41 protein-coding genes, 1 pseudogene and 1 riboswitch (2 of these 43 cut by a window edge) are annotated in these 57,671 nt (G+C 37.6%); of the genes and pseudogenes, 13 read left to right on the top strand and 29 right to left on the bottom strand.

Features of this window, described 5'->3' with window-relative positions:
- The 14 genes and pseudogenes from N773_RS0118045 to N773_RS0118095 all read right to left on the bottom strand — a co-directional run.
- Positions 1–995, bottom strand: partial view of an IS200/IS605 family element transposase accessory protein TnpB gene (locus tag N773_RS0118045; RefSeq protein WP_024859046.1) — the 5' portion only. Its footprint begins 331 nt before the window's first position; the window shows 995 of its 1,326 coding nt (coding positions 1–995); its start codon is at positions 993–995; its stop codon lies off the left edge, out of view.
- An 837-nt stretch (positions 996–1,832) separates the two neighbouring features.
- Entirely contained in the window at positions 1,833–3,158 is a 1,326-nt protein-coding gene (locus N773_RS0118050; RefSeq protein ID WP_024859047.1) for an IS200/IS605 family element transposase accessory protein TnpB, read from the bottom strand.
- 18 nt (positions 3,159–3,176) lie between these two features.
- Complete coding sequence (locus N773_RS23560) at positions 3,177–3,266, bottom strand: transposase (protein WP_155250934.1); 90 nt, start codon at positions 3,264–3,266, stop codon at positions 3,177–3,179.
- Between the two features lie 687 nt (positions 3,267–3,953).
- Complete coding sequence (locus N773_RS0118055) at positions 3,954–7,313, bottom strand: MSCRAMM family protein (RefSeq protein ID WP_024859048.1); 3,360 nt, start codon at positions 7,311–7,313, stop codon at positions 3,954–3,956.
- Positions 7,314–7,484: 171 nt separating this feature from the next.
- Positions 7,485–8,636: a hypothetical protein gene (locus N773_RS0118060; protein ID WP_024859049.1), complete on the bottom strand. Its 1,152-nt coding sequence runs from the start codon at positions 8,634–8,636 to the stop codon at positions 7,485–7,487.
- A gap of 335 nt (positions 8,637–8,971) precedes the next feature.
- Complete coding sequence (locus N773_RS0118065) at positions 8,972–10,297, bottom strand: IS200/IS605 family element transposase accessory protein TnpB (RefSeq protein WP_024859050.1); 1,326 nt, start codon at positions 10,295–10,297, stop codon at positions 8,972–8,974.
- Entirely contained in the window at positions 10,269–10,436 is a 168-nt protein-coding gene (locus N773_RS22030) for a transposase (RefSeq protein WP_347495545.1), read from the bottom strand. Before N773_RS22030 ends, N773_RS0118065 begins: the two co-directional genes overlap by 29 nt.
- Positions 10,437–10,479: 43 nt before the next feature.
- Positions 10,480–11,943, bottom strand: a pseudogene (locus tag N773_RS20675) (IS5 family transposase).
- 555 nt (positions 11,944–12,498) lie between these two features.
- Positions 12,499–13,623: an NYN domain-containing protein gene (locus N773_RS0118075; RefSeq protein WP_242840455.1), complete on the bottom strand. Its 1,125-nt coding sequence runs from the start codon at positions 13,621–13,623 to the stop codon at positions 12,499–12,501.
- Positions 13,624–13,913: 290 nt separating this feature from the next.
- Positions 13,914–15,365: a hypothetical protein gene (locus N773_RS0118080; RefSeq protein ID WP_024859052.1), complete on the bottom strand. Its 1,452-nt coding sequence runs from the start codon at positions 15,363–15,365 to the stop codon at positions 13,914–13,916.
- 32 nt (positions 15,366–15,397) lie between these two features.
- Entirely contained in the window at positions 15,398–16,486 is a 1,089-nt protein-coding gene (locus tag N773_RS0118085; RefSeq protein WP_024859053.1) for a hypothetical protein, read from the bottom strand.
- 407 nt (positions 16,487–16,893) lie between these two features.
- The gene (locus N773_RS23565) at positions 16,894–17,007 is read right to left on the bottom strand and encodes a zinc ribbon domain-containing protein (RefSeq protein ID WP_431602486.1); all 114 of its coding nucleotides are present in this window, start codon (positions 17,005–17,007) and stop codon (positions 16,894–16,896) included.
- Positions 16,955–18,001, bottom strand: coding sequence for an RNA-guided endonuclease TnpB family protein (locus N773_RS20680; protein ID WP_431602485.1), 1,047 nt, complete (start codon positions 17,999–18,001; stop codon positions 16,955–16,957). Before N773_RS20680 ends, N773_RS23565 begins: the two co-directional genes overlap by 53 nt.
- A 1,035-nt stretch (positions 18,002–19,036) precedes the next feature.
- On the bottom strand, positions 19,037–20,629 hold the full coding sequence (locus N773_RS0118095) for an AAA-like domain-containing protein (protein WP_024859054.1): 1,593 nt from the start codon (positions 20,627–20,629) through the stop codon (positions 19,037–19,039).
- A 404-nt stretch (positions 20,630–21,033) separates the two neighbouring features.
- On the opposite strand from N773_RS0118095, the gene N773_RS0118100 reads away from it, so the two are divergent.
- Complete coding sequence (locus N773_RS0118100) at positions 21,034–21,726, top strand: CPBP family intramembrane glutamic endopeptidase (protein WP_024859055.1); 693 nt, start codon at positions 21,034–21,036, stop codon at positions 21,724–21,726.
- Between the two features lie 600 nt (positions 21,727–22,326).
- Here N773_RS0118100 and N773_RS0118110 read toward each other — a convergent pair.
- A complete protein-coding gene (locus N773_RS0118110; RefSeq protein WP_024859056.1) occupies positions 22,327–22,845 on the bottom strand; it encodes a hypothetical protein in 519 nt (172 codons plus the stop codon).
- Between the two features lie 682 nt (positions 22,846–23,527).
- Here N773_RS0118110 and N773_RS0118115 point away from each other — a divergent pair.
- The 7 genes from N773_RS0118115 to N773_RS0118145 all read left to right on the top strand — a co-directional run bounded on the left by N773_RS0118115 (position 23,528) and on the right by N773_RS0118145 (position 35,702).
- Positions 23,528–25,183, top strand: coding sequence for a MutS-related protein (locus tag N773_RS0118115; protein ID WP_024859057.1), 1,656 nt, complete (start codon positions 23,528–23,530; stop codon positions 25,181–25,183).
- A gap of 359 nt (positions 25,184–25,542) precedes the next feature.
- A complete protein-coding gene (locus N773_RS0118120) occupies positions 25,543–27,090 on the top strand; it encodes a hypothetical protein (protein ID WP_024859058.1) in 1,548 nt (515 codons plus the stop codon).
- 763 nt (positions 27,091–27,853) lie between these two features.
- A complete protein-coding gene (locus tag N773_RS21570; RefSeq protein WP_242840456.1) occupies positions 27,854–28,261 on the top strand; it encodes a hypothetical protein in 408 nt (135 codons plus the stop codon).
- A 19-nt stretch (positions 28,262–28,280) separates the two neighbouring features.
- The gene (locus N773_RS21575) at positions 28,281–29,258 is read left to right on the top strand and encodes a 3'-5' exoribonuclease YhaM family protein (RefSeq protein WP_024859060.1); all 978 of its coding nucleotides are present in this window, start codon (positions 28,281–28,283) and stop codon (positions 29,256–29,258) included.
- Between the two features lie 145 nt (positions 29,259–29,403).
- Positions 29,404–29,486, top strand: a riboswitch (cyclic di-GMP riboswitch).
- Positions 29,487–29,559: 73 nt separating this feature from the next.
- A complete protein-coding gene (locus tag N773_RS0118135; protein ID WP_024859061.1) occupies positions 29,560–31,191 on the top strand; it encodes a hypothetical protein in 1,632 nt (543 codons plus the stop codon).
- Positions 31,192–31,197: 6 nt separating this feature from the next.
- Positions 31,198–34,200, top strand: coding sequence for an ATP-binding protein (locus N773_RS0118140; protein ID WP_024859062.1), 3,003 nt, complete (start codon positions 31,198–31,200; stop codon positions 34,198–34,200).
- Entirely contained in the window at positions 34,200–35,702 is a 1,503-nt protein-coding gene (locus N773_RS0118145) for a hypothetical protein (RefSeq protein WP_024859063.1), read from the top strand. Before N773_RS0118140 ends, N773_RS0118145 begins: the two co-directional genes overlap by 1 nt.
- A 703-nt stretch (positions 35,703–36,405) precedes the next feature.
- On the opposite strand, the gene N773_RS0118155 is transcribed toward N773_RS0118145, so the two are convergent.
- The 3 genes from N773_RS0118155 to N773_RS0118165 all read right to left on the bottom strand — a co-directional run bounded on the left by N773_RS0118155 (position 36,406) and on the right by N773_RS0118165 (position 42,215).
- Positions 36,406–37,173 carry an abortive infection family protein gene (locus N773_RS0118155; protein WP_024859064.1) on the bottom strand — a complete coding sequence of 256 codons (768 nt, stop codon included), beginning with the start codon at positions 37,171–37,173 and terminating at the stop codon, positions 36,406–36,408.
- A gap of 64 nt (positions 37,174–37,237) precedes the next feature.
- A complete protein-coding gene (locus N773_RS0118160; protein ID WP_024859065.1) occupies positions 37,238–41,260 on the bottom strand; it encodes an Eco57I restriction-modification methylase domain-containing protein in 4,023 nt (1,340 codons plus the stop codon).
- Between the two features lies 1 nt (position 41,261).
- A complete protein-coding gene (locus N773_RS0118165) occupies positions 41,262–42,215 on the bottom strand; it encodes a hypothetical protein (RefSeq protein ID WP_024859066.1) in 954 nt (317 codons plus the stop codon).
- A gap of 689 nt (positions 42,216–42,904) precedes the next feature.
- On the opposite strand from N773_RS0118165, the gene N773_RS0118175 reads away from it, so the two are divergent.
- Together N773_RS0118175 and N773_RS0118180 are read left to right on the top strand one after the other, a co-directional pair.
- Complete coding sequence (locus N773_RS0118175; protein ID WP_024859067.1) at positions 42,905–43,321, top strand: hypothetical protein; 417 nt, start codon at positions 42,905–42,907, stop codon at positions 43,319–43,321.
- Between the two features lie 155 nt (positions 43,322–43,476).
- Positions 43,477–45,225 carry an AIPR family protein gene (locus N773_RS0118180; protein ID WP_024859068.1) on the top strand — a complete coding sequence of 583 codons (1,749 nt, stop codon included), beginning with the start codon at positions 43,477–43,479 and terminating at the stop codon, positions 45,223–45,225.
- Between the two features lie 202 nt (positions 45,226–45,427).
- Here the strand turns inward: N773_RS0118180 and N773_RS0118185 are convergent, their stop codons facing one another.
- The 10 genes from N773_RS0118185 to N773_RS0118230 form a co-directional block, all read right to left on the bottom strand.
- The gene (locus N773_RS0118185) at positions 45,428–46,360 is read right to left on the bottom strand and encodes a ParB/RepB/Spo0J family partition protein (protein WP_024859069.1); all 933 of its coding nucleotides are present in this window, start codon (positions 46,358–46,360) and stop codon (positions 45,428–45,430) included.
- Between the two features lie 21 nt (positions 46,361–46,381).
- Positions 46,382–47,155 carry a ParA family protein gene (locus N773_RS0118190; protein ID WP_013483449.1) on the bottom strand — a complete coding sequence of 258 codons (774 nt, stop codon included), beginning with the start codon at positions 47,153–47,155 and terminating at the stop codon, positions 46,382–46,384.
- A gap of 243 nt (positions 47,156–47,398) precedes the next feature.
- The gene (locus N773_RS21580; RefSeq protein WP_024859070.1) at positions 47,399–48,025 is read right to left on the bottom strand and encodes a LexA family protein; all 627 of its coding nucleotides are present in this window, start codon (positions 48,023–48,025) and stop codon (positions 47,399–47,401) included.
- 267 nt (positions 48,026–48,292) lie between these two features.
- A complete protein-coding gene (locus tag N773_RS0118200) occupies positions 48,293–49,474 on the bottom strand; it encodes an ATP-binding protein (protein WP_024859071.1) in 1,182 nt (393 codons plus the stop codon).
- Positions 49,475–49,771: 297 nt separating this feature from the next.
- The gene (locus N773_RS20700) at positions 49,772–50,317 is read right to left on the bottom strand and encodes a TMEM175 family protein (protein WP_013483446.1); all 546 of its coding nucleotides are present in this window, start codon (positions 50,315–50,317) and stop codon (positions 49,772–49,774) included.
- A 56-nt stretch (positions 50,318–50,373) separates the two neighbouring features.
- A complete protein-coding gene (locus tag N773_RS0118210; protein ID WP_024859072.1) occupies positions 50,374–51,126 on the bottom strand; it encodes a GNAT family N-acetyltransferase in 753 nt (250 codons plus the stop codon).
- Positions 51,127–51,136: 10 nt separating this feature from the next.
- The gene (locus N773_RS0118215) at positions 51,137–51,700 is read right to left on the bottom strand and encodes a type II toxin-antitoxin system VapC family toxin (protein WP_024859073.1); all 564 of its coding nucleotides are present in this window, start codon (positions 51,698–51,700) and stop codon (positions 51,137–51,139) included.
- Positions 51,684–51,914 carry a type II toxin-antitoxin system Phd/YefM family antitoxin gene (locus N773_RS0118220; protein WP_013483442.1) on the bottom strand — a complete coding sequence of 77 codons (231 nt, stop codon included), beginning with the start codon at positions 51,912–51,914 and terminating at the stop codon, positions 51,684–51,686. The genes N773_RS0118215 and N773_RS0118220 overlap by 17 nt, the downstream gene beginning before the upstream one ends.
- 124 nt (positions 51,915–52,038) lie before the next feature.
- Positions 52,039–52,959: a hypothetical protein gene (locus tag N773_RS0118225; RefSeq protein WP_024859074.1), complete on the bottom strand. Its 921-nt coding sequence runs from the start codon at positions 52,957–52,959 to the stop codon at positions 52,039–52,041.
- Positions 52,960–53,269: 310 nt separating this feature from the next.
- Entirely contained in the window at positions 53,270–53,788 is a 519-nt protein-coding gene (locus N773_RS0118230; protein WP_347495547.1) for a hypothetical protein, read from the bottom strand.
- Between the two features lie 255 nt (positions 53,789–54,043).
- Here N773_RS0118230 and N773_RS0118235 point away from each other — a divergent pair, with 255 nt between their 5' ends.
- The 3 genes from N773_RS0118235 to N773_RS0118245 all read left to right on the top strand — a co-directional run bounded on the left by N773_RS0118235 (position 54,044) and on the right by N773_RS0118245 (position 57,174).
- Positions 54,044–55,189 carry a winged helix-turn-helix domain-containing protein gene (locus tag N773_RS0118235; protein WP_024859076.1) on the top strand — a complete coding sequence of 382 codons (1,146 nt, stop codon included), beginning with the start codon at positions 54,044–54,046 and terminating at the stop codon, positions 55,187–55,189.
- Positions 55,190–55,234: 45 nt separating this feature from the next.
- On the top strand, positions 55,235–56,008 hold the full coding sequence (locus N773_RS0118240) for a hypothetical protein (RefSeq protein ID WP_024859077.1): 774 nt from the start codon (positions 55,235–55,237) through the stop codon (positions 56,006–56,008).
- A gap of 341 nt (positions 56,009–56,349) precedes the next feature.
- Positions 56,350–57,174, top strand: coding sequence for a hypothetical protein (locus N773_RS0118245; RefSeq protein WP_024859078.1), 825 nt, complete (start codon positions 56,350–56,352; stop codon positions 57,172–57,174).
- Between the two features lie 48 nt (positions 57,175–57,222).
- On the opposite strand, the gene N773_RS21585 is transcribed toward N773_RS0118245, so the two are convergent.
- On the bottom strand, positions 57,223–57,671 hold the 3' end of the coding sequence (locus tag N773_RS21585) for a helix-turn-helix domain-containing protein (RefSeq protein ID WP_024859079.1). 520 nt of this gene lie beyond the right edge of the window; only the last 449 of its 969 coding nucleotides appear in the window; the start codon falls outside the window, past its right edge — the gene reads right to left on this strand; the stop codon is at positions 57,223–57,225.

The raw sequence follows: 57,671 nt of genomic DNA on the forward strand, positions 1-57,671 counted from the left end.
GCTTTATTCGTTACAATAGACTGAACTTCCTGACTGCGCCACAGCTTGAGCTTCTGCTTTTTAGAACCGCGGACCTTACCGTTCTTATCTAAATGCTCAAATACAATAACATCTGCATTATAAAGAACGGCTATATCTACGATGCAGTTCGCAGTTTTTATGGCAATGTTGTGATTGATGCCTTTGGCTTTTGCCCAAAGCCTTGGTGTTTTATAGTTACCATGCTGCTGAGCTTTTTTGATACGGTTAACACAATGCATAAGATGGTCTGTTTCTTTGGTAAGCTTACAAAAATGCCTTCCAAGAATAGTGCCATCTGAACGCATTACGGAAATCGTAGCGGCAGTGTTGATACCAAGATCTACAGCAACAATGGTCTGTTCATACACAGATATATCTGCAAGTTTGACCTTTTCCTCGAACGGAAAGTCCAAAAACCACTCCTTGCCTCGTTTTTGAAGTGTTGGAGCGCATTGCTTGCGAAAACTGCAATGTCTGTATATATAATCCATATCAGACTTTTTAAGGTTTATCGTAATCCAGTCCCATGTATTACGAATGTAGACTTTGATCTGGGCAGTATAATCACCGGTCTGATTGTACATTCCTGTACGATACATAGACGGGAATGAATAACCTGCTTTTGGATACGATGGTTCTCTGCCTACAGGATCTTTTATCCAATTGGCGAGATTGCTTTTGTAAGATGATACCTTGCCTATAGCCTCGTTAATAGCACCACGGCGCAGATAGCTTGGCATCTTATAGAATTTTGTATCAAAATCATAAATTGGATCGGGATTATCTTTTGTAGCATGGATCAGTGTTTCGATATATGTGAGTCTGTGCAGCTCTTTTAATGCAACTATGTTATCCCAATGATCCAGACAAACGCTGATAAGGTAATCTACAGCATGTCTGTATACGATAACAGTATCTTTAAAGATGTTGTTGTAATGCTTGATCTTAACGCTGTATGTCGTATATATCTGCATACTGCAGACTCCCTCTTTCTACTTGGTTTTTGAGAATTAATGTAATCTGTTACATGTTTATGTTTAAGACTTCTGTCGCTTACAGTTGCTACAAAATACGATGGATTCCATATATATTATAGCAGATTTATTTAAGAATAAAAAATTATATATACTTAAAAGCTTTGCTGTGATTGTGTCACGCGTGACACGCCTAATACCAGAAACAAGTGAATCATGGCTTTTATTCTTAATAGATGCCATTGAAATCCAATGCAGGGGAGTTCTAGTCCCCTTATTTACTGGCATAACCATTATTGGGGCAAATAAAATCTATGTGCGTGCGCTGTGTCACGTGTGACACAAACTAATCTAAAACGCAGAATCTCTGTTAGTTCCGATTTTGAATTAACGGATGAAATCCACTCAATTAACGGATAAAATCCACCCGAGAAATGTTCTTAGTCCCTGTGTATCAAGTGTGACACGCCTAATACCAGAAACAAGTGAATCATGGATTTTATTCTAAATAGATGTCATTGAAATCCAAAGCAGGGGAGTTCTAGTTCCCTTATTTACTGGCATAACCATTATTGGGAGAAATGAAATCTATGTGCTTACGCTGTGTCACGTGTGACACAAACTAATCTGAAACGCAGAATCTCTGTTAGTTTCGATTTTGAATTAACGGATGAAATCCACTCAATTAACGGATGAAATCCACCCGAGAAATGTTCTCAGGTCAAGTGTGTGAAGCCTCACACGACTAAAGTCGCGTGCTTCCTATAGTATCCTATCGGACACTCCCACTTTAGGTGGGCGGACTACGTTCCTACCATACAGCCTGAACTCAGAAAATTATGCTGTTTGAGCAATAAATTCTGCATTCAGGTTAACTAAGGTAGAGAACGTGCAGGTGCTTCTCTTACTGCATTGAGGTACTTTAGCCTCAATGAGCAACCTTGAATTCTCATCCAAGGATTTTAATATTTCACGTATGAAATATCTTGCCCCGATATTATACGAAGCAGATAGATCACAGTTGTAGGTCTTGCCATTTTGAAATTTGCATAGCTCATAGGTATTGAAACCACCGAATTTACCACGAAGTACAAAACCACTGCCATCGTAGGCAAGGCGTGACGTATTCCATGCACAGATATGGCTTACTCTCATACCTAGTCTGTGAGCTTTATTCGTTACAATAGACTGTACTTCCTGACTGCGCCACAGCTTGAGTTTCTGCTTTTTAGAACCGCGGACCTTACCGTTCTTGTCTAAATGCTCAAATACAATAACATCTGCATTATAAAGAACGGCTATATCTACGATGCAGGCAGCAGTTTTAGTGGCAATGTCGTGATTGATTCCTTTGGCTTTTGCCCAAAGCCTTGGTGTTTTATAGTTACCATGCTGCTGAGCTTTTTTGATACGGTTAACACAATGCATAAGATGGTCTGTTTCTTTGGGAAGCTTACAAAAATGCCTTCCAAGAATAGTGCCATCTGAACGCATTACGGAAACCGTAGCAGCGGTGTTTATTCCAAGGTCTACAGCAACAATGGTCTGTTCATACACAGATATATCTGCAAGTTTGACCTTTTCCTCAAACGGAAAGTCCAAAAACCACTCCTTGCCTCGTTTTTGAAGTGTTGGAGCGCATTGCTTGCGAAAACTGCAATGTCTGTATATATAATCCATATCAGACTTTTTAAGGTTTATCGTAATCCAGTCCCATGTATTACGAATGTAGACTTTGATCTGGGCAGTATAATCACCGGTCTGATTGTACATTCCTGTACGATACATAGACGGGAATGAATAACCTGCTTTTGGATACGATGGTTCTCTGCCTACAGGATCTTTTATCCAATTGGCGAGATTGCTTTTGTAAGATGATACCTTGCCGATAGCCTCGTTTATAGCACCACGACGCAGATAGCTTGGCATCTTATAGAATTTGGCATCAAAATCATAAATTGGATCGGGATTATCTTTTGTAGCATGGATCAGTGTTTCGATATATGTGAGTCTACTCACCCCTTTGAATGTAACAATGTTATCCCAATGATCCAGACAAACGCTGATAAGGTAATCTACAGCATGTCTGTATACGATAACGGTATCTTTAAAGATGTTGTTGTAATGCTTGATCTTAACGCTATAAGTCGTATATATCTGCATACTGCCGACTCCCTCCTTCTACTTAGTTCTTTGAGAATTAATGTAATCTGTTACCTGTTTAAGACTTCTGTCGCTTACAGTTGCTACAAAATACGATGGATTCCATATATATTATAGCAGATTTATTTAAGAATAAAAAATTATATATACTTAAAAGCTTTGCTGTGATTGTGTCACGCGTGACACGCCTAATACCAGAAACAAGTGAATCATGGCTTTTATTCTTAATAGATGCCATTGAAATCCAAAGCAGGGGAGTTCTAGTCCCCTTATTTACTGGCATAACCATTATTGGAACAAATGAAATCTATGTGCTTACGCTGTGTCACGTGTGACACAAACTAATCTGAAACGCAGAATCTCTGTTAGTTTCGATTTTGAATTAACGGATGAAATCCACTCAATTAACGGATAAAATCCACCCGAGAAATGTCCTCAGCCCCTGTGTATCAAGTGTGACACCCGTGACACAAATTAAAAAGGCTTCGTATCCTTATAAGGACAAAGGCGAAAATATACGGATAAGTTTTACACTTAGCTGACTTTTCTTTAAGGATTTTCCACTGTGTAGAAGCGGCAGGGAAGTTTTGCTAATAGATATTAAAATACTTGCCTTTTGTATTATAGTAGAAAATTCAGTTAAGTAAAATGAAAAATAAAAATAGAATTTATTTTGTGTCACGCGTGACACGAAACACTAAGACGGAAGACTATTTAAGATACGAAAAGGCAGCTAAGCTTTTACACTTAGCTGTCTTTTCTCAAAGGATGTATGATAATAAAGGCGCTGTTAAATTAGATTTCTTTCTTCTTGCCTATTGCAACGTATGTCAGAACTATAAGTCCTGCCACAGCACCTGCGCCGGCTGTCAAAGGAAGAGCAGTGTTTACATCAACGCTTGTCTTAGGAACCTTTTCATCCCTCAGCTTATCGTGAATGACCTGACCGCCTGTAGTGATCTCGAACCAGTGCTTTTCGTCATTGATAAGATAACCCTCGGGAGCATCAAACTCTTCGAAGTAGTACTTGCCATATCCGAGCTCTTCGATATTAATCTCGAAGGTCACAGAACCATCTGAACCTGTACGCTGTTCGGATACAACAGTACCGTCAGCTCTGCAGATCCTTATTCCTGTGTTAGGCAGGGTAGTGGATTCAGAAATATCAGTTTTAGTTATGGTAACAAGTGCAGGCTTTGGTCTGTTTGTCATATCAGCTCTTACTACGACACCATCCTCACGTATCTCAAATCTGTAGAGAGATTCATCGATGATGTAGCCCTCGGGAGCATCATACTCCTGGTAGTAGTACTCACCGTATTCAAGTTCCTTGAAGGTGATTTTTCCGTTTTCATCGGTGTAATCTTCAAAGATAACGTTCTTGTCCTTGTCGTAGATCCTGAAGCCTGTGTTGGGCAGTGCTTCAGATGATACGATATCTGTCTTTGTTATCTCTATATCACCACGCTTGATGTCATTGTAGAAGCCGGAAGCGAAATCACCGTCTGCATCTCTGTTTGTTACAACTGCGATATCGCCGTCATCTCTAATAGCTGCAGGGTAGTAACCATCATCAACATTGAAGCCCTCGGGAGCCGCTGCTTCATGTACGATATAATCGCCCAGTCTCAGATTTGACATTTCGTAGATACCGTCTGCAGTTTCGACAAGATTGCCAAGATATTCATCGACTTCATCTACAAATCCGTTAGAGTTAGTATCCTTCCATACATCAAATACTGCTCCTGAAAGAACATGGTCAGGGTATCTGGAATCGTACTTTGTAAGAGTTATCTTACCCTTCTTTTCTACCTCAAAGAATCCTTCTTTATTCTCTCTGTTATTGATATAAACAGTCTGTCCATCAGCTTCAACAACAGCTACATATTCATTAGGATCAATGATGTAATTCTCAGGTGCCGCTGTTTCCTTTACGATATACTGTCCCAGTCTGAGGCCTTCTATGTGGTAATTTCCGGTACCACGTGTAACTACCTCTCCGGCTTCTCCGTCAGGAGTATCCTCTTCGATCACTTCTTCTGTTGTTTCATAAAGAGTTCCCACTTCTGTATCGCCGTCATCAAGAGTACCGTTCTTGTTTTCATCTTTCCATACAGTGAATTCCGCACCGGAGATAGGTTCATTTGTATCAGAATCGACCTTGTTGAGCTCGATGTTGCCCTTGGCAGGTCTTTCCTTGAATACAACATTGCCGTTTTCGTCTGTAGTATTACCGATAGTCAGGTTCTGACCGTCCTCGGTGATTTCAAAAGCGATAGGTGCTCTGTATACAACATAACCGTAAGGAGCCTTTGTTTCTCTTACGAGATATTTACCGCCTTCGATCCTGTCGGAAACATACTCGCCGTTGTTGTTATCATTGAGCGTTCCAACCTTAACATCAGCTTCATCAAGCTGACCATTTTCGTTAGTATCATTCCACAGTTCAAAAGTTGCACCGGAAAGTCTTTCACCGTTTTCAGAATCGAGTTTCAGAAGAGAAACCTGACCGTAAATGCTTTCCTTATTATTTGCAAATGTTACTGTTGCAACCTCGGGCTTATCTGTCAGGCTGTATCCGCTGACATGAACGTTCTTAGGATCCTCTGCAGCGTAACCATCATTATATGCCTTTGAATTTTCTCTTACAGTTTCAGTCACAACATAATCCATACCATCTTCATCGGCAGGAATGTTTTTGATCTTCATTACTGTATCAGCTTCAGCACCGGAGTTGAATCTGAAGTTTGTTGCTTCACTTGCATTTGTAGTCGTTCCTGTAAAGGTATAGTCGCTTGAAGAAAGGCTATCCCAGCTTGCCTTAACATAGTATGTCTTACCATCTTCGCCTATTGTGGACAGGTTGAAGGAAATGGAAGTCATATATTCGGCTGCCTTTTCATCATCGATAATATTTCCGTTAATTTCCCACAGCTTAGTCAGCTCGATATCGCCGTAGCTTGCTACCTGATAATTGATCTCGCCTTCAACAGGGTCAATTCTCATTGCATCAAATGCAAGATCCTGGCAGTCTTCGTCAGAGCTGTTTCTTGCTTTTCTTGGATCAAAACTGTGATTATAGATTGTCCAAGTGTCTGCAGCATCATACTCATCAGTCCTTATAGGCGAAATAACAGTTTTGGAAGCTGTCGGTCTTTTCTCAGAACTTATGGTATATACTGTACCGTTTGTAGATATATTATCAGCACCCCACTGAGACTTGAGAGCTGTGCCAGTTGCATTTGCCCAGTTTCCTTTTGCACCCTTTATATCAACGCTACCGGTATACTTGTTGTCAGCAAAATCATACTGAAGAACAACTTTGTCTGCTGTAGATTTCAGACTGTTAGGAAAGTTATTATGAGTATCAGCCCAATTCTTCATGGACTTAACGATTTTATTGTATTCATCAACGATTCCCGTGCAGCTGCTGTTCTTGCTTATAACAGCACCTCCTGCAGTTGGCTTGTAGTAATCAAGGAGGCTTGAACTGGTAGAGATCGTTCTTCCGTTGGCATCCTTAGTAACGAGTTCCATAGTTTTAGAATCTCTGTATCCGCATACAAGTTCCCAGATGATAAACTGAGTTGCAATATAGCAGTCTGCAACACTCTTACTCTTTCCCTGGACTCTTCCGCCGTAGCCATAGTACATAGCTGCGGCTATTGCCTTTCCGGTCGGAGTATCTTTGACCTTATTCCAGTAACCTGTGTAGCCATTAGTAGATGTGTATTCGACGATCTTTCCGTCTGAATCAAAAAATCCGGCAGCAAAGGAGTGTGCTGTAGGTCTGAGGCAGATACCAAGATTGGAATTTGCCCCGGTACCCTTCATCTCATACATTACCATCTGGTGCATTCCACCGCCCTCAGTAAGTCCTATTGCCTCTGTAGTAGATCCGTTTGAATTACGGAACTTTACAGCGCCGCCATATGTTGCGTGCTCGCTTGGAGAATCATATGCAGTAAAGGGAAGTTTGGAGGTATAATTATAGTAAATACCATCAGCCTGCTCCAAAGTTACCTTTCCGTCCTTGAACCACAGTGAGCCTTCAGCCGCTGAACTGATAATCGGAACCATTGAATTGAACGCCATGAGTGTAGCCATTGTAGCAGCGGACATTCTTGCGATGAGCTTTTTTCTGTTTTTCTGCATAAAAAAATACATCCTTTCTTTTTTTTATGTAATTTAAAGAGTATGTTTTCCCTCTTGAAAACATCTGATTTTATTATATACGAAAATTACTAAAAATAAAAAAAAGGATTTTTTTAAAATAATTTTTTATGATAAAAAAACAGAGGAGAAAAATCTCCTCTGTAAAAAAATTCAATCATGCTGACATATAAATACGTTGTCGTGTCCGGGACCATGATAGTAATAATTAAAGTGAATGTACTGTGTATAATTATCATTTTCGGTATAATGATGACAGTCTATACTTTCATCTATTTCCTCGTAAAAATGGTCTATTATTTCAATGAAATCTTCGTAATACCAATCGATATTATTTTCATCAACACAAACTTCTCCACGATTATTTGTAAAAAAACTTGCGCTTCCAATACCAAATCCAAAGCTGCCTTTCCAATCAAGGCAATTTCCGTTCTCATCGAAAGAAACAAAATATTCGTTATTATCTTCGAACTTAATATTGGATAGATAGCCGTATTTATTATGAATGTGGTTCCAGCAGTCATCACAAATTATCTGCCAATCTCTATCTGTCATGCATCCCATATCAAAGTTGAAGTAAGCAAGTTCTACATCACTAAGATCATTTACCCAACTGAGATAATAATGGATATCATTTGCAAAGCCATCATAAGGCTTATTTGTATGAACCAGAGCTCCGCCTCTTAGTCTTGCATATTCTCTGGGGTCATATCCGTCTTCAGTAAGCTGAACAGGTTCAGGCTGAGGTGTAGGATCTGAAACAGTCTGGGGCTGGGGAGTGGTAGCAGGTTCAGGATTATAATTTACAACTGGCTGAGTATTATTGGAATTGCCTGTATTTCCGTTATTATTAGTGCTTCCTGAATTACTGTTATTTCCTCCTGAATTATTCTTCTGAGAAGTATTAGCATTACCGTTTCCGCCGGAGGAATTAGAATTTCCGGAAGACTTATTTGAGCTCTTAGAGCTTGACTTGGAAGAGGAATCAGACTTCTTGTTTGCAGCCTTAGAGGAGCTATTGTCCTTCTTAGAACTGCTTTCATTCTTGGAACTACTGTCTGTCTTGGAGCTGTCATCAGGCCTTGAAGAACTATTATCATCCATACGGGAAGAATCATCCTCGCAGGCAGAAGAAGAATCCATAGTATCTGTTACTACTTCATTCTCATCTTCCTTTTCTACAGCAGTAATTTCTGCAGAAGAATCGCTGATATTATCAGCATCCTTAACTTCAGTATTTCCGCAGGCGGTCATCATTATGATCATCGCACATGCTATCGCGCATATCATCTTATTAGTTTTCATAGTTGTTACCTCCGTATTTTTTATATAGTTGTTGTTTGGAATTATTTTCTGAATGGATGATTTTTTTCTTTTAAATCATTCAGAAAATTTTTGTTTCTATATATATTATATAATATTTTGAAGGATATAAAAAATTCTGTATAGTTAAAAAGTGTTTTTTCGATGAAATAAACTATATAAAAAAATTTTTTTTGCTTTTTTATATTATACCATACAGAAAAATCTAAGTGAAGCCTCACACGACTAAAGTCGCGTGCTTCCAATAGTGTCCTAGCGGACACGCCCACTTTAGGTGGGCGGACTACGTTTCTACCATACAGCCTGAACTCAGAAAATTATGCTGTTTGAGCAATAATTTCCGCATTCAGGTTAACTAAAGTAGAGAACGTGCAGGTGCTTCTCTTACTGCATTGAGGTACTTTAGCCTCAATGAGCAACCTTGAATTCTCATCCAAGGATTTTAATATTTCACGTATAAAGTATCTTGCCCCGATATTATACGAAGCAGATAGATCACAGTTGTAGGTCTTGCCATTTTGAAATTTGCATAGCTCATAGGTATTGAAACCACCGAATTTACCACGAAGTACAAAACCACTGCCATCGTAGGCAAGGTGTGACGTATTCCATGCACAGATATGGCTTACTCTCATACCCAGTCTGTGAACTTTATTCGTTACAATAGACTGTACTTCCTGACTGCGCCACAGCTTGAGCTTCTGCTTTTTAGAACCGCGGACCTTACCGTTCTTGTCTAAATGCTCAAATACAATAACATCTGCATTATAAAGAACGGCTATATCTACGATGCAGGCAGCAGTTTTAGTGGCAATGTCGTGATTGATTCCTTTGGCTTTTGCCCAAAGCCTTGGTGTTTTATAGTTACCATGCTGCTGAGCTTTTTTTATACGGTTAATGCTATGCATCAGATGGTCTGTTTCTTTGGGAAGCTTACAAAAATGCCTTCCAAGAATAGTGCCATCTGAACGCATTACGGAAATCGTAGCGGCAGTGTTGATACCAAGATCTACAGCAACAATGGTCTGTTCATACACAGATATATCTGCAAGTTTGACCTTTTCCTCGAACGGAAAGTCCAAAAACCACTCCTTGCCTCGTTTTTGAAGTGTTGGAGCGCATTGCTTGCGAAAACTGCAATGTCTGTATATATAATCCATATCTGACTTTTTAAGGTTTATTGTTATCCAATCCCATGTGTTTCGGATATAAACTTTGATCTGAGCAGTATAATCACCGGTCTGATTGTACATTACTGTACGATACATTGACGGAAATGTATATCCTGCTTTTGGGTTTGATGGTTCTCTGCCAACCTGATTTTTAATCCAGTTTGCGAGATTACTTTTGTAAGATGATACCTTGCCAATAGCATCGTTAATAGCACCACGACGCAGATAACTTGGCATCTTATAGAATTTGGCATCAAAATCATAAATTGGATTGGGATTATCTTTTGTAGCATGGATCAGTGTTTCAATATATGTGAGTCTATTCACATCTTTGAATGCAACTATGTTATCCCAATTATCAAGACATACTTTGATAAGGTAATCTACAGCATGTCTGTATACGATAACGGTATCTTTGAAAATGTTGTTGTAATGCTTGATCTTAACGCTGTAAGTCGTATATATCTGCATACTGCAGACTCCCTCCTTCTACTTGTTTTTTTTGAGAATTAATGTAATCTGTTACCTGTTTAAGACTTCTGTCGCTTACAGTTGCTACAAAATACGATGGTTTCCATATATATTTATTATAGTAGATTTTTTTAAGAATTTAAAATTTTATATACTTAGTCTCTCCTCATTAAGGCATAATTTCAAGAGCACCGCCGCAGGCCATATGACAGCTCGAAATTCAGCAAAAACTGAATAAGGCGCAAAAGCTTCGCCGCAAGACGGTCGATGTTCATTGCAATGATGCTGAGAACGATCGATGCTTTTGTTGTATCTTCTCTATTTGTAAGCAGCAGACCCAGACCGAATTTGCGTTTCGCGAGACTAAACTTCCGCTCCTCTTCAATTCGGTCGGTATTATCCTGATAGGCGATTTTCTTCTCAGCCTTGCTGTCTGCATCCTTCTTCGGCCTTCCGAGTTTCTTTCCGGAAAGCCGAATGCCGAGACTGCTGCAAAATGCAATGTTATCCCGATTGCGATAGATCTGATCTGCGAGCACACGCTCCGGATAATGTCCTGTGCGCTTCTTATAATTCTCGAGCGCAGTTTTCAAAACGGCACTCTCGTTGTAGGCATCGAAGGATAGCTTTTCAATTCTGCACATTCCGGTTTCATCCACAGACAGATCCAGCTTGGCACCGAACTCAACCGGAGATTTTGCTTTTCCTCTGACGATAGGTCGGATATATGGCTGGCTGATGCTGACGATTCTATTTTCAATGCGATGTGTATTGCTGACAAACATATGTTGCTGCTGCGAATAGACTGTCTCCAGAATGTCGAGTAAATATGCGTCAGATTCTGAAAGCACAACACCATTGTTTTTCAGCAGATTCGAGATATATCCAAGATCGCGGCGGATGTATTGCAGCTGCTTTTTGATTGCTTTTCTGATCTTTTTCGCACCGCGTTTTCTGCATTTTGCGAGAGCAAGATAATCCTTTCATGCCTTCTCACGGTACATTCTCGGTCTGTAGAAATTGTATTTATCACTGACCCGACAGATCATATCTTCCAGCTTTTCACGCGCTTCATTCAGCAGTTCAATATCCTGCGGATACTTGATGTTTTGCGGAGCACAAGTTGCATCAATGATCAATGTACCAGAAATCCCAGCGGTTTCCGTGTGATTCCGGACATCCTGCTCTCCGCCGCTGTTACCGTGATCATCATCGTCATCCTGATTGACCTGATCGTCTTTCAGTGTATTGTATTCGATGATCATTTCATTGATCTCGTTCAGCACCTCTTCAGACAGACGCTTGCGAATTTCAACAAGCAGAGACGGCACAAACGGAATCTTGTCTTCATATCCGGGCAGACCGATGAAATACTGATAGTACGGGTTTTCTCTGATCTGTTCGACCAGTTCCTCATCAGGATAGTGATATTGCTTCTGAATCAGCAGCGAACCGAGTGCCATGCGCAGGGGCTTTGCAGGCATACCGGTATGGCTCGGGAACAGCTTCGCATACTCAGCCTCGATCGTTTCCCACGGGATCATTGCTGCTTTCTTCACCCAGCGGTTATCCAGGTTCATTTGCAGTCCCAGCGGCTGATTGAAATCGGTAAATGAAATCTGCTTTTCTCTCTTGAACTTATACATGGCATCCTCCAAAGTGCAAGCTTTTTTCTCGTTTTCCGGCTTTTTCTTTGCACTTCTATTATACCATGTTTTATCGCTTTTGTCGATACTACGAGAGTTTTATTTGAATTGAGGAGAGACTACTTAAAAGTTGTTCTGTGTTTGTGTCACGCGTGACACAAACAGAATTCAATTTTTCTTTTTATGAGGTTTAAGAAGCAGAAAGACAGCTAATCTTACTCACTTAGCTGTCTTTCACTTAAGAATTATAGTATCTGACATTCTTAAGTGAGGCTTACAGTTTATAAGACGAAGTATATGATCAGGACTTCCTGTATTTGGTAGTTCTTACGATATGGTATTACAATGAATATACATACCCTCGACAATGCACAACAGAATGTCTAGAAATGCCGCCTAACTCATGACTAAAGTCACGAGCGTGCGGCGGCAAAATCGTCAAACGTTTTATTTGGAAAAACAAAAGGGGAGTCGTCTCTTTTTCTAAGACAACTCCCAAATATTCTCTTGAATATATTTGACTATTATCAATAATAAAATAAATCTGCTTAATAATTATTTTTGTATTTCAATTTCGAATTTTCCATCAACGATCTTCAGCTTTAATGTCTTCACGTATCTTGTACAGAAGTTTTCCATTTCTTTTTTCGTAGCAGTAATTCTTGTTTCTTCATAGATCTTCTTCGTTAGTTCCATTGGTTCTTCGCCCAGCAGGGTAGGAAAGTGGGTTTCCAATTCAGAAAACAAAACAGAACGCTTTAAATCTTCCGTTGCTGCAGAACAAAAATCGTCTATCGCACAATAATAGATCCCGTGCTGAGTAAGAGCATCTTTTATAGCAAAGCCACACTTGTCATACTCATACATTACAAGAAAATTCGCTTCGGGAAGACTTTCAATAAGACCGTAGAAATCCGAATCGCTTGATACTAAAATAAAAGAGGTTATATTGTTGTTGTAGAAATCCTTTACTATACAGGCAGTCATTCTTATATCTACAAGACTCTTTCTGTCTGTTATTCTATCTATTTCTATATGCTCGACAGGGATCTTGATAAATTTAGAAAGCCAGTCCCAGCCCGTTGTTGTATGCGGATCGTCATAAAGAGTTATTTTTTCTATTTTTGCCAATTCATCAGGTTCAAGTCCTTTTAATACGCTGTATAGCTTAAAAGGATCGGAATTTTCACAGTCTACAGCAATAGTGGTCTTTTCAGAATCATCAATGAAATTATAAATGTTATTTCTGGTATCATCATCAGCGTCCCTGTATTTTGTCTGATCGGTAAAAACATCCCCATTCATTTCATATAGAAATTTCAGAAATTTTCTGTCCGAATAAAGTATGCCTCCGCAATCCTTAGGCTCCCAGTAGATATATTTCTGGAAAGGATAATATTCAATATTAGCCATATATTTCGTGAATTCATCCCGCATTACGTTCGGCTTATTATATCTTGGTACTACAAATAATTTTTTGATATAGTCCCAGTTGATCCAGTCATAGAAAAGACTTTTACAATTATCTATATTATCATTGATAAGTTTAGTGAAATCCAGAATATATTTTTCAGAACGATAATTTGCCTTTATGATCTGTATTCCCCATTTATTTAATTGTTCGATCTCGCTGTTATCATACCATTCAAGAGACGTCAGGTTTTTTAAGCCATACACCATCGCGTCGTCTGTTCTCTTAAAATTCTGAAACAGAGTTGATCTGAGTTTGCTTAAGTATCTTATTATATTCGCTTCTTTGTTGTTATAAAGGAAATCAAGTTTTTCGGAACATTCTTCCCGGAAGCTTAATTCCAATGCTGATTTTTTTACCCCAATTAAATAAGCTATGGTCGTTACGATTTCTTTAGTATCTATCGCCGTAATTTTCCCTCCTATTTTTGCATCAGAAATTTTTATATTCTTATTATATCATAAAATTTAGGGAATCAAAAAAAATAGACTCGAAAAAATTAGCTCTTTTTGTATTTTGCAATCATGATGTGATCATCTCTTCCTGCTACATAATTATTTTTTATCCAACTTTTGTTCTTCTTTAAAAATCTGATTAATTGTTCCTCGTTGACCTCTATATTATTACGATTAAGACTGTTTTTTATTCTTTGTCTGAATTCTTCTATATATGAATTTTCAATGTAATTTACCAGGGCGCTTTGAATGGAAATTTGAGCAAGTATCCTGAATTTCTCATCATCTTTTGGAAGCTCTCTGTAAGGCTTCATTAGATCCAGATAGATATCTTTTTCCTCATTTGAGCATTGAGCGAGTTTGATCATAAGTTCCTTGATCGGAGCAGCGTATCCGATAAACGCCTTATTTAGTTTTTCTTCAAACAATTCTCTTGTATAAGGCATCATTTGTATTAATGTTTTCGGGAGTTTTATTTCTTCCAGAGGAATCAGTTCGTACTCGCCTTTTATTTTAGAACCTATAAACATTCCGGTACGCTGATGAAGCTCGGCAACACTATCTTCTTTGCGTTTTAAGACATTTTCTTTCTTTTTGATTTCTTCTTGTTTGACTTCAGCAAGTTTTGCAAGACGTTTCTTTTCTTCTTCTGCAGCTTCAAGCATTCTGCGTTCTAGTTCTTCCTGTTTCTTCCGTTGCTCTTCATTGTAGAGTTCATTGTCTTTTTCTATCTCTGTATTTTTCTGTTCGATTATTTTTTCTATATAAGGTATTTTGCCTGATTCGTTTACCGAAAAGGCAGATATAGGCATGGATTCATAGTGAAATTTTTGACGGTGGATCCTTGCTTTATAGATTGTTTTATACCTTACTGTTAGAGGATTCAACTCGTTTTCACTTTCGGTTTCGGACTCGCTTTCAGATGCGTACAATACTAAGTTTTGCCAATCATCCTGTAAAAGCATTGCATCCTTAGTGTACATATCTTCAAAAAAATCAATTGAGGAAGGTTCTCCTATGATAATCCAGAGATCAACAACACCCATTTCTTTGAATTTCTCATGCTGTTCTTTCATTTTAGTCTCCTTGAAAGACCTATTTATAAAATTTAAAGCAACAGTAGTTTTATTATCAAAGACGAAAGCTATATCTACCCATGTTCCGTCCTCAAGACGTTTATCTAGAAAAATCTCATATCCGGGAATAGTTTTATCTATCTCGTTATAAAACTTCTGCCTGATATCTTCGGAATATTTATGATCATTTGAGAATTTATCGTAGGTGCATTCGGAACTTTTCAAATGTCTGAAGTGCTTTGCCTTTTTCTCAGTATCTACGAACCTTACCTCAGCACCGCAGCCTTTACAATGAAGTTCACTGTTATCGCTTAATTTTCTCAAATGCAGTTTTTTATCAACTATTTCCTTATTATTGACAGAATTTTCAATGAAATCATCGAAATTCATTTCTTTGCCGTTATAAATGCAGGTAAGCATAATTATCCCTCCTGATTAGTATTTTATCCCTTTTACTCACCACTATCATCGGACGAAATATCCGGTATGTACGGCATTTTTCGCCTTGTTCTTTTGACAGCAAAAAACATCACTGCCACGAACAGTGCTGTCTCAACAGATAGTGCTATCGTTACAGCTGTTTTGCCCGCAGGATCGCCTTCGATAATGCTGAGTACATCGTCCAAATACTGCTGAGGCTCGGTTTCTTTCGGTATATCGCCGTAAAACAGAATAATGTATCCGCTTTTAGGGCTTGCCAGTACAAAGCCGAGACTTCCATCGTTTTCGGAAATGACCTCGGAATAGTATGCTTTGCTACCAAGGTAATCTGTCTGTATGAACTTTTTCAGCACTTCCTCTTTGTGTTTAGCACCTTTTTCGGTCTTGGGTTCTTTGATAAGACAATTCGAATCAGAATACAGTTCTTTTAGTTTTTTTGGAATCCGTACATATTTTTTATTGATACAGACTTCTTTGAATGTCGGGTCATCATACTCGAAAATACTGCCTCCGTATCTGAGCAAGGCGAAATTTGCTTCGTTTGAATAAAGATATGAGGCAAGCTTTATATATGTATCATAGCTGACTTTTCCTTCGGGTGCTTTCTTCTTCATATCGTATATCTGACGGCACAGACCAAAGTTTTGATCTGAATAATTGGAATACATCTTTTTATCAATAACGATCTCTTCTTTGCCTTTCTCCTTTATGGTCAGCGTTTCTTCCGGTATATCGTTGCCCCAGTCTCCCGGATATTCTTCGAGTGTTTGAATATCAATATTCGTACAAAGCAGATACTCGGTCTTTGACAGTTCATACTTTACATGATCGTCGGGTTTATCTGACAGATTGTTGTTGAATTCGAGATAATAGCGCCCGTCGTCCGTGTAAGCCGTCAGATCAATGTCATGGGTAGAATAACCTCCACTCGTATGAATGTTGAAATACTCTATCTTCGGTTCAAAACTGCTTAAATCGTACATATTATCTTCGATTCGGAAATACAGCATCATCGTCACCGATATCATGATAAGGTATATCAGCGGTAAGACAACGCATATGAATTTGAGTGCTTTGATATTAATTTTTGTTTGTTTCATAGTGTTCCGTTTCCTTTTTTTATTTATATTTGATTTTACAGTATTTTTTTTAGATTGTCAATGATATGAAAAAGTACCTCTGCCGAAACAGAGGTATTAGTATTATTTACTTTTTTGATCTCAATCGTTAATTTGCCGTTATTGTCTGTGAAATCACCCGGAATATCAAAGAGATGTTCACCGTATGATATTAATTGGTCGATCCATTCAGAAAATGCAGGTTCATTGATAGAAACTGGATTTTTTTCTTCATCGAAATTAAAAGGTTCTGTACCAGTGACATCCTCCCCCGACTAAAGGCGGGGGCTTCCCCTGACCTCAGCGAGTTCGGTTCTCGTTCGATAGTACTAATGCACTAAGCATAAGCGAGCTAACCCCGTGTGTCCCACGGTTTTTATGATTTAAGGCTACGCTAATGCTATTCGCATGCCTTCGTTTCTTATATTTATTGCAGCATTTACATCTCTGTCATGGTGAGTTCCGCATTCGGGACAATCCCATGCTCTCTTTAGTTTCCTTATTTTTATAACCGCAGCAGGAACAAGTCTGACTGCTTGCAAAGAATCTATCTATCTTCACAAGCCTTTTGCCCTGTTCGTCAAGCTTGTACTTCAGGAATGTTACAAACATTCCCCAGCCGTTATCTGAAACCGACTTGCCAAATTTAAGTGCCTGAGACATTGCTTGCATGTTAAGATCTTCTATACATACACAATCATAGGCATTGGCTATCTGTCTTGACTGTTTATGTAGAAAGTCCTTTCGTTGATTTGCAACTTTCTCATGCATTTTAGCAACCTTGATACGTTGTTTATCACGGTTTTTAGTGCCTTTCTGCATAAGAGAAAGCTTTCTTTGTTCTCTTTTTAGCTTTTTTTCAGCTCTTCTGTAGTATCCGGGGTAAGCCGGTTCATTGCCGTTGCTGTCTTTGTACAGCTCGTGCATCGAAAAATCAAGCCCTAAGAAGTCATGCAGTTCCTGTTCCTGTACTTGGTTTTCGTACTCATACAGAATACTAGCATAGTATTTTCCGCTTGGAGTCTGACTTACTGTCACAGACTTGAGAACATATTCATCAGGAATGTTCCTGTGCTGTTTTACTTTGACTTGTCCGACTTTAGGTAATTTCAAGTATCCATTGGATATGACTATGTTACCCTTGATACAAACGGTAGAATAGCTGTTCTTTTTACATTTTTTTGATTTGAACCTTGGGAAACCTGTTTTAGGCTGTTTGAAATAGTTCTGAAACGCTGTATCCAGGTGTCGAAGCGACTGCTGCAATGATACGCTGTCCACTTCCCGTAAGAATGAGTATTTCTCCATTTTCTTAAGTTCAGCCATTTCTTTGGCACAAGCGTTGTAACTTAAAGTTGTCTCATATTCTTTATACTGCTTGATTCTTTTGTATAACCAATAGTTATATACCAATCTCACACAGCCGAAGGTTTTGGCAAACAAAACCTTTTGCTCGTTATTTGGGTATATTCTGAATTTAAATGCTTTGTTTGCCATAGTGTTCACTCCTTTTATGGCTTTATGTTCTGATTTTTAATTCTTTTAGTGATGCATTAGTATAGCTGCAGCGGATAATCCACATACTATTGTTTTGAGATTCACGAAACCACTCCTTAAATAACTTACATAATTATTATAGCAGATTTTTTGAAAAAAAAAAATTATATATAGTGAAAACAAATTTGTGTCACGCGTGACACAAATAATGGGATTATTAATGCTAACATCTTAAGATTAAACGCATCATTCAAAAGGGAAGTGGACTGAACTTATGGATGAGATCTCTGATGAACGCGATCTGCATGAATATACAGACAAAGAACTTGCTGATTAGTGGGAAGAATTTTCTGATGTAGCGACAATTCTAACAAAAGAGAACAGAAACGTACTGGATCAGAACTGGTTCGGCTGGGGAAAGGGAACTGAAGTGCTGGATGTATGGCATTGGTTCGATGAGCGTTTTTCCACCGGACTTGGAAAATACATGGAAAAATAATGTAATTTAGTTTTTGAAGCCCCTGCACACCGTTGCAGGGCTTTTTTGTGTCACGCGTGACACTCTCGGATAAATGGATTTCAAGCTAAAATAGTCGTGAAAGTATCAAAGCAATTTCCATTCATCTATTTTCTGCTGAAGTGAACGTTTATCATAACTGAGAATACTAATTTAGATTATTCAAACTATTTAAAATACAATATATTATACTTTATGCGTTAATGTGATTTTTAACAATCAATATATTGCATTTTATTTTGAAACGTAATATAGTTCAGAAACACAAACTATGAAGGACGAGGAGCGTTCTTAATGAAGACAAACAGAGAATTACAAGACAGAGCTTTCAGAAAAATCAATGGTCTCGGTCGGAACAACAGCTCGTTTTGAAAGTGGGAATGATATAGGTCCGCTATATAAAGCAGTTGCTGAGAAAGCTTAAGATAAATTCTTATTCGTTTGAGTGAAACGACAGCAAAAGAACATATGCTTACAGCACAAAGGGGCGGTTCCGATTTGGAACCGCCCTTGCTGTTTTATACCGTACCCTCGTAAATTGTCTTGTCACCAATCTTGACAAGCTTTACACCCTGTTCTTTGTTTTTGTTGAAATTAAATGTCAGCATATATCCGACGTTAAGACCGAAATGATCGAGGTATCCGACAAGCTGCTGCTCACCGTCGGCATTGTATTTCTGCCCACGCCATATTTTTAGTTCAATAATATCCTGTTGCCCGAGATAGTCCACCACAACATCGGTGCGTGTCTGATCTCTGGTCTGCGCTTCTATATAGTAGTTGCCTGTACCGTTGATAATAGGCTTTAGGAACAGCAGAAACTGCTCACGCCCGTCCTTTTCCTTGAATTTATCTTCAAGCGGACCGAATATCTGAGTATAGGTCTTTATAAAATGCTCTATTACTAGGCGCATATTCAGCCTGCCGTCTTCCACAAAGATGTTTTTGGCAAGTGTGCCTTCATTGAACATCGCACTTGATTTGATCTCCTCGTCTGAAAGAAAAAGGTTATACAGCAGCGTTTCAAATATCCTGTTGGAAATGGCAACTGTATTGTGATTGTTCTTTATGAAACCGTACATCTCCATTTGAGAGATAGACTCCTGAAGCGCGGAATATGAAAGTGTTGTACCTTCCATGAGGATACTTCTGATCGATCTTTTAAGATCGGGATAGTTTGTCAACTTGCCCGTGAGCGACTGGAAAAGCGAGTTCTTTTCGGAAAGCAATATCTTAATTGCTTCATTGAAGCCCTGTTTAGTCCATGCTTTATTAAGACTGTCAAACTTGTCCGGTACAAGCTGCTCGTCGATGATCTGGCATATACGGCTGACAAGGAACGGATATCCGCTTGTGTGTTCGTAGATCGAATCGGCAATAAGCTTTGTGTTCATACCCGTGTTATGATCGGCTTCGTATTCGTCAAGCATACCCTTGATACCGTCGGCTGACAGTGACATATCTATCTTGAAATCCGCAGAGATATTCCAGGGGCTGTTGACCTTTGAATCATTATCGTTTCTGATATTTCCCTTGATGTGCTTTATATCGGCAACTCCAGCAAGGATCACTGACTGAAACGCAGGATTGTCCTCGTCGTCTTCTCTTTCAAGATACTGGAGCCTAAGCTGTGCAAGGAAGTCCAGAAACACCTGATTGTTTGATGCGCTGTCTACTTCGTCAATGATAAAGACAATTGGCTTGGGAGAAACCTCACACCATTTTGAAAATAAAAGAAACAACTCGCCAAGTCTTGCTTTATTCGCCTCTCTATTTGCGAAATCATTAAATGTATCAATGATTTCGGATGGGAGTGTCATCTTTGAAGCTTTTCGTATTATAAGCAGTGATAATGTTCTGACAAAGCTCTCTTCATCGGCAAAATCTGCGGTGCCGATTGCCTGAAAATCAAGTCTTAATACAACGTACTCGTCTTTCAGATACCTTTCAAGAGCAGCAAGAGTAGTGGTCTTTCCGAATTGCCGCGCCCTGTTTATTGTGAAGTAGTCGCCGTTATCTATCATCACCTTAATCTTATTCAATCGATCAGTGATGTCAACCATATAATTCTTAGAAGGATTACATAGTCCTGTGGTCTTGAACTTTTTCATGACTGTACGCCCCTTTCTGCGCGCGTATACATACTCTATCATTATAATTATAGCACAGAAAATCCTTTAATGCAACCCTTCGCTGAAATGTTTCATAAGGGAGAAGAATACAAGTCATAGCTTTCTTTTGTTCTTCTTCGCAGACTGCTCACATTTATGAATTTCTTTCTGGACAAGTTTAAAGATATTTCATTTACAAAGTCTCTAAAACGTCAGTAGATATATGGAGGGTTTTGTTGCCGCGAAGCACTGCATATCATTATCAATACTGAAATTTTTCAGTGGTTATGCTTAACGAAATGGGATTGCATTTTCGGGGGGCGATATGATATAATTAATGGGTAAGAGTGGGCGGTCAGCTTGCTCATATAAATCATGATTTTCTGTAGTAGGTGGGTTGAGTTATGGATTCCAAAATAATGGATAAAAAAAAGGATATACGGATTCTTGCATTGGCAATTATAAGTACATTGATAATTGCGATGATGACAAGATTGCCAAAATTGTTATTGCTATTGATACATGCAGATGTAAGTGGAAATGTACTGAATCTGATAAAATCGATTTTTAAATTCATACTGGCTGGAACGACTGCTTTAGTCATCAGAAATCTGTTGAACGAGAAAGTGAAGATAGGAAAAAGAAACCTGGTTAAGGGCATTTTCCTGTATGGCACTATAGTAGTTATAGCAACGGTTTTACAGTTTATAGTTAATTTTTATGATTTGGAAAAAGGTATTATGGAAGCTATGCCGTCGCTATTGCTATTAATAATCCAGTGTATAAGTGTGGGAGTTTATGAGGAAATTCTTTGCCGAGGCCTTTTGTTTACAGCATTCAGAAATTATTTCGGAGAAGGAAAGAAGAAGATATTTTTAGCAATTCTACTCTCAGGGCTGGTGTTTGGATTGCTGCATCTGACTAATCTCATTAACAGACCTGACCAGATCATGTCTGTACTGCTTCAGGTCGTTTATACCACAGTTGGCGGCATTGTGTTTGCATTTGTGTATTATCGTACAGACAATCTGCTCCCATGTATAATCCTTCATACACTTTTCAATTTCAGTGGTACATATTGGAAATGTTTTGTTTAGATGAAGCTGGGGGTGAGAAGTATAGCGATATCTAAACGAATCGCCTGTATGATCCGGACATTTGATGAATTAAACTTATGATTTGCCGAATAGTAAGCAAAATTCCGGTTTGATGGCAATAATATAAACTCTGATTTGGCTTAGAATTCAAAAAACAACAATACCCCCGAGTGCTTGTAACACTCAGGGGTAATCTCTAATGGGTCGTTCCCTATGAGTGCTGTGTCACGCGTGACACAAAAAACCACCGGCATAAAAATACCGGTGGTTGATCAAGAAAAACTTACTAAGTTATTCTTTTTCTCTAAGATCAAGTACCGAGGAGCCAGTAACTTCGTTGTTTACGAGAAATTTTATTATATCATCGTATATTGTCTGTATTTCTTCATCTGTTGTGACCTTAGAAAAGAGAGGTAACTGATTTATCTGTTTGTCTTTGAAGTGTACATCTTTACTAAGCGTTGTATAAATAGCATAATCAGTTTTCCGTTCTTTTTTTTGATGCAACCACAGATGAATGATGGTCGATTATATGCATCTCTATGATATATTCTGTATTGATAGCCATTCCGTTCTTAGTAATAATAATCTTCTTCATTTTTAGTCCTCCTGATTGAATTCTAGGTTTAATGATTTTATTTCGTATTTTTCTCTGTCTACCGTTTCTGCAAAGGCTTCACTTACAGTTCCGACAAACTGTTCTGTTTCTTTATCGAACACAGTGTAGATTGCCTCCTGAGGGTAAATGTCTATGTAGACAGTTTTCCCGTTTACAAAAGTGCAGCGATAGTGTGACGATATAAGTCCACTATCAAAACACAGATGTCCTTTAGAAAAAGGAGCTACTTTTTCCAAAAAATCATCTGTGATCTCATCCTGATAAATCTCTGTATCGCTGAATTCTATATCAATGTATCCTGATGATTGAGATGCACTTCCGGATAATTTAAGACCGATATACTTATTGATCGCTTCTGCTGCATCATTCCAATTTTTAAAAGGCTTTATTTGTGATATGTCTGATTTAGAAGTGGTTTTTACTGCATTGAAAAGTCTTCCATCTGTAACAGCTGACTCTTCCATTTTCCATGTGCATTCGAAAATGTATTGTGCGTCCATTTTATCCTCCTCGAATTTTTTTAGTTTATTATTTTGTTTGGAATTCAAAATTATGGAGAGTTGTTTGGTAATGCATAATTAGCTTTAATCATCACTCTATCCTCCTATAATTTAAACTTGATCTGATCTCCCAATTATCAATCAAATCTGCATTTTAATTATACAAGAAAATTAGAAATGGTAAAAACCGTATAAAACAGAAAACGCCTTGCACGAAGCAAGACGTAATCAGAATCTCTTTCTACACCTGGTAGGCGAGCTATTATGGAGTTTATCCATAACCCTGCACGGCAGGTAGGAAAATTACTTTCCGTATTTTCATAATACTGTATTCTGAAGCGAAAATCAATAGAATCTTACAGATTGAAAGGGAAGTCTTGCGGATTGAAAAGATAAAAAACAGTCTTTGATCGCTTTAATAGAAGAGAGAATGCTTGGATTTTCGAGTACTTTCAGGACGTTGGCATTGCATTTTTATAATTTGCATGATATAATAATACTTAGGTAAAAAAGAGACTAAATCTTTTCGTAGGGGCAACGCCTCACCACTAAAGATACGCCTCTTGCTATTCATGTTATTATTTCTTTTATTTGTGGTGTGTTAAAGGGATAACCAAGTAATAGAATATATATGCTATAATTATAATGAAATAGAAATAATACAAAATTTGGAGATAACAAAATGGAATATTTGATATTGATATCGCTGATGATAGTTACTGCTATTGTTATAACTATCGTTCAAGATAAAAAACGGCAAAAACGTATCCTTTACTACATAAGATCTTCCTTTGGCGTGCCTCGTGATGATACTGAGGAGCAGTTCTACAGACTTGGCAACATTGAAACTCTTTATCTGATGGACAAGAAAAGTATATCTGAACATGAGATTGTTGATGATATCACTTGGGAAGATCTTAGCATGGATAATATTTTTGCCCTTGTCAACCACACGGACAGTTATATCGGGGAGCAATGTCTGTACTCAAAGCTGCATGATCTTTCAAAAACAGAAAGCGACCTGAAGCAGCTTGAAGAAAAAATATCTTTCTTTGATACTAACGAAGACAAAAGATTCGAAGTCAGAGAAAAGCTATATTTTCTGGGCAAATCGTATGTGAACTACGATATGCCGATACTGATAGAAAACATATCCAAGCACAAGCTGAAAAATAGTAAGTTTTATTATGCACTGTCATATCTGCTTATGATATCTATAGCAGCTGCCATTATAATAAGAAAACCAGTTTTTATCGGAATGTGCATAGCTGTTTATCTTATAAATATGATCATCCACACGATAAAAAAGGAAAAAATGGACATAAAGGTAAAGTCTGTATTCAATTTAGGGAAAATGCTGAATACATCATTTTCGCTGGCTGAGCTTGTTCCGGAATTCAGCAATGAGATATCAGAAGATCTGAACACATTGAAAAGCACCGCAAAAAGATCGACTTTTCTCGAACAGAAGAATGCTACCGATAATAAAGATGACGTCAGTATGATGATGTCATATTTACTCGGTCCACTCATGATCGACTTTATCATGTACGATAAGATCATATCTGAACTTATTGAAAAAAAGTCGGAATGTATGCGTATATACAAGTTTATCGGTGAGATAGACTGTAGTGTATCAATAGCTTCGTACAGAAAAAGTGCGGCGACATACTGTATTCCTAAAACAGCAGATAATGACAGTTTTTCGTTCGTCGGATTAGTTCATCCTGCTATATCAAATGCGATACCGAATGATATTGAATATGATCGCAATATAATAATCACAGGCTCTAATGCTTCCGGTAAATCCACATTTATCAAATCCACAGCTATAAACCTTATTCTTGGTCAGACCATACATACCTGCACTTCCGAAAGCGCTTCTGTACCCAAATGCGGTGTGATCACATCAATGGCTGTGAGAGATGATATTTTATCAGGCGAAAGCTATTATATCCGTGAAATAAAGTATCTGAAGAGAATGATTGAGCTCTGTCAAGAGGACAGACTGCTGTTTCTTGCAATAGACGAGATACTTAAAGGTACTAACACCAGGGAACGAATAGCAGCTTCAAAAGCGATACTGAATTATTTTACAGATAAACGATGTATGCTCTTGGTGGCGACCCATGATCTGGAACTTGCAAAAGCATTTGATAAGATCTTTGCCAATTACTATTTCTCGGAAGTCATTGACTCGGATGACATCATGTTTGATTACACATTACACAACGGTATCAACGATTCAAGCAATGCTATAAAACTTTTAAGCGCTATAGGTTTTCCGGATGATATAGTTGATAAAGCAAAAGAAGAAATCGCAAAACCGGATATATAGCTAAAAACTGCATCAGTATAGCATTTGTATACAGCCACTGTTATTGTTTTTGTGTGAGTTTTCTATTATATGTTTTCGTTTCATAATATAAGCTTCCGATAATAACTGCGATCACTCCGTCGTATGCAAAATCAATAGAATCTTACAGATTGAAAGGGAAGTATTGCAGATTGAAAAGGAGATAATGGTCTATTGACTTTTGATTATTGTTATGATAAAATAAATGAAGATAACTTAGAGAGCCCTTAATTTCTACTAAAGTAGATATGTTAGTCGCTAACCGATACTGCTCTCTGAGTTTTTTTCTGTTAAGGTATACTATAATTCGACAAATAAACTACTAAAAGGAGTATTCACTCATGGGACTTTCTGCATCCTGCATCTTTGTTCAAAATCCTCAGCAGCTTTCTCCGAAGGAGCTAGCTGATATTCTTCGCAGATACATGACCGCACAGGGCTTTGTGGAAGCAGAGGCATCCGGGGCGAATACTGCTCTCCGACTTCGTTTTTCAGCAAGCGGACAGTGGTTTGCAGTCTCTCCGGAGAAAGAGAATCATACCGCGCTTAAACGCTGCGCAGCAATTGCAGTCGGTGCTTTTCAGGAACCGGTTATCACAGCAGAGCTTGTTGACAGCGATTTTGCGGAGCTCTCGCTTCAAGTAGCGAACCGGAAGAAGTCCTGCCGCATAGCGATCGGCGAGCCTTACGGCGGCAGAACACACAGCGATTATCGGCAGTTTGCCGCACAGTTCCCGAATTGTCTGAACGCGGCGCAACTCAAAGAAATCTGCGAAGGTGACGATGTCTTTGCAGAGGACGGACTTGCTGAACTCGGAAACTGTCTGAATCTGGATATTTCCTTGCTGACAGAGAACGATGATGCAGGATCCGCTGTGCTGTATTTTACAAAGACGCAGGTGCCAGAGATCGAACGCACAGAGCTCTATTCCGGGAATATCCTTAGCATAACTGAAAAGCCGGATCCCGCAGCGTTTGCAAAACGAATTGTGAAAGCTGTGTCATCCGCCTGGGAGCATACCGAAACAGAAACTGGGAAGTATATCCGCATCTTGGAGACCGGCAATAGTCTCCTGCTCTTCAGCAACATGATGTATCCGAAGCTGCTTGCCGCCGTTGTCGGTGCGCCTCTCATTCATATATCCGTCGCGGAGCAGGATATAGAAAAAGCGATTCTCCAACCCTATATATTTGCCAAAGCGCAATGGGGAACACTTCCACGTACCGCACTGCCGGGGCTTCTAGAATCCGCAGAAACAAATGAAGACGCATTCCGCGAAGCTGCAATGAACGGCACTGGCTGCACTACGCTCTTTTTCAACGATCGCCCTTTTCCTCCCGCTCTGATCAGACTATCATTGCGGATGTTGTATGAAACAGAGCAGTTTGCATATTTGTATCAGAATCCAGACAGGCTGACGATGGAGCAGATCATTGAAAAACTAGATGTTATTTTAGCTAAGGTCTATGGACCGAAGACGATCTCGTTTCGTCGTTTGAATATGGATTCTGGTGAATATGAACCGGTTTCGTATGAGTATCCCGGCGGCATTTGCCGCACAGACGAAGCACACGGTGAAGCATATCTGCGCATTTTTGTTAATGAGAACGGCATCGCGCTGACCGGCAATCTTGCACTGCCGGACCATCACAGCTATACAGGCATATTCGGTCAGGACTGTGTGTATCTGAAGATTGATCTTGAAAACTTATTTGCACATTATGAACTGTATGCGCCGGACGGTAGCGAACTGCGTTCAAAGATGATAGACATCAAGGAATATCCGACTTACTGCGAAGAATCCGGTTTTGATCACACACTCTTAGATGCGGTATACGGCAGCGATGCGGTCGTCTGCTGGTACAGTCGGCCGCGTGATACAAACTGATCCAATGGTAATGGTTAAAGGTATTCGTAAAATACAAATATAAGCAAAAAGAGGTCCTACCGAAGTTAAAACGGTGGGACCTTTGTTGTTTAGAAGAATTATTCAGTTCTAGAGGCTGTATCTGATCTGATTCATTTCTCGTAATTTACTTGCCTGTGCAGATTGCATCTGCAAAAATATACAAATAAATCGAATACACGGATTGAATGTGTATTGTTTAAACCCTATCGAGAGTTATTTCGGCTACAGATTTGTAGACTGACGAATACTTCCATCGATTTCCGGACGCCGAGTCGCCAGAAATATAGTGCGAATCAGCCAGCATTATCATGTGAATCTATCATTCGCACCATACTATTCTTAAAGAAATTATTATACTTTACTTATTATAGCATATATTCAGGTATATTTCAAGCTTTATTTTTCTAACAGTATGAAAGATAAGCTTTAAGCATATTATTATTTTTATCAATATATGGATTGTATCTTTGTTGTGTCACGTGTGACACACTTCAATGTCATTATCAGATGTTTTTTTTCAATTATCAATCTACTTTTGAAGATTGATAAGAAATCAGAGTGGTTAGCTTTGAGTTGACCGTGAATTCTTATGAAAAATGGAATTAAATCGGTTGTTTATTGTGCTAGAAATCGTGTTAAAAATTGTTGACAAAATTGGCTATATGTGATATCATATAAGGTGAGTATTTATAGAATTTATGCGTGGTGATAACGAATGGAAGAAAAGTATAATGCTAAAATCATGTCTGGTAATAATCACATTCTCTCTGCTGTTTCGTTTCACTGCTCATGCGGCAGTTTCTTTGGCGGTTACGTTGAAGTGACTATCAAAAAAGAGAACGATCATGCCGTACTGACGGTTAGTCCTTCTCTACTTCGTGAGGGCAAGGTTGAAGACATAACAAAAGAGATAAGGATAGGCGAATGGAATGAATTCATCAGCGATGTATTCTTAAAGTACCGTATAGATGATTGGCATAAGGAATATATTAATCGTGATATTGATGACGGAACACAATGGTCTGTAAAGATCACACTTGATAACGGCAGCGCACTTGAACACTACGGCAGCAACGATTTTCCTCCAAATTGGAGGAGTTTTGTCAAGTACATCAATAACCTGATCGCTTTTTCAGGCGTGACATTCTAATACTAAGAAAGGAACTTCTATGGATAAGGAACAGTATATAAAATTCTCCGATGCTCAGATCGGCAGCACGATCAACCGTCCTGTATTGGTGTCTGCAATTGAGGAAAATACCGCACGAAACGGCAATAAATTTGTGAGAGTAACGCTGAAAGACGGCTTTACAGAAGTCACGGCTATGATGTTCGATACCTCGGAAGAGAGCCTTGCGTCTCTCGGTATCAGGCAGGACACGATAGCTGATGCAGAGATTTCTGTTTCCGAGTATCAGGGCTCAAAGAGCTTCAAAATAGTGCAGATTAGACCGACAGCAGACAGTACACTCACGGTCAATGATTTCACTAAGCTCCCACCCGTGGACTTAAACCTGATGTATACCGAAATATGTAGTCTGATCGAAAGCTCTGCAAACGACTATGACGGCAAATATACGCCGTTGTCCGATCTTACATTAAAGATACTGACAAAGTATAAGGATAGTTTCATGACTTCCTCGGCTGCTATAACTATGCATCATAATCTCAGGGGTGGTTTGCTGTACCACTCTTATCGTATGGTCAAGGCTGCCGATGCACTCTGCGGAGTATATACGAACCTTGACCGAGAGCTTCTTCTCTGTGGTACAGCCCTGCACGATATAGGCAAGGTATGGGAATATAAGACCTCGATCAGCGGTGATGCTGAGTTTACGGCAAGCGGAGTGCTGTTAGGTCACTTGTATATGGGAGCTTCGCTTATCAAAGGATTTGCGTCGGATGGCAACTACAATAAAGAAAAAGTTCAGCTTTTGATCCACATGATACTTTCGCACCACGGTACGCAGGAGTGGGGAACAGTATCCTGTCCGGCTATTCCCGAAGCATTTGTTTTGCACTACATCGACAACATCGATGCGAAGATGTATATGTGTGAAGAGCATTATGAGAAGTTAGATCTGGGAGAAATCACAGAAAAGAAGCCGTTTGGACTAGACAATCGCCTATATAAGCCCAATTACTAAAACAAGAATGTAAAATGGCCTTTCATCAAAGTGCAATATTATAAATGGATAATTTGTGTGTAATACCAAATATATCTGTAAATAAGCAGGATACGTACAGATTCATTGACAATTACAAGTACATGGTATATAATAAAAATATATTATATCACAAAGGCAAAATTGCTGAAAGGCAGTGACGCAAAGCTAAGGGTCTAAGCTCGAAGAGTATGACAGCCGGTTGCATAGATTTTTGGTTTATAGCTGATTAAGGCAATGCTTTTGGCGTTGCCTTTTATTTTTATTAAAGGAGTGATCAACTATGGTAAAAACAGAATTAAGCTATAATCCATACTTAATGGAAACAGTAGTGAAATTCAATGATCAGCCACCTAAAATAAATAGTATTATAGAAAAATATCGTGATAAAAAACTTCAGGAATGGGTCGATTTACTCCCTCAGGTATTTCGTGATGAGATGAACGGTTATGGATTTGATTTTTATTTTTCAGGTACAGAGTCGGATTACGAACTAATAAAATCTTCATTTAAAAAAGCTGGGGTAACAGATAACGAAGTCGCATTCTTTTATAAAAACGAGCTTGAAGAACCAGTTATAAAAAACAAACGTATTTATGATGTTTTTTCATGGTTGGATGCGCATCCTAATCGTAGATTTGATTATAAGGCTTTTAAAGATGATAATAAAGAGATACTCGATAGTCCATATTCCTTCATAACGATAAATGGAAACAAAATATCCTCTATTTCACTTTGTGACGAGAAAATAGATATTGAAAATATAGATAATGTTAATGAGCTGACAACCACAGATCTTACGAATACACCAATAGTAATGTTTATAGATTCTCACGATCTAAATCGCAACAAAAGAGAACTAAGATCAATAATATGCCGTGATGATATAAGCAGCAGACAACTCTTTTTCTGCATTAGTGCTGAATTAAACAGACCTCAGATCGAAAGGATAATCTCTGATCTTGGGATACATACCCCAAATATCATAAATGATGTTAATGATGCGGTCATAAGCGATTATTTTGAAGTATATCCGCTTACTGAATACATTACAAAAGTTCTTGGAATTTTAAAAGGTACTATCAGTAAGTTACAGGCGGATGTAGATGAGGAGAATGAAAAGAGTAAGATAGTAAATTCAGGTATACATAGGAAGATCGATTCACTTGAAAACGATATAAATACTCTAAAAAACGCTGATGATCTTTTCAATCAGCGTGATAATCTGATCATACCTACGGAATATGTATCTTCAATAAAATCATTTTTCTTCAAAATTTCCGAGTGGAGAAAGAAAAAGACAAAGACTACTAATATGGATGAAGCAATTGCAATGGCTACAGAATTTAATACGATGCTTGATAAATTTTATTCTGAATTTGTAGCGGAAATAGATAGTGCTTCTGTGGCAAAAAGCGCAGAGATCGATCAACTATTCGGAAAATGGTTTTCTGATACAAAAATGGATCCGGATTTTGAACCAACTGTGGATTTCAATTACGAAGCAAAGGAGTATATTACTCCATCACTTACAGAAAAGTTTATGGATATCAAAACAGAACAATATATAGTTCGCAAGGCATCACTTTTCGATAGGTTGAAAAACAATGCTGATGCTAATAATGATAAGGTAATGGAAGTAACATATACATATGAAGCGTGGAGAACACTAGCAGTGGAAGAATACGGTCCTATTTGTCAGAGAGTTATCGATAACTGGACAGAAACACTTACAAAGTATTATGCTGTTCTTGCAAATGTTTATCATAATCGTATACACCAGATAATAAAACAAAAAACTGAAGAAAAGCAGATCGTCTCAAAACAGCTTTCGCAAGATGAACAGCTTTTGCAGAATGATATGGATTGGCTTTCTCAGATAAATGATAAACTTCATCTGATCGAAAGGGGGTAAACAAAGATGGACGAAATAACTACATATAACTCTGGTGTGATGACATCGACCGAAGAAATGACGATAGATAATCGTCTTGAGATAATAGATGAGGGTATAAGAAAAAAATATCTGGCACGACTTAATGAAATGGAGATCGCTCCGGTTGGAGATCTACCTTCTCTTGAAAATGAACTAATAAATAATATTCGTATTTATAGAATCACAGAGATGGTTTATCGTAAGGGCGAGTCTGTTACTAATAAATTTACTACGGTCTTTAATACATTGTCTACATATAACGCTTCTGTTTTCATAATAATCGATTCTGATGGTAATGAAACTAATTTTTATCTTGGGGTCAGGAGCAATACATTAGATGATGATCCTGAAAAGCGTTCAATGGTGACGCTTGGTGATACACTAAAAAATACACTTATCGGAAATTTTCCCGGAGTTAAAATAGTTAGCGAAGACAGGACGAGCATTGGAAAACTGTCAAGTAAAATATTAGATCAGAACAATATTGCATCGGTAAGTGTTGTTGGAAACTGTAAAAATACGGAACAGGCAAATGAACAGTTTGTTCAGGGCTTGGAAAAACTGGCTCTTGCAATGTATGGCAGACAATACACAGGTATTATAATCGCACAAAATCAGTCTCCGCAGACGGTTCAGATGCTGAGAAAAAGTTATCAGGATCTGTATACCAAGCTGTCTCCGTTGGCAAGAGTTCAGTATACTGACAGTACAACTGATTCATCTTCACATTCCAGATCTTTTGCTGAAATGAACGGAAAACAGAAGGCTGCTATGATAACGGGTGCTGTATTATCTATTGCCGGCGTTGTAGGTGGTGCCATAGGTGGAGCTGCAGCTATTGGAAAGGCAGGAGGATTGAGTACAGGAGCCATGTTTGGCGGACAGATCTCAGGTCAGCTTAATGGTTTTATCAACTCCCTTGCTCCGAATGAACAGGTAACGACTACAACATCAAACTCGGTTATGTCCACAACAGAGAATAAGACAGTCGTTGATCTTATGGCGCTTATCGATGAAAATCTTAAAAGAACTGATGAATTTGACAGCTACGGTATGTGGGATACAGCAGGTTATTTTATCTCGGACGATATGTCAGCTGCTGAAATTGCTGCCAGCAATTATCGGTCACTTATGAATGGTGAAAAATCAGGAAGAGAAGTTTCAGCTATAAATTCGTGGAGAAGAAATAATCCGCAGACTGTGGGGAATTTTTCAGATCTGACGATGTACCTTTCCAGATTTATGCATCCTCGCTTTGTGTATGGAGGAAATGTGCTTGTGAATGCTGCTACATCGGTCAGTGGAAAGGATCTTGGCTTACACCTTGGACTTCCGAGGACTACGGTTCCCGGACTACCGGTAATTGAACACGCTGAATTCGGCAAAGAAGTTAATTCATATAGGTTATTTTCAAAAAGTGAAGAAGATCAATCTGATGATACGATGTTACTTGGCAGAGTATTTGATCTCGGACAGATAACAGAGAAAAAAGTTGAGCTCGATAACAGAAGCCTTAATATGCATACATTCATTACCGGTTCTACCGGTTCTGGAAAAAGCAATGCCGTCTATCAAATGCTGGCAGAGCTTCATCAGGATGAAATCCCTTTCCTTGTTATCGAACCTGCTAAAGGTGAATACAAAGATGTTTTTGGAAACTGGGATGATGTGAATGTGTATTCTACTAATCCTAAAATATCCGATCTGATAAATCTTAATCCTTTCCGATTTCCTGAATCTATCCATGTACTAGAGCATGTTGACGGTCTGGTGGAAATATTCGGAGTATGCTGGCCGATGTATGATGCAATGCCTGCGTTTTTTAAGGATGCTATACTTCGCTCCTACGAAGCTGTAGGTTGGGATCTTGGCTCTTCAACTTTTGAAGGAGATGTGGCAGAATATCCGGACTTTGAAATTCTTTCCGAACAGCTCGGAATGTTAATAGATAATTCTGATTATGCTTCTGATATAAAATCTAATTACAGAGGTGCGTTACTGACAAGAGTAAAATCGCTTACGGTAGGATTAAACAAATATATTTTCACGACAGATCAGACCCCGTATTATAAACTGTTTGATAATAACTGTATAATAGACATATCAAGAGTGAAATCAACTGAAACAAAAGCACTTCTCATGGGACTGATCGTATATATCCTGAATGAATATCGTGTTGACAGGAAAACAGAAAATAATAACGGACTTAAGCACATAACTGTCCTAGAAGAAGCACACAACTTACTTAAAAATACGGGTAATGGCGGTTCATCAGAATTGATCGGAAAATCCGTTGAAATGCTTACAAACACTATAGCTGAAATAAGAACCTATGGTGAAGGCTTTATAATCGTTGATCAGTCGCCTTCATCGGTAGATATTGCAGCCATAAAGAATACAAACACAAAGATAGTTCTGAGAACACCGGAAGCAAATGACAGGGAAGCCGTTGGACGCTCTGTCGGATTGACCGAGGATCAGGTAAATGAGATAGCGAAACTTCCCAGTGGTGTTGCTGTGGTATATCAAAATGACTGGATTAATCCTGTGCTTACTATGATAAATAAAGCAAACATCATCGATTCGCCGTATGTATACAAATCCAGAACAGAGATAAAGCCGATCAAAGAAGCACGTTCAGAATTGATATGTATGCTTATGCAGCCGTGGATAAAGAGAAAGAAGATAGAAGAAAGTAGCCTGCGGGCAGCATTAAAGGTGCTTAATATATCTCGTGATATCAAAAACAGAATATCTTCTCTGATAGAAGAGTATGACCTTTATGGTGGTATTATGGTATGGAAAACTCAGGATATACCTATACTGAAAAAATTTGTACAGGCTGTAATAGATATAGATGACAAGACTTTTATGAGGATCGAAGGTTCTAAAGAACTGAAAGCGCTTGTAAAAAATAAACTGAAGAGATTTTCTGATGACGAATATGACAGTATCTGTTATATACTGACAGCAAAGGGGGAGATATAATGAATTTTGATAAACCGGAAACAAGTGGATTAGATAACAGTGTTTCTGATATTGAATCTAAAATGAAAATTTTGCACAGTGGTTTTGAAAGTTCAAAAAAACCTGAAGCTGGAGTTTTCAGCGGTGTAAATGAATCTATCGACAAAAATATTACAAACTGGCTGGATGTTGATCTTGCTGAAAACACTGATTTATCTGCTTTTAGAAATACTTTTTTAGATACAGCAAAGCAAATGTATAGTGGAGAAGATCTTGGTGATGGAAAAAGGACGCTAGGACTGAAAGACATAGGGGCATGGAAGATAAATCCGGATGATTATTACAAAAATCTAAAACAACATTCAGGCTTTTCAGCAGAGGTCATTAGTACAGCAAAAGAGAATATGCAAGCGAAGATCTCAGGCTCAGGCATCACCACCTATCGTGTAGATGACCTTGCAGATAAAGCAATTAAAGGTATTGCAAAGAACGATCAGTATGTAGATAAAGTTCGCATAGACAGCAATGGAAACATTGTTGAAAGAGTTCAAGTCAAATTCGTCGGTAAAAATGGAAAAGAGTGCCTCGGATTGCTGAAATCAAAATCATTTGATAAATACTTCAATGATGGTGCAGTTGATAAAATGGAGATACCAAAAGATTATTATGATGATGTTAAGCAGCTTATTCCTGAAAAAATCGAAAAATTTGAGAAACAGTATCGGCATGCAGTAGAAAACGGAAACAGGGAGCTTGCTGAAAAACATCAGGCTTCTATCGATAGGTACAATAAGATCGATCAGATGATCGAAAAGAGCACTGTTACTTCAAGCGAAGCAATAGCTGCTACAAAGCATCCGAAGATGTATACGGCTAAAATATTTGCACAGGAAACAGCTCGTGTCGGCAACAAAGCCGGACTTGAAAGTGCTGCTTTATCAGCTTCGATCACTGCGTGTGTATCTACAGTTGACAATGTTAATAAGGTTATGGAAGGTAAAATAACTCCTAAGGAAGCATTTGTAGATGTTACTAAGGATACAGCAGCTTCTGGAGGGATAGCTTATGGAACACGTTTTATTTCAGAAGCTGTATCACAGACTATGGGTAAGAGTTCGAGTGCTTTGATAAGAAAAGTCGGAGGATCATGCCTTCCGGCAGCAGTAGTATCTTATGCAGTAGAATCATACGATGATATTTCTGATTATGCACAAGGTAAAATAGGAGGAAAGGAACTTGCTTATAATTTGGGAGAAAATGCGGCTGGTGTAGCAGGCGGCATAGCAGGTGGAGCTGTTGGTGGTATAATTGGCGGAACAGTAGGATGCGCACTTGCTACTGAAGCATATCAAACAGCCGTAGAACTTGGTGCGGAAGGAGCTGAGATCATTGCAGAAAAAGCACAGGATCTAGCATCCGGAGTAGTGGATACAGTTTCAGAAGTAGTACCAGAAGCACTTGACGATGTAAAGAATGCTTTTTCAGATTTTTCAGCTAAGGCTAAAATAAAATTACCTTTTTAAAATCAGATCTGCATAAGAACTATCAAAGTAAACTGATCATACGCTCGAACAGTAGAGACTATCGGGGTAGGGGAGTGAGGAGCATTCTGCCTTGACAAATCGAGTGGTCATCTTGACAAAATAGAGTGTCTGCACCTTGACAGAACGAGTGCCTGCGTAACAAGATACGTTCACTATTGGATGACAAATAAGGGGAGCGGTAACATTGACTTTTATCCTATTTAGGCAAGAAGACTCCCACCTCTTAGGTGGGAGATGAATTGCGTTCCTTACTCACTGAACTTTTCACTTCGCTTATAGCATAAAATATTCAGTCGAATAAAATGGAGTGGCTAAAATACAGTGGATTTGGATAATAAAGCATATTCTTGCTTTACAAGAGGGGAGTTTTTTAACAGAGCGAGAACACACGTTGCTTACGACAGTAGGCATAAAGAAGTTTTCAAGGAAACATTGTAAGACAGGTACAGCAAGCTAAATTATTACCGAAAGGGTGCTTACAATGATTGATATGATTTACAATCTCCGTGTGGGTGATATTCACGCCGCTGAGATGAGAGCTGCATACAAGGCAGGCTTCAAGGACGGCGTAGCGTTGATGCAGGAAGTCGAAAAATAAAGTATTCATACCATAGAGATAAAAAAAGAGTGCCACTCTCCGTTCGGAGAGTGGCACTCTTTTATACATAGGTGATATTAAATTTTAAGCGTTTTCGATTTCTTCAATAAATTTGATAGTGTCTGCAAGTATTCTCACAACATAAGAAGCTTCTCTTTTGGATAATAAATCATTATCATGTGCAAAGCTCTTATCATTTCGGATAGCATTATAGCTATCAAATAAAGAAATGCTCATTTTCATAGCTTTCTTAGAAAAATCTGAACCGAATAAGTTGTTTTGATCGTAGTATTTAGTAAGATTACCCACAAGACTGTGAAGCGGATACAGTTGCCCGTCCGGCGCAGATACTCCAATGCCATGATTTTGGCAAATCGTTCTAAAATACTTCATCGAAAAAGTATGTAAACGATCTAAAACCAATACTGGTTCGTCCTTTGCCAAAGCATCATGTATATCTCGATAAAGTGTTGCAAAATCATCTCCTGTCTTTTCCGGCAGGGAAAAATCAGTACTAAGTTCTGACTCGCTAATGATGAATTCGATATTTCTGACAAGATAACCACTTACTGACGGCTTGATAAACTTCTGGATCATCTCTGTAAGTATTTTTTGATTACGTTTTATATTTGTGATGATACTTTTTGATGATTCAATAGTGAAATCGAGGGCTTTTTTGTTCCAGTTATCGCCACGCATTCCAGCGTAGTAAGCATATCCTAAATCATCATAATAGATCTTACAGCTTTTAAGTAGGTTTGAAAGTTCTTTCTTTCCATTCAGGTCTAAAAAACGTATGATGCCTTGCTGAAAATTGTCAGGTAGAACATAAGTAAAATCATATTCGCTCATTTTGATAATTCCTTTGCTTGTTTTTGGCTTTACCGATGTAAACTTTATATTGGGAGTAATTCATTCAATTCTCATCAATTTCGATAACTCTCATTGTCTTTTCGATAAACTCAACTTCGTTTTCATCCAATCCAAAATAGTCATAAAGTTTTTCGTCTGACCATTCCTGCGTAAAGTCCATTTCAGGAACAAATATAAAATTATTCTTTGATAAATGAACAGATGAGAATGTAGTCCTCAGCATAAAGCGTGCAAATTTTCCAATAAGAAAGCCAAAAAAGTTCTTAGCTTCTTGCTCCGTGTCAAAAAATGCAACATTTAAGTAGGAGAAGGTATCAACGACACCGGGCGGAAGAATTTGTGGACCAGAGATGGAGCGATAGCCGTTTTCAGGCTGAACACCACTCTCACCGCCTTGAGGTATCAGAATAGAAATCTTGATTTTGTACTTTTGTATAAGCTCTTGATTTTTTGTTACAACGTCAGGGCTGATATAATCTATTCCTTGACCATTAAAGCCCACACTATGGAGAAGCTGAATATCCCCAGGCTGATAATTTGGATGTCCTTTTTCTTTCGATGATATTCCAAATGTATCTAAAGCGGAAACGTGTTTGTCCCAGAAACCTTCTGCTTTATTCAATACTTTCTTTATTATAGAGATTGCCTTGTTTGAGCGAATAATCAGTTCTCCAAACTCTCCTAAAGGTCTTATTAACCTATCTTCAGCACCGTTTTCAAGCTTATTGACTATTTCGCAGTCACCATCATGATTATTTGCCCATAAAAAGTAGCATATTCCTCCAGCAATATCGACAGTTGGAAAACAATTTCTTGCATTATAAAAATCTATAAGGCAAGCCATACGTTTATCGTCGATCATATCTTTACGGAATTCATTTAATCCCATTCCGCCATTATACCATCGTGCAGGAATAATCATTGATACATATCCGGGATTAATAACTTTGGCTTGTTGTACAAAAAGTTGAAAAATCGGCTTTGCCTGTGTAGCTGCCTTTCCATTTCCAATTCCTCCTGAAGTTGTAGCTTGATACGGAGGATTGCCGACAACAGCATCAAATGTCATTTTATCACCCTTTCTATCCCAATAACTTGGTTTAAGAACTTTATCAACAAACTGTTTTTGTTTGTTCTGCATTGTATTTATAAGATCATCAAAATAATGTGCATTTACAGGTATATCTCTGAATCCGACAAGAGTGCGCTTTGTTATGTACTTCGCCATTGGAGTTTTGCAAATAACAAAGATGTTCTCCCGAACAGTCTGCTTCCAAAGTTCATTTTGCTTTTCAAGAGTAAGTTCATCTTCGGGATAATCGGAACATCTCGCTCGGAATAAACTGTAAACAACATATAACGGATATAGACCTGTCTTTGAATTGATTTCAAGGATATGCGCTTTAGCGTTATTGAAAGTTTCGGCAGTAACCTGTCCTCGGTCAACAAATCTTGGCTGTTCCAGCATTTGAGCATTGACAGGTGGGTTTTCTTCATAAAAACAGTAACCACCAAGACAGTCGCTCATATGCATATTTACAACTCGCCAAGGAGTTAGCACAGTTTCTTTGTCAGGGTTCTTAAAGCAAGCAAAAAGCTGAGCAATCTGCATAACACGCTCAGTCGGAGCAAGTTCATCAGCCCCCATGACAGTATTTCTTATTTTTCTGCCTGCCGCTACAAATATATCCTGATCGTAGTATTTCATGAACTGCTTGAAAACATCTCTTGTAACACCTGACGGCATAAACTCTGTCCATGATGCTTCATCGACAATACTATCATCAAGGAACTTATCAAGCGTAAAGTCTTCTCCTATAGGGATATCTGCACCATATATAAGCAATGGCATACGGATAGAGATTCCTCTAAGAATAGAAATAGCATTGTTGCGATTTTTCTTCTTTTCTTTCAGTTCGTCAAGTTTCGCCTGTTCTTCGGGAGTACGTTCCTTTTTGGGCTTTTTGTCAATTTTTTGCAGTTCTTCGTATTCTTCCTCGGTGAAGCCTTGTTTATTTATATCAACTTCCTTTGTTTTCTGCTGCGCCTTAGAAGTACCTATGATACCTTTGAGTTTGTTAAACTCCTGCAAATCAACATCGTCAAGTTTTAGCAGCTCGTCATTATATAGGTTGGTATCATCAAAGCCGTTCTGAACAGCTCTTTCTGCATAGGCTCTCTTTAGTTGCTGCAGAAGTCTGTTTGTTTCATACTTCCGCATAGTAGTACCTTCAATAGAGATTACTGGGCAATAGTTTAGAAATTCACCCATAATCTTTCTATCAGAATCAGTTGTTTTACCTGCTTTAGTAGAGAGCGTTACCGATTCTGCAACCATTTTCAATGTTCTATCTGGAGCAAAATCAAAAACATAGCAATTATCCTTGAACTTTCCGTTTTGATTGCAAGGTGACTGAACACGAAAAATTGTCTGTAAGTAGTTTGCTGCCGATGTAGAGAACGAGCCAGCGAGCATAAATACGGCATTCCACTCTTTAACTGTAACGCCCGTGGTGAGTTTGCCACAAGAGAGCGTAATAGTATATCCGTCGTTTCCTGCATTTTTGATAGCGTTACGAACTTTAGCAAGTGCAGTATCAGATTTTTCTTCTTCATCACCGTCACCAGCAACATTGACAACATCAAAAAGTCCGAAAACTGGGTGCTTCTTCATCATTCTTTTTAGAGCCTTCGCTTCTTTAACACCCGGTATCATCCAAAGCGAGTGCCTGAACAGTTCACGATATTCTTTTGATGAATAGGGATACTGACTGTCTTCATCTTCTTTTGCAATAAGACATAGGAAGCTCCAAACATCATCAGCGTGTACAAAATCGCCAATCTGTGAACCTTCCGGAACAGGTTTGAAATCTCGACGTATATCACCTGTCCATACTCGGAAAAACTCGTGAAAGTTGAATGCCTTATCTTCAAGTTCTACATAGCGATTGCCAAGCAACTTACCAAGATCGTAAACATAGATGTTCATTTTCGGCAATTCTTCATAGGGGTTAGAATCACCGAAATGCTCGTTGTCCCATTCTGCCTTACGGCGCTGTTCCATTATGTAGTCCCAAGTGTAGACATTATTATCATAGTTACCAAGAATATTGAATGGTGTACCTGATAGAGCGAGGAATTTTGTGTCCTCTGTAACGATAGAATTGATAACTTCTTCACCAAGTGCTGTTGTAGTCCCTTCGTGTGCTTCGTCAACAATAACACAATCCCATTTTGTACTGAAAACAATGTCATTTTTTATATGCTTACCGCCGACTTGCTCTGATCCTCTTAAATCCTGAATCGAAGCAAAATAGATAAAGTTTTTTCCGCTTTTCAACAGCTTTTCTATTGTAAATCCGTTACTTTTAGAGCCGTATTCAAAGTCATCCTCATGATAGAATATCTTTTTATAATCCTCGTACCAGCCACTATCAACAACAGGTCTGTGCGTGATAATAATAGTTTTTCCAAATTTCATTTTTCGGATAACCTCAAGCGCACTAAGTGTTTTGCCAAAACGCATCTTGGCATTCCATAACATTCTATTACCTGTTTTAAATTCTGCTATTGTTGCCTTAATAGCTTCAAGCTGCTCAGGACGAAAGACAATAGGCGTAAATGTAATACCAGTTTCAGACGGGTTAAGGGTCGGTCTGAACTGCTTAACCGCTTCAATAGCTCTTATAGCGGTATCAAGATCAACCTTGAACCATTCCTTTGCCTTTGTATCTTTAACAATAGCTTTTTCAATACCTGAATTGGTTAGGACATTGTGTACATCATAGTCTCGGAATATCTTCAAAGAACCATTTTCTATTCTAATTGCAAGCTCTGTATGTAAGAGTTCATACTGTACTCCTGCGGTATTCGTATATGAGTCAATACGTTTCTTAGCCGCCTGATTAAGCTGGCGACAATTAGGAGGTAATCGGTCAATGCTATCGTCTGTCTTGATCGTAGCTTCACCGATTTTCAAAATGTCTTTGTGTTTATCATCGTTTATTCTGAAAATATAAATCAGTTTATACGAGAACGAACTTTCAAATCTTTTTGAATCAGTCATCTCATCTTCCCCCTTTATCGATGAGTGTTTTATATTTCACATACTCTTTATTTGTCCAATCACGAATTATGCAAGGTACAGCATCCTTTTCTTCCTCGGTATCATCTCCCATATCAAAAAGTGTCATCTGCACATATTCTTCCTGATGTTCCATTTCACTATATGGGGCGGTATAAGTCAAACCGTCCATCTGCCATACGTTCCATGATATAATATAAGCAATTTGACGCAATTCAGGAATAGTAGGCTTTCTATTCCATTTGTTTTTCATATAATCAATAAATGTGAATAACAAGTTTTCTCTTGCCAATAATAAATTATCGCCTTGATATTCAAAACCATATATACTTTGGTATGCTTTTTTTACCCAATCGAGCCAATCCGCTTCATTTTCAGTATTCTCATCAATCACACGCAATTTACGATCCAATAAACCTATACGTTTATGAACATCTGAAATTGGTTTGCCTGTTACTGTATCATACCTACTAACAAGATATGGAGCTTCTCCGCAAGTGATTTCTAATCTTTTGGCTCTGACATAATCCTGCCATGTTTTTTTGGGCTTGGCAGGAAATTTAATCTTGGTTCTTGTTGCTCTCCATTTCTTTTCTGATGTTGTATTGAATACATCAGGTCTACCAAACCACTGTTCATCAACAAGATTATTTTGAGCATTACATATCCAAGAGGGTGTGAAAACTTCTGCCTTATCTCTTGTGCGGCTGTTTTGCATATGTTTGGCTTTTGTAACACGAGGCTTTATAAGTCCACTATATTGCCCAGTGATTTGCTCTACTGTTATTTCGCATTCGGGAGCATAATACTCGCCGTATTCTACATAGTCGGTTGTTGCCCATACAATATTCCGTTTGGTAGAATTATCGTATAGCAACAGTTTTAGGAGCTGCAAATCAAGGTTCTGAATACTATCTTCCATAATTTCTATCCCCACAAGCTCAACTCCTTGTTACGATTACTAACATAATGATACAATTATTCAAGTATATTATACCACAAATACTGCGGTGTTTCAAGACCTAATTACATTTCCAAAGAGAAAAAGAATAAAAACCATACTATCCCATAAACCTTAGTCTAACGGCACGCTCAAAAATCGTTTTATACAATTCATTATAGAAATTGTGGGACACACCACAAAAAGCAGATAATCTATTGAAACAGTATAACCGCAAGCCCTCGGAAATGCTCTGTAAGCGTTTCTGAGGGCTTTTCTTTTTCAGCGGTTAAGTTTTGGTGGACGGTTGTGATGGGCTTTTCCGTTCCGCTGACGGCTATCATCATGCAGAAGTCTGCTCGGTGATCCTCCTCAATTTTTTCATGATTATTTTTGTGTTTGGAACTTGAAATCATGGAGTAACGTCTACCAGCATTTGTACTTTATTCTATTGTTTGCGAAAAAAGGCTGTTTTACATCACTTTCAATGTTTTAACTTCGCTTTTCTTTATCTTTTGTTTCCTACGATTTTATAACTTTAAAGACCAGCGACAGACAAAATCAAATTGGCGTACTTCTGTTATTATCATTTAAAATCACGGAATACATTTTTGAACACCGTGAATCAGTTCAACCACGGAAACCGTTTTTGATTACCGTGAAATAACATAACGGAAGTAATAACCATGAGCAGATACACAAGTGAACAGACCGCATACAGCCAACTGAAAAAGAAATACGTTCCGCTGTGGAGACTGGACACCAATACCGTGACTGTCACCCACTTCAACATTGGCACTCAAACCGAGGAGTGCAAGACATATAACACCGATTTCATCAGGTATCATCTTCATTTCTCTGACAGCCATTGTCCCGACAGGCTTCGCAGGCTCGTAAACGAGGGCAAGATCATTCAGTACCTTGATGATATAGAGCAGAAAGACAGCGAAGCTATCTCACGCCAGGTAGAGCTTTGGAAGCAGACCGATAGTTGCTATCAGAAAGCTGTCCTCAACAGTGATGCCGAGAAGATGCTCGGTCTGGAGAAATGCTTCGTCTATATGGCGAGAGAAGTGGTGTTTGAGTGTATGGTTTATATCTGAGATCAGACGGCTATGCCTTCGAATGCAGACAATTAATTGTGACTTGTTACTATTATTGCAGAGGATATATTGACAATATATTAATATTATGCTATAATAATGTTGATATTATGTAGTATATTGTTATTTTGATGTACATTATAAAGGAGTATAAAATGGCACTTACAAAATATGAATCGTATTATAATTCTATAAAAACATATATTGGTGAAATTAGAAAGGATAATGAGTATAACAATGACTCTTTAGCTTTTGCACACTGGTATTTGAAAAATCATTTTAATCTTAGTGATCAGCAAGTCTCGGAAGCAATAATTGACGGTGCTGATGATTTAGGAATTGATGCTATTATATTTGACGATACAAATAATTCTTTATATGTATTTCAATTCAAATTTCCAAGTAAATCTGATAATACTAATTCAGAAATAGTACAAGGAGATATCTTAAAAACCTTTAATGGATTTAATACATTAATCGATAACGGGATTCCATATCTTGGCACTAACACGAGATTTAGAGAATTCAAGGAACAGATTAATGATACTTTTATTGATGAATACAAAATGTTTTTTGTTAGCTTTAATAAAGGTATTATTGCTAACGAAACAATTATAGACAACAATAAGAAACTATTTAAAAACAATTATGGAAATGATTTAAATGTAATCATTCATAATAGAGATGTTATTTCTAGTATATATGAAAAGATAAACAGAAAAAATAACATAACCATTTCTTTGAAGTATAAACAGATCCAATCAGCTTATAATGTTGCTTCGAGAGAAATTGATTCCTATGTAGGTTTTGTTAATTGTAAAGATTTAGTTTCAGCTATTACAGAACACATCTCAACAATTTTTGACGAAAACATTCGTTTATACGAATATAACTCAACCGTAAACAATGGAATATATAGAACTGCAACATCATCAAGCGAATCAGATATGTTCTATTTTTATAATAATGGAATAGTATTTATTTGTGATAAAACGCGTAATAGCCCTGCATCTAATGAGATAATACTTGAAGGAGCTTCAGTTGTTAACGGCTGCCAATCGTTAAATGTTTTGTATAATGCACATAATGATGAGAAACTTTCAGACGATGCATGTGTGTTAATACGTATTATACAAATTGCCGATTTTAATCAAAGAAGACAGATTACTGAATTTCTTAATTCTCAGACACCAATAAGAGATAGCTATTTCATATCAAATCACCATGCTATAAGAAATCTGCAAGAACAATTACTCAAAAAAGGTTACTTCCTTGAAAGACAAATCAACGAGTATAAATACAAAAAGGAACATGGCGATTCACTATCATATGGAGATGATATCATTGTTCTGCAACTAGAAGAAGTTTTACAATATTTCACCGGATATTGGATCAATAATTCCGCTAGTGCAGCTAAGCGCGGAAAAGGTTCATTATTTGATAAAAATAAAATAGATGAATTGCTTTCGCAAATCAATGCAGATAAAGTAATAGAAGCTGTAAATACTTATCACGATATATCAAGTGTATTAACTATGTACCGAAAAACAAGACGTAACGATGAGAAAACGGAGTTCTCTTCATATCTTGGAATTAGCCAACAAGAGCTACTAGATCACATTGATGAATACAGATTTATGAATACAGGAGATATTCTTTTGCTGAATGTTGTTTCAAATTTAAAACGACAATATGAAAAACTTGGTTTACAAAATATCACTATAAAGGATTTGATTATTGATTCTATAAATATAGTGAAAGGTATAGCATCTAAGTCTAGCGTAACTAATATGGCTGCGTTCACAAAAAACACTAGTGTATTTTCAGAAGCACAAACTAAAGTAAGTAAATTGAACCAAAGATATGCCATAGAGCAAGAAGAAGCATCAACGATGTGTTCTTAAACGAAAAATGAAAAAAGGCAACAAAGGGGCTGTTGCAGCCCCTTTTTATTTTTACGGATAGTTTATCGTTGCCGTAGTATGATATCACCAAATCGATTTTTTATGGACATAAAAGCAAGACCATGTATGAAAAATAAATTTCTACATGGTCTTGCTTTTTGGTAAAGAGCGTATTATTTATGAAGAAACAGCCGCCTTATGGCTATTTTTTCTTTTTCTTACTGAAATATTGCTCAAGGAGCTTTTCAGTGAGTTCATCAAGTTCATTTTCCGTCATTTTTATCCCGTATTTTTCAGAAATAGAACAGTAAACCTTGTTTTTATAGGGACCTTTTGACTTTGGCTTGTCCGGAACAGTCAGCATTTCCAGGATCTCATCAGCTGTAATTTCATCTGCAAGCTCGTTTATATAATCTCTGAGTTTTATAGCAGTTACTCTCGTCAGAGAGAGCTTGTTTTCTGAAAGAACATTATACAGTTCTCTCTGAATATCTTCAGAAAATCCCTTGATGTATTCAACCGCGTTGAATTTTATTATCTCGTCATCCACGAGATACTGAAGTTCAGGTATCAGCTTTTCGACATTTATATACCTGTATATAGTTTTCCTTGAAACGCCGAACTTTTTTGCTATCTCTTCTGCGGTCAAGTCTTCATCGTCTCTCATTTTGAAGTACTTTGAAAAGATCTTTGCGTATTCGCTCGGGTATGTTTTATCTCGCTGGATATTGCTTTCAGACACGGCTTTATAAACAATATCCTCAGTATAGTTCTTAACTATACATGGAACCTTCAGCTGACCGATAAGCTTAGCTGCTTCAAGTCTGTGATGTCCGGAAATTATTTGATATATATCTCCCTTACTGATAACAGTCAGGGGGCTGACAATACCAATATCTTTAGCACTTTCTGCTATTTGTTCAACTCTTTTCTGGTTGATCTTGAATGGTTGTTCGTTTCCGTTTTCATCTGAGTAAGGAACCAGCCTGGAAATATCGACTTGTATTACTGTTTCCTTGCCTCCGCTCCATAAATCTGTGTAGCTTTTTTCGAGTCCCTCGGGTATATTATCTTCGACTTTATCTTCGACAGCTTTTTGAGCATTTTTCATTGCTTTAAAATCAATTTTAGCCATTTTATGTTCTCCTCATCCGAATCATTTTATTTTTTCAATGACTTCTTTTGTAAGCTTAAGGAAAGTCTTTCCGAGGGTGGATTTTTTATCGAATACATTCGATTTTTTATTAAACACAGCCTGTTCTGTCTGAGCAGGGCAAAATGGTATAACAGTCTTAAACGTTATATTTGTATATTCCTCGCGAATTGATTCTGCAAGGGATGTGCTGACATTTGTTCGCTGCGTTTTATTCAGGAGAATACCAAGCACTTTGAGTTTCTTATTTGTGCTATTATTGATCGAAGATACCTTATCAAGCATCTTATCCAGACCCATATAGGCATATATTCCGCTTTCTACGGGTATAATTACGTAATCACTTGCATTCATTGCATTTGACACGAGAAGATCAAGCAATGTACGGCAGTCTATAAGTATATAATCATACTGTTTATATATGTCATTTGAAAGCAATTTTTTGATAACATAGTTATAATCCGGATCATTTGACATTATTGATGTAATGTTTGTAAGCATATCAGAAGCCGGTATGTAGTCAATACCAGTTTCATTATGCCTTATAGCTGAAGCGTGGTCAGTCTCAATCCCTGCCACAGAATTATATATAAGTTCGGCTATGGTAATTTTGCCGTCTTTTATATGTCCCAGCGTTAAACTTGTATTCTGCTGCTGATCGAGATCAATAACCAGAACTTTCTTGCCAAGGCTGGCAAGTCCTCCGGCAAGATTTATGGTAGTTGTAGTCTTTCCGACACCACCTTTTTCGTTGCAGATAGAAATGGTAATAGCCATGATATAATACATCCTTTCTGTGTCACGCGTGACACATGTATAATTAAAGATCATTCTTTCTTATTATTGAAATGACCTGTTATAATTATTATAGCAGATTTTTCAAAAAATAAAAAATTATATATAGTTATTTTTTTTATGTGTCACGCGTGACACATGGATAATAGACCGGGCATTTGTCTTTACTGAGTTTAAATGCCTTTTGATTTTTGACACATAACCATTTTTTACGTACCAAAATTTTTATATAATTTTTATGATTTGCTGCACGAGCCCCACAACCTTAACGTTTGTAAGCTCGGAACCTTCAATGATCATTGGCGGGTATTCGGGATTATACGAGGTCAGTATCAGACGGTCGCGGTTAAAGTCCACGCGCTTTACTATCGTATTCTCGCCAATCATGACAATTGCTATCTTGCCGTTATCAACGTGGTTTTGCCTGTGGACGACTATTGTATCGCCGTCCTCGATCTTCGGACTCATAGATTGTTCTCTTACAGTAACGCAAATAGTGTTTTTCACATCGCTGTCATTTTCTATATATAACGGGAGATGTCCGGAAATATCACTGCTGTCATACGTTTTGAAGCCTGCATCTATACTATTATAGACGGGTATCATGTGGATTTTCTCTCGGGAGAGGATGTTATGTGCAGGGGAATTTTCCCAACCCATGAGATAAGATGGTGTCAGATCCAGAATTTCAGCTATTTTAACTACTTGACTTTTTGGAATATCTCTTCCACCTGTCTCGATCTTGTTTATTGATGATCGTGATTTATAGCCAAGTTTTCCTGCTAATTCTGTTTGCGACAGCCCTTTTTTTATTCTGGCTTCCTTTATTCGCTCTCCTATGGTTTCCGTCACTATCACCCCTATTTATAATATCACATGTCGTCGATTATGTCAACAATAATTAACTAAGTGTAAAGTAATCTTGTAATTGTAGACAAGATAGACAGCCTAAATTCACGTCCTCTTTACTAAACAGATAGGAATTTTATTATGTGTCACGCGTGACACACAGCGAAAAACACCTAATATTATCTTGTCCTGACATTCTCCGTGTGGTATCGCTTGCTTTTTTAGTATTATTATCTTGTTTCTCATTACTATATATCATTGTGTGAGTGCCTATTTTGTAAGGAAATCCACCACATTAATAACCTTGATCCCATCCTCATCCATCGGGATTTCGTCCATTGTGACGATGTATTTGGGGTAATTATCATGGATCCTCTTCAATGGAGCGATCTCTCTTGCAAAGGTTTCTTCACTCAAAACTGTTGCTGCCACTTGAAAGTAGGCTTTTTCGCCGTCTTTTTCTGCAACAAAATCTATCTCCAGCTCTCCGAGCTTACCAACACTGACGTGATATCCTTTTCTGGTCAGTTCGAGATAAACGATGTTTTCAAGAATGTGACCAATATCCCGATTTCGGTTGCCAATAAGCAGATTGCGAAGTCCGACATCAACAATGTAGTATTTTTCAAGAGATTTTAAATGCTGCTTCCCTTGTACATCGTATCTTCCTACTTTATATAGGATAAAAGCTTCACACAACGCGGTGACATAGTTTTCGACGGTCAGGGATGTTGTTTTTCGACCGAATGAGGTTAAACTATCTGCAATTTTTTTAGAGGAAACTATATTACCAACATTATCAAACAGGAATTTGACGATGCTTTCCAGAAGTTCAATGTCATTGATCCTTCTCCTTGCAGCTACGTCCTTCAATAAAACAGTGTGATAGATTCCATCAAGATAATCTCGACGAATCTCTTCATCTTCTATCTGTGAAGCATACGGAAAACCTCCGGTTGTGAAGTATTTTTTCCAAGCACTCCTGACGTCGCCGCCAACCAATTCTGCATACTCTGAAAATGATAGTGGCAGCATCGGTACTTCCACATATCTTCCGGATAAAAGTGTTGCAAGTTCGCCGGATAACATATGTGCATTGGAACCGGTGATATAGATATCCACATTGTCTTTTAGGAACAGTGAGTCCACGGCTTTCTGGAAGTCAGAAACTGCTTGTATTTCATCTAAGAAAATGTATGTTTTCCTGTCGGTAAGCAACCTTTCAGTGATATATTGATACAAGGCGTGGTATTCCAATAAATAATCGAATGAGATGTCCTCAAAATTGATTGAAATAATTTGTTCCTCAACGACTCCGTTTTCCAGAAGATATCGTTCAAATTGTTTCAGAAGCGTTGACTTTCCACATCTGCGAACGCCGGTAACAACCTTAATGATTTTTTTATCTCTCAAGCGAATCAGCCTGTCAAGATATTGTTTACGCAGAACCATTGTATCATCTCCTTAGTTTTTAGTATACCACAAAAATATCCTTTTAGTCAATAGTTTTTTAAGTATACTAAAAAAACTCTGGTAATCGTTCGAGAACGTATCTGAAGTTTTAACTTCGACTTTTTCGATTGAATGTTTTGCGGCGAAATACTGTGATTTTGAGTAGTGTGAGTATATAATCAATGTCTTTATCAAATTGGTCGTGACGATCAGCGTAGAGAAATGAGTAATTCCCGCATCACCGGTATGCGGGGGTATTCTTATTCGACAATAATTTAGTGAGAGAAAAATGCTTTTTCATCTGTTTCTTTCCGGGAATATCCACCACGCTGATACTGCGGCTACGATGATATATGCCACTTTCGGGCAGAACCCGCCGAGGCATGACGCTAATGTATAGGTAACAATGCTGATAATGTTGCGCGGACCAAGCTTGAAGTCCTTTGCCGTTCCGTTTTCACGGGCGATGAGATATATCAGAAGGTGGATCGTCAGGCAAGCCAGCAGCATATCCAGAAAGTACAATGATACGGGAGCAAAAGCAGTTGGGTGCGCACCTATCCAGGCGGTTGTGAATGGAATGAATGACATAACGAACATCCATGCGATATTGCACCAGAGTATCGGATAATTTACAGTCTTAACATCGTGAAAAATGATGTGATGATTTACCCAGTAGATCGCCACAAACACAAAGCTGAGCAGATACGCAAGCAGTGTTGGCGCAAGATCAAAAAGATCGCTGAGCTTGTCACCCGCAGGCTGTTTTAATTCCAGAACCATGATAGTAATAATGATTGCCAGCACTCCATCGCTAAACGCTTCAAGTCTGTTTTTCTCCATAGCTGAAACCTCCTATCTCTGTTTTCACAGCCGTTATATATTATAATATGTAACTTTTATTTATTCCTTGATTTTGTCTTGATATCTTCAAGCATAGCTTCTATTTTTCCATCCTTGCCGTCTTTGCTCATGTTCTTCAGCTTAAATCCTTTTCTTTCATAGAAACCGTTCCTGATTTCGATATCCTTTTCTTCATCTATATCTACGTAGGAAAGCATACCGATGAGTTTAATAGGTATAGACGGAGATTTTTTCTTTTCTTCATCTTTAAGAAAAGAAACCATACTATCTAATAAGAGGGAACCGTATCCTTTCCCTCTGTAATCATAAAAAGAAACTCTGCTATGAAATTCGTCGATTCTAACTGTTGTTTCCTCTACAGAATAATCGATTGAAGCTTCTATGTATGGGATTTTACTTTTACCACAGAGTTCAGTTTGATGTTTAATACTATAATACATATCAGAATTGATGGCATACAATTCAATTTCTCCGCCGTTGTTTATCAGCGTATTCAAATTCAGGGGATAACTTCGCAAAGAATCATTTGAAACTTCTTTTCGTCTGTCTACCAATATTACTATTGTATCACGACCATTTTCCGAAGCTTCACTGTTTTTGTCCTTTATATTAGTAATAGTACAAAGCCTGTAATTTTTGTGAGCAGCCAATAACTCACATACCTTTTTATATGTTTGGATCGTATCAAGGTGTTCTTTCTTTTCTTCAACAAGTTTATCTACTATTTTACTATACGAACTCAACATATCGCATTGTACGGCCCATTCTGAACTTGATAATATCTTCATGTTTCTTCCTTTATCCGCAATTATACTCTTCTACGTTTCCGTTAAGATAATCATCAAAGCTTATCTGCATCTCATCTATTGAATAGGTTTTAGATGATGTTATACTTGCTGCTCCATAGTGATAAGGAGAACTCGTAGCTTTTGTCCCGTCCTTCAAAGCATATCCTGTAATTTCTTCGAGAATTTTTTCAGGTTTTAATGCCGGAATCTTACTGTCCCTGAAATATACAGGCTTTTTTGCTACAATAAGATCCAGTTTCATTCTTTTAGCCTGACACATCTGAACAGCATTTTCAAGGTCGGAATAATACATTTCAGAGGCGTCTCTCAGATCGGAAGGTTTTAGCTCTATTACTTTAAAGATAAATGTTATCTGTTTTATTATCTGCGCCGCTTTTATATTATCGAATTCATTACGGAGAATATATTCGATGCCGGGAACAGACAATGCAGAAATGTACCCTTCGGTCAGACCAATCTCACAGCATTTCCATATTTTTGATGAGACGACAAAGTGTTCGGGGCGTTTACAAAGCACGTCAAGAATTGTTCCCGTATCAACTAAGATCTTCATGATCTGTCCTTTCTGCATGAATAGCCTTGTCCTCATAATCATTCTGCAAGATTCCCATAAGAGAATCAGTGAGGAAAGAAATGCTGGCATCATAGGGGATAAGTCTTGCAACTTCTTTTCCATTTTTTAGGATTATTACCTCATCCCCCTGCTGAACAGCTTGAAGATACTTGCTGAAATTAAGCTGCATATCTGTGGCAGTCGCTATCATCATATGTTTTCCTCCGTTTCTTTCTCGTTCATTATACCACTTTATAGGGGAAAAGTCAATGAAAGTGATTTGTGTCACGCGTGACACATTCTAAGTAAGGAAATGAGAAAATCTTCCTTTTAAATAATTATAAGAATAGTTGTAGTATTGTTGGTATAATATAGAACATTAAAAGAACTAAAAGAACTAGCCCTATAATTATATTTCTCTGGGAACGAATTCTATATGCAATTTTAAATAGAGCAGTATTCTCTTCTCGAAGTTCAGACAGAGCGTGATTTAGTTCGTTTATTTTATTATCTTTTTCTGCCAGCAACAATTCGTGCTTTCTCGTATTTTCTTTTATCATTTCCTTTACAAAGTCCCCGATTTCGTTTATTTTGGGATTTTCTAAATCATATTTTTTAATAACTTCAAACCTTTCGCCTATTATTTCTTTGCCATCACAGAAATATTCCTGATCATCCAGTAACCTTAAAATAAATAAACTGCCTCCATAACATTCCTTGACTACTTCATTGAAAGCCTTGAATAAAGTATCACCAGACATTGCAAATAATCCTGCAACTCCTAATTCATCAAAGATGATATTTCCGTTTTCAAGTTGTTTTTCATAATCTATCCATTTAGCGTTATATGAATCCCTCAAAGAAGATTTCAACGGAGTTTTGCTATAAAACTTATAATAATATTTATCATTGTACTTTTTACCCGGCATATAGTTTTTATTTTTATATTTTTTAAGTGCAGACATTAAAGTGTTTTCGGAATTTTCAATTATAAACAGCATCATAGCTTCAATAAAATATTTCACGGAGGGTTCATCATTGATGCTAAACAAAAATATACGTTCTCGGATTTCCTGTAAAGATACTTCATTTGTAACGATCACTCTATATTTCTCTTCTTTGTAAAGAGCTATCAGCTCACAACGTTCTTCCGTGCAAGAAAATCGACAGCGTGAAAGCTGCTTTATTGCATATTTAAATAGGCTTGTGCTTCGATCATCTCTTTGTTGAAACAAATCTTTAAGTATTACTTGTTCCATAAAATTTCTCCTTCGCTCAATAGTTTATATAAATAATTATAACATACTTGAGAAAAAAATCAACATGCAGTTGGTACTGTGTCACGCTTGACACAGTACTATTGTAATGATGATTCAAGTAGTTCTTTTAGATACTTTCTTTTACCTTCATTATTTCTATATAAAAAAGATGGACAGATATCATATCCGTCCATCTTTGCTTATTAACATTTTTTTATCAGATACCTTAAACAATGCTACGTTTAGGGACAATACTGCAGTGGTTTTTTTCAAATGTAAAAATAATTATTGAGGATGTGGTATCTGTAGATTATGCTTTTCTTTCCCCATGTCCATCTGCATGAAAATTCCATATTCCGTGATTAGGGATGAAATAGTTCATCCTATTTTTGAGCATTATGCCGTCCTTATCAAAATAATACCATTTGTCATTATAAAATAAAAATTGATTAGCATACATAATTCCGCTATTCCCTAAATAGTACCAATCAGATTTTTTAGGACTTATTTTCTTTTCAAGCCATCTTCCGGAATACATATCTCCATTTACTGTATCAAAATAGTACCAGTAACCTGTTATTTTTTCCCAACCAGTTGCCATTACGCCGTTCCATTTTAAATAATACCATTTTCCTTTACTTTGTATCCATTTGCTTCTTGCTTTATAACCACCAATGTAATAATACCAATTATCGCCCTCTTTAACCCAGCCTGATTTGGCCTGTGCAGCTGAGGCTGTTATTTGACAGTTAGGTGCAAGAGAATCAGTATTTTCTACAAATCCGAGTGACGGTGCTGTAACAATGGCTAAAGCCAGTATTGCGCTCAGTAGCTTTTTTTTTCATATCTAGGACTCCTATTCATAAAATATTGGGTATTACCAAAAATATCCTTAGTGATTATATCACAAAATTTCAAATAAGTCAATATATTTATTTAAATTGTTTACTATAATCTTGTAAGATGTATAAGTGTTTTATTTGCAATTTAGATTGAAAATGAAACTATAAAATGATATAATGAAAATAAACCTAAATGTCATTACTTTATAGTATGTTATACAATAAGAATGGAGGAAATGAAAATGGGCGTTTGGTTCACCAATGATGTGTATGTTGACATGACAGAATTAAATATCTATTATAATAGCACTCATAACGTAAAAAAAATTACAGACGGATATCAATGCAACCTTATTAAAGCTTTTTATAATAATCCAAATGAAGTGATTGGCTACGATCAATTAGTAGAAGAAATATGGGGAGAGTCTAACGTTAACGGTAATGGAAAAGAAAACCTTTACGCTCCTATTAAAAAACTTAGAAATTTAATAGGAGATGAAGAAAATCATTTTATAGAAAATTCTCGTAAAGTTGGATATATGTTAAAGGCCCCTGTTCAAAAAGCTCCACCTGAATGGATATTTAAAACTCCTAACAGCAGCATCGACATCAAAAATAACATTTACATTTCAACTCGAAAAGAGCTGGATAACCTTGACGGAGAATACTCGCTGAAAAATCGTATGCTTGATGCATCGCATATCATCCAAATATGTTATGCAGGCACAACGTTTCTGGCATCAGGCCGTATTGGAAGAAACTATGAAGAAACCTGGCAAGAATATTTTAGAAGCGCTTTGAGTGGTAAAAGAATAGATCTTGTATTAGCGAATCCGGAATCTGATCAGATGCGTGAGATGATAAACTATAAGCTACGTCCACGCTATTCAGCGGATAATGTTGATCGCACAAATCCGTTTCAGTATAACTTCACACGACTAATGGTAATAATGAATTTAATCAAAGACGGAGTTATAAAAGATGCTGATTTTAATGTATATCTGGCTGATTTTGCTTTATCTAATGCTTATCTGCAGTGTAAGTTCCCTGATGATAAATCTGACAAAGAAACGATCAAGGTTGATATGTATATTCCGCTTTTTTCTAAATATAAGATTGATAAAGACGGAACGTACTATATTCCTGATGATGAATGGGCTGATGATGATCGTCCAAGCTTTATAGTTTGCAAGAATAAACAGCCTGAACTTTACGCTCATCTATCCATGAATATTGATGATATACTTCATAACTGCGAGGATAACGGTAATCAGGTCATTAAAAGGGGAGTCTTTAAAGATGGCTGGGAACAGAAATTCATTGATTATTCCAATGGCAAATTTACCAGACCTTTTAAAAAAGATGAGATCCTTAAAGGCCTTTTATAAAAACTTATTTGAATTGATGCATTGATACAATAATGAGGTACTTATATGTATTATTCAGATGAAGTATTTAAAGAATTTATGTTTTGTGACGAAATATTAGTTCCTCTCTGTTATATGCCGGGCAAATTTGAAATTAATAATATGTGTGATACAGACGAAAATGCATTGAAAATATTATACAGTTACAGATCTAATATGTATACGTATGATCATCCATTAACTGGACAACAAGTAATCAAACACATCAAAACGGAAGATTCAGAATTTCGCTTATTTGCGACATACAATGAGGATAGCAAATTGAAATATCTTGAATTATGCGGGGATGACTACAAACCGGGTTTACTGTTATTTATAGGTTATGAGAACATCAAAGAAGCTAAAGCGGCTGTTTTTGATTTCGCAAAGCATTCAGGAAAAATGATATCACAGACTCTGCTTCAGCGGAACGAAAAGTTTGCCAGACTGTTCTTGGAATCCTATTATGATGTAGATCTTTTTGGCTTTGAGATCATGTATTACGATGTACAAAGCGGTGCCCCTGAGGATATGCACATGCTGCTGGAAAATCCGGAAAAACATCATAAGGCTATTGATAATGACTATAATTATCCTCTGAATAATCGCATATTTTGTGATGTTGGTACTTTAGAAATTCTACTGAGATGTGCTCCCAAAGAAGTTTCCGAGGAACTTTTTGAAATATATTCAAGTACAATAACAGGAATAATCAAGTCGAAAGTCGTTGATAAGCTTGATAAGACAGATGATTTTAAACTCATCGTTACTAACAGCAGATATGCGAGCAGAGATAATTAGTATATTTTTATAATCTATAAATCAAACCGGTTTAATATAAGAAAAGATTCTATAGAGAACTTAGCGCTACATAATTAGCGTTAGGTTCTTTTTTGTTTTTAGTAAAAACAGTAAAAGTATTATATGTAAGAAAAGTGGTAAGAAATAGTGTTGTTGTGGTCAGATTTCGTGATATTGTCACGTTTTATGAGTATGTGATATAATAAGATCAAGAAAGATGGGGAAAATGGCAAAAAGACTGAAGTAGTAGTCTTGAAACATATAATTGAAGGAAGGTGAAAACCTAAATTATCGTATCGTAATAACGTTATAATACTTAAATTTAATGGAGGGAATTAAAAATGTTAGTTAAAAAATTTTTTAGCGGTATCCTGGCAGTTGTAATGATGGGAACAATGATGATTGGTAGTGTTCCGACAGGAAACAGCAACAACATTTGCGCATCGACAGTTATCACAGCAAGCGCTGCAAGTTCCGATTATACACCTGGCAAAAGAAGCGGTAGTCACGGTGTGTATGTATCGAAATTTTGGGTTGTTTCCAATTCGATAACATTCAAAATGAACTCAGATGATGATATTGACGCGTTCTGCCAGTATTGTAAGCAGATGGAATTAGGGATAGGCCTAAAACCCGCCTCGTACCTTACATCTTTAGGTAACGGTATTTTGAAGAAATTTGGATACAAATCTCCATTGGGCATTTTCACTTCGCTTTTCTCAGGAGTTGGAAACTACGCAGGACAGTGCAGAGAGGCACGAGTAAAACTTACGGAGCTTTCAGAGAAATACAAAACCAGAGGTTTCAAAGTTACTCTTTTCCTGGGAATACATAAGGGTGGTAACATTCTTATTGAGTTACAGCCAGCTGACGAAAAACTTGATGCCGCATACAAACGTTATATTCAGGCCCTCGAAGACGAAAAAGCAAAGAAGGAAGAGAAGCAGAAAGCAAAAAAGGTTTACTATAAAGCTTGTAAATCGTCGTACACGAGCGTGGTGGATGCTTTGAAATCAATAGGCGTAAAGGATACTAGCTTGACGTTTAGGCGGAAGATTTATAATGCTAATAATCTTGTAGCAAAATATGGAAGCTATTCGGGGAGAAGTGAACAAAATGTGTATATGTTGAAACTTCTGAAAAAAGGCAAGCTGGTGAAACCATAACGAAGATAAAGGATCTCACATTTTTGTGAGATCCTTTTATAATAATCGTTATGTTGTACCACAAATTGTTGGTTGATCGTATTCGTAAAGTAACTCGTTAATTTCATCAACATCATAACAATCGTTACTTATACAAAAACTGATAATTTTATCGAAGGCTACATACTCTGATAAGCCGTAACCACAACTTGCAAGCAACCTTTGCGTCTTCTCCATATCTAACTTTAGGACGATACAAATAGATACAATATTTTCCTTTTTTAAAGAATGAAGCTTATTATTACGAATATAAGAAAAAACTTGCTTGCTAATTCCTGCAGCTTTATATACATTTGCATCAGTCATTCCGGCTTCATCGATATACTTAAGTAGTAGCGAATTGAACGACATGGTATGAGAGAGATTATAAAATTCTGTACGGTCAGTTTCAGAAAGATTTAGATGTTTGTGTCTATTTCTTGAAAAACCATCCTTGTGCGCATTCTGTTGTAACGCTT

The sequence above is a fragment of the Ruminococcus albus AD2013 genome, from assembly GCF_000526775.1.
GTDB classification, from domain to species: Bacteria; Bacillota; Clostridia; order Oscillospirales; family Ruminococcaceae; genus Hominimerdicola; species Hominimerdicola alba_A.

Coding starts and splice junctions, on each gene's coding strand:
- N773_RS0118215 (WP_024859073.1), bottom strand. CDS start 51,700: ATGAAGATCTTAGTTGATACGGGAACAATTCTTGACGTGCTTTGTAAA.
- N773_RS0118200 (WP_024859071.1), bottom strand. CDS start 49,474: ATGGTTCTGCGTAAACAATATCTTGACAGGCTGATTCGCTTGAGAGAT.
- N773_RS0118065 (WP_024859050.1), bottom strand. CDS start 10,297: ATGCAGATATATACGACTTACAGCGTTAAGATCAAGCATTACAACAAC.
- N773_RS21570 (WP_242840456.1), top strand. CDS start 27,854: ATGTCTGGTAATAATCACATTCTCTCTGCTGTTTCGTTTCACTGCTCA.
- N773_RS0118180 (WP_024859068.1), top strand. CDS start 43,477: ATGGCACTTACAAAATATGAATCGTATTATAATTCTATAAAAACATAT.
- N773_RS0118095 (WP_024859054.1), bottom strand. CDS start 20,629: ATGAAAAAGTTCAAGACCACAGGACTATGTAATCCTTCTAAGAATTAT.
- N773_RS0118210 (WP_024859072.1), bottom strand. CDS start 51,126: ATGAAGATATTATCAAGTTCAGAATGGGCCGTACAATGCGATATGTTG.
- N773_RS20680 (WP_431602485.1), bottom strand. CDS start 18,001: ATGGCAAACAAAGCATTTAAATTCAGAATATACCCAAATAACGAGCAA.
- N773_RS0118085 (WP_024859053.1), bottom strand. CDS start 16,486: ATGAAACAAACAAAAATTAATATCAAAGCACTCAAATTCATATGCGTT.
- N773_RS0118245 (WP_024859078.1), top strand. CDS start 56,350: ATGTTAGTTAAAAAATTTTTTAGCGGTATCCTGGCAGTTGTAATGATG.
- N773_RS0118115 (WP_024859057.1), top strand. CDS start 23,528: ATGGAATATTTGATATTGATATCGCTGATGATAGTTACTGCTATTGTT.
- N773_RS0118080 (WP_024859052.1), bottom strand. CDS start 15,365: ATGCTTACCTGCATTTATAACGGCAAAGAAATGAATTTCGATGATTTC.
- N773_RS0118135 (WP_024859061.1), top strand. CDS start 29,560: ATGGTAAAAACAGAATTAAGCTATAATCCATACTTAATGGAAACAGTA.
- N773_RS0118100 (WP_024859055.1), top strand. CDS start 21,034: ATGGATTCCAAAATAATGGATAAAAAAAAGGATATACGGATTCTTGCA.
- N773_RS0118190 (WP_013483449.1), bottom strand. CDS start 47,155: ATGGCTATTACCATTTCTATCTGCAACGAAAAAGGTGGTGTCGGAAAG.
- N773_RS0118220 (WP_013483442.1), bottom strand. CDS start 51,914: ATGATGATAGCGACTGCCACAGATATGCAGCTTAATTTCAGCAAGTAT.
- N773_RS0118140 (WP_024859062.1), top strand. CDS start 31,198: ATGGACGAAATAACTACATATAACTCTGGTGTGATGACATCGACCGAA.
- N773_RS0118175 (WP_024859067.1), top strand. CDS start 42,905: ATGAGCAGATACACAAGTGAACAGACCGCATACAGCCAACTGAAAAAG.
- N773_RS0118075 (WP_242840455.1), bottom strand. CDS start 13,623: ATGGTGTATGGCTTAAAAAACCTGACGTCTCTTGAATGGTATGATAAC.
- N773_RS0118225 (WP_024859074.1), bottom strand. CDS start 52,959: ATGGAACAAGTAATACTTAAAGATTTGTTTCAACAAAGAGATGATCGA.
- N773_RS0118060 (WP_024859049.1), bottom strand. CDS start 8,636: ATGAAAACTAATAAGATGATATGCGCGATAGCATGTGCGATGATCATA.
- N773_RS0118120 (WP_024859058.1), top strand. CDS start 25,543: ATGGGACTTTCTGCATCCTGCATCTTTGTTCAAAATCCTCAGCAGCTT.
- N773_RS20700 (WP_013483446.1), bottom strand. CDS start 50,317: ATGGAGAAAAACAGACTTGAAGCGTTTAGCGATGGAGTGCTGGCAATC.
- N773_RS0118240 (WP_024859077.1), top strand. CDS start 55,235: ATGTATTATTCAGATGAAGTATTTAAAGAATTTATGTTTTGTGACGAA.
- N773_RS0118155 (WP_024859064.1), bottom strand. CDS start 37,173: ATGAGCGAATATGATTTTACTTATGTTCTACCTGACAATTTTCAGCAA.
- N773_RS21575 (WP_024859060.1), top strand. CDS start 28,281: ATGGATAAGGAACAGTATATAAAATTCTCCGATGCTCAGATCGGCAGC.
- N773_RS0118110 (WP_024859056.1), bottom strand. CDS start 22,845: ATGGACGCACAATACATTTTCGAATGCACATGGAAAATGGAAGAGTCA.
- N773_RS0118145 (WP_024859063.1), top strand. CDS start 34,200: ATGAATTTTGATAAACCGGAAACAAGTGGATTAGATAACAGTGTTTCT.
- N773_RS0118160 (WP_024859065.1), bottom strand. CDS start 41,260: ATGACTGATTCAAAAAGATTTGAAAGTTCGTTCTCGTATAAACTGATT.
- N773_RS0118050 (WP_024859047.1), bottom strand. CDS start 3,158: ATGCAGATATATACGACTTATAGCGTTAAGATCAAGCATTACAACAAC.
- N773_RS0118235 (WP_024859076.1), top strand. CDS start 54,044: ATGGGCGTTTGGTTCACCAATGATGTGTATGTTGACATGACAGAATTA.
- N773_RS0118185 (WP_024859069.1), bottom strand. CDS start 46,360: ATGGCTAAAATTGATTTTAAAGCAATGAAAAATGCTCAAAAAGCTGTC.
- N773_RS0118055 (WP_024859048.1), bottom strand. CDS start 7,313: ATGCAGAAAAACAGAAAAAAGCTCATCGCAAGAATGTCCGCTGCTACA.